The sequence below is a fragment of the Ilumatobacteraceae bacterium genome, from assembly GCA_033344875.1.
Taxonomy (GTDB): domain Bacteria; phylum Actinomycetota; class Acidimicrobiia; order Acidimicrobiales; family Ilumatobacteraceae; genus Ilumatobacter.
In genome coordinates, this window is sequence record JAWPMO010000001.1 from 1783390 (window position 1) to 1839519 (window position 56130).

A 56130-nucleotide genomic window follows, 5' to 3' on the forward strand; every position below is an offset into this window, starting at 1 on the left:
GGTCAGCGACCGGTTGCTGGTCGCCGGCCTCGGACGGTGCGGCGACGTCGGGTCGACACTCGTCTGGGCTCGCGCCCGCGTGGCCGCGCTCTCGTTCTACGAGCGGCACGGATTCACGACCAAAGGCCACGAGTACGTCGACCTGACGACCGGCCTGCCCCACCACGACATCGTCACGTACCTCTGACGTTTCCCTTCTCCCGGTCTCGCTCCCCTCACTCGGTCCGTGACGGATCAAACAGCCTCAGCGGAGGGATCGGCGTACGCACCCGAGTTGCGACGCCGAGCCGACGACCTCATCTCACTGGCGACGGCCATCGAGCGGTCGCTCGTCATGACCCTGGCCGAGGTCGAGCCGGATTCGCTCGCTCCCGGTGCGGAGGGCCGGCTGTGCCGCACGCTGCTCGACCGCAACCTGCACCAGTTGCACCGGGCGGCCGACGATCTCCGCTCCACGGCGTTCCGGTTCCGGACGCGCGCCGACGAGTTCGACGCCGCGTTCGAGGCGGCGGCGTGATGAACCGGGCAGCCCCGAGAACCCGTGTTCAGGTCGAGGATGCCGTCGCCGACCTGGCGACGTTGCACAGCGACGACCCGGCCGCGCGTCATGCGGTCCATGCGATCAAGCTCACGAGGCTGACGCTCGAATCGTTCTGGCTCGACCGTCGGTGGTTGAGCCCCGACGGTCAGGGCCCCGCCGAAGCGGTCGCGTCCGATGTCGACGACCTCGGCCCCGCGGCGTCGCCGGTTCCGCGTCCGCGGTAGCCGGCCGGTTCGCGACGTCGTTCGACTTCGGACACGCCTCCCTGGCTCGCTGCCCGGTCACCCGGTCACCCGGTCGTCCGTCACCGGTCGTGCGGTCATGGGTTACCGTCACCGGCATGACCACTGCGCTGCGCTTTCAGGTGCTGACCTTGCCGGGCCGACCGTGGGACGACTACCGGGCGCAGGTCCTCGACGTCGAGGAACTCGGCTTCGATCTGGTCGCCGTCCCCGATCACTTCTGCGACTGGGCGAACCCGCCGGCGTTCTGGATGGAGTGCTGGGCCCTGATGGCTGCGCTCGCGGTCGAGACGACGTCGATCCGGCTGAGCACGAACGTGTCGCAGATCCCGCTCCGCCATCCCGGCGTCCTCGCGCATCAGGCGGTCACGGTCGACCAGATCTCGGGAGGCCGTGTCGAGCTCGGCCTCGGCACCGGCCTGACCATCGACCCGAGCGCCGAGATGATCGGCTTGCCGAACTGGTCCAATGCCGAGCGCGTCGGCCGATTCGCCGAGTACATCGAGTTGCTGAGCCTGCTGCTCTCTCAGGAAACCACCACCTACGAGGGTGACTACTACTCCGCGGACGACGCGGTCATGAACCCGTCGTCGAAGCAACGACCTCGTCTGCCGGTCGTCGCCGCGGCGCTCGGCCCGCTGATGATGCGTCACGCCGCGCGTTTCGCCGATGGCTGGAACACGATGAGCTTCTCACCCGACTTCGATGCCCAGATCGACGAGCTCGTCGAACGGGCCGGGCGGATGAACGACCTGTGCGACGAGATCGGGCGCGACCGGTCGACGCTCCGGCGCGGCGTCAACCTGTTCGATGCAGAGGCCCGCGCGGCAGGCGGCAGGATCCGGTACTACGACGACGACGAAATCTTCGTCCGACTCGTGTCCAGCTGTCGGGAAGCCGGGTACACGGACATCGGGCTCTACTACCCGAGCGATCGATCTCAACTCGAGTCGTTCCGACGCATCGCACGGCAGGTCATCCCCGAGATCCGGACGACGACAACCGGTCCGCCGTGAGTGCGGCCGGGGTGAGACCGACCGCGGTGAGCAACTCCGGGAGGGCACGGCCCGACGCGAGGGCCGCCGTCGCGATACCCGCGGCCGGCGACGTCTCGATGCCGTAGCCGCCCTGGCCGCCGCACCACACGAAGGTCGGATCGCCGGCGTCCGGCCCGATGACGAGGTCACCGTCGGGTGAGAACGTCCGCAGACCGGCCCAGCTCTGTCGAACGGAACGCAGACCGAGCGTCGTCGCCGCGTTGATCCGGTCGATCGCGATGGCGACGTCGATCTCTTCGGGTCGGGCGTCGGTCGGTGCGCTCGGGGTTTCGTCGGCGGGCGAGTACATGACCGTGTCGCCGCGCTCGGCACCGAAGTAGAAGTTCATGGTGGCGTGAGCGACGAAGTGGTCGCCCGGGTCGGCGTCGGCGGCGAACGGGCTCACCGCCATCGTCCGGCGCTTCGGCCGGAAACCGAGCGGGGCGACGCCGGCCAGTGTCGCCACGTGGTCGACCCATGCCCCGGCAGCGTTGACGATCATGCCCGCCGAGAAGCGACCGGCGTTCGTTCGCACGGTCCACCCCGAGGCCGTCCGATCCAGGCCGACCACCCGATGATCGACCCGCAGTCGTCCGCCGTGCCGAATCAGCGCGGCGCGGAACGCCGCCACCGTGGCAGCGACGTCGATGTCGAGGGCGTCCGGGTCGACGGCGCCGGCGACCACCCAGTCGTCCCGGAGCGCCGGGCAACGCTCGCGGCACGCCGATGCACCGATCAGGTCGACCCGGCCGCCTGCCCGGCCCAGGGCATCCGCCATCGCGGCCAGACGAGCGTGGTGTGCCTCGTCGGCGACATACATCACGGACCGCGGCGTCACCAGCGGCGTGCCGGACCACCCGTCGCCGGCCGAATCGAAGAACTCCGCGCTCGCAGCGGCCAACCTGCGGACGGTCGCCGGGCCATAGGTCGGCAGGAACAGCGCGGCGGATCGTCCGGTCGCATGCTGGGCCGGCGTGGCCTCCATGTCGACCACGACGACCGAGGCCTCGGCACTCATCGCCGAGGCCGCCGACAGACCGGCGATGCCGGCGCCGATCACGACGACGTCGGCCGTTTCCACGGCCGTCACATCGCGATGCGCCCGGACGTCACGGCAACCGACCGTGGACTCGCATCTGCGCCTCGAAGTGTTCGGCGGCCGACTCGCGCCGGATCTGCTCGAGCTGGCACGAGGTCTCGCCGAGAACCGGCTCGGGGATGAGCCGGAGTGGAAGCCCGGTCGACTGAGCGAGTATCTGCTGCCGGCACGCCCGCTCGAGGTAGTACAGGTCGTCGAACGCGACCGCGACGGATTCGCCGCCGATCGTGACGCCGTGATGGTCGAGGAACATCACGTCGACCGACGGGTCGGCCCGTTGGGCGTCGGCGAGCCGATCACCCTCGGCGCGGTCGAGCGCGATGCCACGGAACGCGACGTGGGTCATCCGCCGATGGAACCGGACGGCCGTCTGGTGGGCCATCTCGAGTCGTCCACCCTCGACCATCGTCAACGCCGTCGCGTGCGGCATGTGGACGTGCAGGATCACACGATGACGTCGATTGGCGCGGTGCCCCGCCACGTGGATGTGCAATGCGGTCGCCTCCACCGAGCCTCGACCTTCGACCACGTTGCCGTCGCCGTCGATCAGGAGCAGATCGTCCGGGCCGATCTCCGACCAGTGGAGTCCGAGCGGGTTGATCAGGAACTGCTCGTCGTCGATCGGGCTGACGGCGGAGAAGTGATTGCAGATCCCCTCCGAGAAGCCGAAACGGTCGGCGAGCCGGAACGCTCCGGCCAGTTCGTGACGCAGCCGGCCGACGGATGCCGACGCGTGTGGTGCGCTCATCCCATCGCCGCCAGCACTCGCCGATGACCGGTGAACGGCTTGCGGCCGTGCATCGCGAGCACGTTGTCGATCACCAACACATCGCCGGCGTGCCACGGGAACACCACCTCGCACGATTGCGACACCGCTCGGACGTGGAGCAGGTCGGCGACGTCGATCTCGGTGCCGTCGCCGAAGGTCACGTGGTTGCCGAGCGTGTCGACGCCCGCCGTCAGGGGATCGACCCGGGCATCACCGGCACCGCCGAACGACACCTTCACACCGTCGATCTCGCGATGCCACTGATCGGCCTGGTTGTGCCAGCAGTCCTCACCCGTGACCGCATGCTCGACGACAGCTGGGTGCGTGGCCGCCGTGCGGAGTCCGGAGGTGGTCCACTCGAACTGCATCCCGGCCTCGCACAGGTACGTCTCGGCATCGGCACGGTCGGACGTCTCGAACGTCTCCTGCCATGACTTGCCGACGCCAGGTTCGTCGTCGGCGTCCCACAGGTGCTGCAGATAGGTGACGCCTCGTCGCTCGAACCGGTCGCGCACGGTCGGATCCAATCGTCGGAGGATCTCGCGGCCGTCAGCGAGGTGGGTCTCGCCACCCGTCTCCGCCGGAACCTCGCAGTAGAAGAAGAGCCGATCCGGCGACCATCCGGCATAGGAAAGCTCGTTGTGGAGGAACACCTCGAGGTGAGCCGGGTACTCCGTCGACGTGTACACCTGGTCCGCCACACCGGCGCGCGGCGAGTCACCGCCGACGTAGTTGCGCAGCTGCGGGCAGATCGCCGCGCACACCGCTCGGAAGACATCGGCAGATCGGACCTCGGCACCGCTGATCAAGACCGCACCGGAGCGGTGCAGATCGGACTCGATCACCTCGCGGTGTCGCGTCGCCCATCCCACCGGATCGGACCGGTCTGCATCGCCGATCTCGGCGACGACGGGGAGCGAACGGTGGGTATCCATGGGTGGTGAGATCACCGACACCTCCTTCGACGCGGACAGTACCAATCCGTCGGCCACTGATTCGAGTCGACCACGTCGGCGGGCACGACCTGACCACCGCGGGTCGTCGCGTCAGAACAGTCCGGCGGGATCCAGCCCCGGCACCTCGACACGCCCCATCAACCACGCCAGGCGCGTCGGCGGATCGAGCGCGAGCGCTGCGTCGGGCAGCGTCGTCATGCCCATCGGCTTGCGGGACGTCCAGAGCATTTCCATGAGTCGGAGGTCGCGGCGGACGTAGTCGGCCGGCATGTCGGCGAACTCGTCACCGAATCCGAGGTCGACCCGATGCACCTCGACTTCGCGCTGACGCAGCAACGGCACCTGGGCGGTCGGGCGCTCGCCCGGCAGCATGTGCACCGTGCCCGTCCAATCGGCTCGACCGGCGATCGCCGCCGCCACGGCCCGGCTCCGGGAGACCACGTCGTCGACGAGTTCGCTCCAGCCGCGGCTCGCTCCGGCCTCGATGTCGGCGTTGCGCCCGTCGAGCCCGTGCGGGTACTGGTGCAACCCGGAGAACATCGAGAGCACCCCGTCGGCGTTGCGGGCGATGTGGGTCATGACGTGGCCGACGCTCCACCCGGGCAGCCGCGACGGCGACGACGGGTCGACCTCCGGCATCGTCTGCAACCAGTCGACCAGGGACTGCTCGGACGTCACACCCGAGGTGATGGCGGCGGAACTCGGCGCTGGCGTGTTGGCGTCGGACACCGACCGGACGTTAGTCCGACGACAAACGGGCACCGACCGGCAGCACTTCGCGCTCCGTCGTGGCAGGCTGGTCGCATGCAACCGACGATGCAGCTGGGGATGATCGGACTCGGACGGATGGGCGCCAACATGGTCCGCCGGGTCATGGCCGACGGCCACGAGTGCGTGGTCTACGACCGGAACGCCCAACCGGTCGACGAACTCGCCGCCGAAGGTGCCACGCCGGCCCACTCGATGGCCGAGCTCGTCGCCGCGATGGAACGACCGCGCCACATCTGGGTGATGATCCCGGCCGCGTTCGTCGGCGCCACCGTCGACGAACTCGCACCGCTGCTCGACGAGGGCGACACGATCATCGACGGCGGCAACTCGCTGTATCGCGACGACGTCGACCGCAGCGAACCGCTGCTCGCCGAACGCGGGATCCACTACCTCGACGTCGGCACGAGCGGCGGGGTCCACGGCCTCGAGCGCGGCTACTGCCTGATGATCGGCGGCGACCGCGAGGCGGTCGAGGAGCTCGAGCCCATCTTCACCTCGCTCGCCCCGGGCGTCGAGGCCGCCGAACGCACACCTGGGCGCGCCGGCGATCCGACCCCGGAAGAACAGGGCTGGCTCCACTGCGGCCCGTCCGGTGCCGGACACTTCGTGAAGATGGTCCACAACGGCATCGAGTACGGGCTGATGGCCGCCTACGCCGAGGGCATCAACGTGCTGTCCAAGGCGAACATCGGCGCGGTCGACCACGCCGCCGATGCCGAGACCGCCCCGCTCAACGACGCGAAGTACTACCGGTACGACATCGATCTCGGCGCGGTCACCGAGGTGTGGCGTCGCGGTTCGGTCGTCACCAGCTGGCTGCTCGATCTCACCGCCGAGGCCCTGCTCACCGACCCGGCGCTCGATGAGTACTCCGGCCACGTCGGCGACTCGGGCGAGGGTCGCTGGACGATCAATGCGGCCATCGACGAAGGGGTGCCCGCTCCGGTCCTCTCGGCGGCGTTGTACCAGCGATTCAGTTCGCGGGGACGGTCGAACACGGGCGACAAGGTGCTGTCGGCGATGCGGGCCGGTTTCGGCGGCCACCACGAGCGGAAGAACACGAGCCGATGATCGACTCGTCACAACCCCGCGCCGACGCACTGGTCCTGTTCGGCGCCACCGGCGACCTCGCCAAGCGCAAGCTGTTCCCGGCGCTGTATCACCTCGAGCAGGACGGCGCGCTCGACATCCCGGTCATCGGCGTCGCCCGGAGCGACTGGACCGACGACTCGTTCCGTCAGCACGCTCGCGACGCCATCATCGCCGCCGAGCCGCACGCCGACGCCGTCGCGCTCGACCCGCTGTGCAAACGGCTCGACCTGATCCAGGGCGACTACGCCGAGCAGGCGACCTGGGACGAGTTGCGGGCGACGCTCGATCGCCACCAGTCGTGCAACGCCGTCTACTACATGGCGATCCCACCGTCGATGTTCCCCGAGGTCGCCAACCGGCTCGCATCGGTCGACCTCAACCAGCGTGGTCGGATCGTCGTCGAGAAGCCGTTCGGTCGCGACCTCGAGAGCGCGCAGCAGCTCAACGAGACGCTGGCCGAGGTGTTCCCGGAAGAGCGCATCTTCCGGATCGATCACTACCTCGGCAAGGAGAGCGTCGAGGACCTGCTCGTGTTCCGGTTCTCCAACACCCTGCTCGAACCGGTGTGGAACCGCCGGTACGTGCGCAGCGTGCAGATCACGATGTCGGAGACGATCGGGGTCGAGGGCCGCGGGTCGTTCTACGACGGCGTCGGCGCGATCCGTGACGTGTTGCAGAACCACCTGCTGCAGGTCGTCGCCCTGCTGGCGATGGAGCCACCTGCCGGGTCCGACGCACAGTTCCTGCAAGACGAGAAGGCCAAGGTCATGGCGGCGATGCGCGCCATCGAACCGAGCGACCTCGTGCGCGGCCAGTACGTCGGGTATCGCGACGAGCCCGGCGTCGAGGAGGGGTCGTCGGTCGAGACCTTCGCCGCCGCGAAGCTCGTGATCGACTCCTGGCGCTGGGCCGGCGTGCCGTGGTACGTCCGGGTCGGCAAGGGACTGACCGCAGCTGCGACCGAAGCCGTGATCGAGTTCCACACGCCCCCACGCCTCCTGTTCGACGAGGCCGGTGGGCCGCCTCCGGGCCGCAACCTCGTGCGTTTCCGGTTGGGCAAGCAGGACGGCGTCACGTTCGCGCTCCAGGCCAAGACGCCGGGCCCGCACCTCGACAGCCAGGAGGTCGACATCTCGGTCGACTTCGCCGCCGCGCTCGGCGAGCGCTCGGCCGCCTACGAACGATTGCTCGGCGATGCGATCGCCGGGTCACCGAGGCGGTTCGCCCGCCAGGACGTCGTGGAGCAGACGTGGCGGATCGTGCAGCCGGTCATCGACGAACCCGGTCCGGTGCACCCGTACTTCCGCGGGTCGTGGGGCCCGTCCGAGGCAGAACGTCTCCTCGGCGACGGCGATCACTGGTACGCACCCAGCAGCTGACGCCACCGGCGAATTTCTCGCCGAGCGAGCTTGACTTCAAGTTCGGTTGAAGTCGTACGTTCGACCTCATGCACCCCACCGATCTCATCCACATCAGCGAACGACATCTCCGCGACCTCCGCGACGACGCCGACCACCGGCGCCTCGCCCGCCTGGCCCGTCGTACGGGCCGCGACTCCGACCGCTGAAACCGGGAACCTCGCCGCCGCCCGCGAGCGCGACACTGCGGTGATGGTCTTCGGTGACCGCGTCGCAGCGGCGAACTCGGGTGCGCCGGCCGCTTGGATCCGAAGCGCGTGCCGAGGTGCCGAGTTCACCGTCGGTGCACTCGTCCCGAACGCCTACCCGTCGGTGCTGCGAGTACAGGCACCCCCGGGCAGCGACCGGTTCTGGTCGTCGTATCGCGAGCTGTTCGCCACGATCGCATCGGTCGGCGAACGTCACACGTCGAGTCCCGACCGTGCGTGGTTCGCGATCTGGGAGGGCCACGGCTTCGACAGCAGCACACGACACATCGCCCATCCGGGGCCGCTCGACGACGAGGCCCGGCTGCAGCTCGAGCAGGAGCGGGCGCGGTTGCGCGCGAAGGACGATCGCCGGAACTCGTCGATCCGGGCCGAGCTGACCACCGTGCCTCGGTTCACGATGCCGTATCGCACCTACCACCTCGTGACCGGACCGGTGTCGGCGGTGACGCACCTGCGCAATCCCGCCGAACCCGACGCCTGGCAACGACCCGAACTCTTCTGGCCCGACGACCGGCGTTGGTTCGTCGCCACCGACGTCGATTTCTGGTCGCTGTACGTCGGGGGTGAGCACGAGTTCATCTCCGACCTGGTCGGCGCGGTGGCGACGCCGTCGGAGGTCGTCACCCTCGATCTCGCCCTCGAACCCGAGGACTGACGGTCCGGCATCGCCCGCGCCCGTGCGTCACGCTACGATCTCATTCTTCGGGTTCAAGCTCCCGAATAATGAGACATCATGTGGATACCGATCACGCTCGCCGCAGCGACCTTCCAGATCCTGCGCACCTCCCGACAGCACGAGTTGCGTGCCGTGCTGTCGACCGCCGCCGCCGGGTTCGTGCGCTATGCCTACGGCGCACCGCTGGCGGTGCTGGCCAGCCTCGTGGCGTTCGGCGCACTGGGTCGCGACGTGCCCGACGTCTCCACACGTTTCTGGCCGATCGTCGCCGCAGCCGCCGTGTCGCAGATCGTCGGCACGGTCGCGCTGCTCCGGTCGTTCAAGTTGCGCGACTTCGCCGTCGGCACGGTCTATTCCAAGTCGGAGGTGCTGATCGTCGCCGCGCTCGCGACGCTCGGGCTGGGCACGCCGCTCGAGCCGGCCGGATGGGTCGGTGCGGTGCTCGTCACGGCCGGTGTGGCGTGGCTGGCGTCGAAGGGGTCGCTGATCTCGCTGGTCAAGCGCGCAGGTGACCCGGCGGCGGTGATGGGGCTCGTCGCAGCGGCCGGATTCGCCGGTGCAGCGATCGGCATCCGCGCCGCATCGCGCGATCTCACCGGCGCCCCGTCGTTCGACCGGGCACTGTTCACACTCACGATCCTGCTCCTGGTCCAGACGGCGGCGAACCTCATCTGGTTCGCCGCCACCGACCCCACCCAGATCACCGCCACGATTCGGGCGTGGCGACCGGCGCGTTGGGTCGGCGTGTTCAGCCTGCTCGGTTCGATCGGCTGGGCATGGGCGTTCACGCTCGAGAGCGCCGCCAAGGTGCGCACGCTCGGCCAGGTCGAACTGATCATCGCGTTCGCGATCGCGCACGTGACACTCGGTGAACGGCACACCAGGGCCGACTACTTCGCGAGCGCGACGGTGCTCGCCGGGGTCGTGGTCGTGACCGTGCTGGGCTAGACGATCAAGGCCCGTACGCCGAGCGCGGCGAGGAAGAAGAACACGAACACCCCGATGCCGGCGGCCGGCCCGTACTTCTGATAGAGCCACACGGTGACCGACCAGCGAGGTTCGTACTCGGGGTCGTGCTGCTTGCGGAGCCAACCGCTGAGCGCCATGCACGGGCAACCGAGCAAGGCGATCTGGATGACGATCACGGCGGTGACGACCGTGATGAAGACCGGACCCTCCCACGCCGTCGCACCCAACACCACGAGACCGATGACCAGCGGCATGTGCAGGATGTCGACGAATGCCGCCATGTACGTGTAGCGCTCGGTGTTCTTCGGCCGGGTGCGGCGATGATCCGGAGCGGTCTCGGTCACGCCGAACAGGCTACGTCGAAGAAATCTGCAACCCGTCTGCATCCGGATCCACGACTCGCTCCGTAGGACCTTTCGAGCACCCCTGCTCCACCAGAAAGGACCCACTCCCATGAAGCGAGTACTCGCAGGCATTGCAGCCGTTGCGGCCGTCGCACTGAGCGGCGGCACCGTCGCCGCCCAGGATGCAGCCACCGTCACCCTCCTCCACGGCATCCCCGGTGCCACCGTCGACGTCGCCGTCGGCGGCGAAGTCCTCCTGCCCGGCTTCGAGCCCGGCACGACCCAGGACCTCTCCGCATTCGCCGGCCAGACGCTCACCGACGTCGAGGTCCGCCTCGCCGGTACCGAGGACATCGTCATCGGCCCGCTCGCCGAGCTCGCGGTCCCCGCCTCGGGCAACTGGACCGTGATGGCTCACCTCGATGCCGAGGGCACGCCGGCGATCGCCGCCTTCGAGAACAACACGGCACCGACCGCCGACGGCGAAGGTCGTCTGACCGTCCGCCACACCGCTGCGGCCCCGGCCGTCGACCTCGTCGTGGGCGATGCCCGTCCGATCGAGGGTGCCGAGAACGGCGCGAGCGCCGAGCTGGCACTGCCCGCCGGCGAGATCGCCGGCGCACAGATCGCCCCGGCCGGTGGTGACCCGATCGCCGACGTCCCGACCGTGAACCTCGCGGCCGGTTCGAACCTGATCGTCTACGCCGTCGGCTCGCTCGCCGACGAGACCTTCACCTTCTACACCCAGGAGATCGAGGTCGGCACCGAGGCCGCCGCCGACGACAGCGACGGCACCCCCGCCCCGACCGAGGTCAACACCGGTACGCCGATCGGCAACTCCGTCAACCTGTCGCTGCTCGCCGCAGCGGCCGGCATGCTGGCGCTCGCCGGCGGCGCTCTGACGCTGCGCACGGTCAAGCAGCGCTGATCAGCCCGACCCGCCGATCTACCCTTCCCCACCATGAGCAACGCCCGACCTGATCGCCCCCGTGCGACGGGTCGGGCGTTGCTCGTCGTCTCCGGCCTGCTCGCCCTCGGCGCCGTCGTCCTCGGCGCCGCTGCAGTCTGGCCCTCGTCCGACGAACAGGTCGTCCTCGACGTCACCCCCGCCACGGCGGCCACGACCCCCGCGACGGTGCCGCTGCTGTCTACACCTTCCTCGGTTCCCGCGACGACAGCGGCGCCTCAGGGTGTGCCCTCCGATGTCGGCGCCGCCCCTGCCGACGCCGCCCCGACCTCGCCGGCCACGAGCACCCCGGCGCTCTCTCCGCTCGCCGACCTCCTCGGCGTGCCCGGGTCGGCGATCCCGCCGGCGATCGAGCCGCGGATGCAGCCCCGCTCGATCACGATCGACGACATCGAACTCTGGGGCCCGGTCCGCCCGGTCGGCCTCGAAGACGACGGGCAGCTCGAAGTCCCCGACGAGACCGAGATCGGCTGGTATCGGTACGGGTCGAGCCCCGGCCGGGCCGGCGCCACCGTGCTCGCCGCCCACGTCTCGTGGAACGACACGATCGGTCCCTTCTTCGAGCTCGGTTCGCTCGAACCCGGCGCCCGCGTGGAGGTCCGGCTCGAGGACGACACCGTCCGCACCTACGAGGTCGTCGAGCGGACGATGTACGACAAGGACTCGCTCCCGCGGGAGCGGATCTGGCGGACGACCGGCGACGAGACGCTCGTGCTGATCACGTGTGGCGGCTCGTTCAACCCCGAGATCCGCCGCTACCGCCAGAACATCGTCGTGTACGCGGTCCCGGTCGCCTGACGGCGAACGGCCTCACGACGTGAACGAATCCCGGCGGGGGATGACGACGATCGTGCCGTCCGGTTCGCGGTGCACGCTCACCCGCACCCCGTAGAACTCGGCCAGCGTCTCGGCTCGCAGCACCGTGCCCGGCTCACCGGTGGCGACGACGACGCCCTCGTGCATGAGCGCCAGGCGATCGCTGTAGAGCCCGGCGAGCGTGAGATCGTGCATCGCCGAGATGACCGTGAGCCCGTGATCGTTGCGCAGCCGGGCGACGAGTTCGAGCGCTTGCTGCTGGTGGCCGATGTCGAGTGCGCTGGTCGGTTCGTCGAGCAGCAGGATCGGTGCCTCGGTCGCCAACGCTCGGGCGATGACGAGTCGCTGACGCTCACCGCCGCTGAGATGGGCGAGTCGTCGGTTCGCGAACGGGCCGAGCTCGAGCCGGTCGAGCACGTCGGCGACCATCGCGCGGTCCTGTTTGCTCTCGCTGCCGAAGTACCCGACGTACGGCGCCCGGCCGAGCAGCGCGTACTCGAAGCCGGTCATGTCGGCGGGCATCAGCGGATCCTGTGGCACGTAGGCGACGAGTGCCGCTCGCCTCGCCCGCGAGCGCAGCGACATCGACGACCCGTCGACGATCACGTCACCCGACGACGGAACCACACCGACGACCGCCTTCAGCAGCGACGACTTGCCGGCACCGTTGGGCCCGATCAGACCGAGCCACTCCCCCGATCGCACGGTGTCGGTGAACCCGCGCACGACGTCGAGCTTGCCGTATCGCACGCTCACGTCGCTGAACTCGATGGAGCTCATCGTGCGATCTCCCTCGTCCGGAGCAGCACGATGAAGAACGGCGCTCCGATGAAGGCGGTCACGACGCCGATCGGGAGTTCGGCCGGCGCAGTGAGCGTCCGGCCGGGGATGTCGGCGAGGATCAGGAAGATCGCTCCGAACGCAATCGTCAACGGCAGGAGCCGTCGGTAGCTGGCACCGGCGAGCAGCCGGACGATGTGTGGTACGACGAGGCCGACGAACCCGATCAGACCGCTCACCGCGACGACGGCGGCGGTGCCGAGCGTGGCGGCGATCACGACGACGAGGCGGACGCGGGTGACCGGCACACCGAGCGTGACGGCTTCGTCGTCGCCGACACGCAGCAGGTCGAGATGGCGCCGGTGGAAGAGCAACACACCGCAACTCACCAGCACGTAGGGGAACACCAGCCGGACATCGCTCCACGAAGCGGTCGAGAGCCGACCGAGGATCCAGTTGTAGACCTCGCGCACGACATCGGAGTTGCGCTGGAGCACGAAGGTCTGGATCGCAGTCAGCAGCGAGACCATCGCGACACCGGCGAGCACCAGGGTCGACGTACCGCGCAGCCCCCCGAACGAGGCGCCGACGAGGTAGGTCAACGCCACCGATCCGAGTGCGAACACGAACGCCACCGCGGGCACCGGGTCGACGATCCACGAGGCGCCGACGTCGCCCCAGATCGCGATCATGAGGGTCGCACCCAGCCCTGCACCCGCCGCTGCGCCGAGCAGGTACGGGTCGACGAGCGGATTCCGGAACACACCCTGGTAGCTCGCCCCGCCGACCGACAACATCGCCCCGACGAGACCGGCGAGCACGACGCGCGGCATGCGGATGTTCCAGATGATCGACCACTCGAGGTCGCTGACGCCACTGTCGATCGAGATCAGCGGCAGGTGGTCGAGCAGTGCCAGCGGCACACGCCACCAGACCGGGCCCGCCGGTCCGATCATCGCACCGAGCAGCACCGCGAGGACGACGCCGATCGTGGCCGCGGGAAACCAGCCGATCGACGTCCGGCTGCGGTGCTGCTCGGTGGACACGACGGTCAGCCGGCCGTCACGGAGTCGGCGACGACGGCGACACCCTCGCCGGCAGCCCGGAGGTGGTCGACGATGCGCGGCCCCCAGCGGGAGGCGATGTCGTCGTCCATCTCGATCACGCCACCACCGGTCACGGCGTCGAGCGAACCCCAGCCGGGCCGGGCCGCGAGCGTCTCGGCGGTCTCACCGCAATACTTCGTACACGCCAGGAAGATCAGGTCGGGGTTCTCGTCGATGATGTACTCGGCGTTGAGCTGCGGGTACGGGTTGCCCTCCCCCACGGCATCGGCGATGTTGACCAGCCCGATCTCCGCGTAGACGGCCCCGATGAACGTGTCGCTCGTGACGGAGAAGAACGTCGCGTCGAGTTCGTGGTAGTAGGTCAGCGGAGTCTCGAGCTCCGGCAAGCCGGCCTTGACCTCGGCGACATCCTGCTGCATCTCGGCGACCAGTTGTGCGGCCTCGGCCACATGCCCGGTGGCGGCACCGAGCTGCTCGATCTGCGTGTAGACGTCGTCGAACGACGAGGCTGCCGGACCTTCCCACCGGGGGATCTCTAGCGTGTCGAGCTGATCGAGCAGCGCCGGGTTCGTGCCGTCGGTGACGACCAGGTCGGGCTCCAGCCCGGCGATCGCCTCGACGTTCGGCTCGAAGCCGGACAGACCGGACATCTTCTCGGCGGCCTCGGCCGGGAAGTTCGAGAAGTCGTCGACGGCCAGCACCTGGTCGCCCGCCCCGATCGCATAGAGCATCTCGGTCGCCGTCGGCGAGAGCGAGATGATCGCCTGCGGCGTGGAGCTCTCGTCCGGCTCGGTCGTCGTGGGCTCGGTGGTGGTGGGCTCGGTCGTCGCCGGCGCCGTGGTGTCGGGCTCGGTGGTCGCCGGCGTCTCGGGCTCGGTCGTGGTTGGCGCCGCCCCGTCGGACTGTTCCACCGACTCGACGGCCGAGCCGTCGGAGCCGGCGGTTCCGTCGTCGCCACAGGCGGCGAGCACGAGTGCCAGGCCGGCGATCCCGGCCAGGGTCTTGATCTTCATGGGTTTCCTCCACATCGGGAGGACAAGTGGGTCAGAGACCGGCGGACCGATCTGCGAACCGCCCTTGCCTCGAGGGTCTAGGTTTCGCGCACCGAAGGGTCGACCGGGCTCGTCCGAATCGTGTTCGGAACCACCGTTGCGGGACAGCGCCGGGATCTCACCGGACTTCGCACCGACTGTGCGGATCGGACGATACACCTTCGAGCGCGACATCGTCGCGTCCAATAGGCTCGCCGCCCTGATGGCTGACGAACCGACCGCAACGACCGACGCACTCGAAGACGACCCACGACCCGACGGCCTCCGATCGGCCACGTCGCTGGTGTTGGTGAACACCGGCAACGGCAAGGGCAAGAGTTCGTCGGCGTTCGGCATGATGCTGCGCGCCGTGGCCGTCGACTGGCCCGTCGCGGTCATCCAGTTCGTGAAGAGCGGCAACTGGAAGGTCGGCGAGGAGAAGATGGGTCGGCAGCTCGGTGTCGACTGGCAGTCGTTCGGCGACGGGTTCACGTGGGACTCCGACAACCTCGACAACGACAAGGCCCACGCCAACGAGGGGTGGAGCGCGGCGAAGGCGGCGATCCTGGCGGGCGACCACCGACTCGTGATCCTCGACGAGCTGACCTATCTGTGCACGTGGGGCTGGATCGACCAGGCCGACGTGATCGACACGATCACCAACCGACCGGAACACGTCAACATCATCGTGACCGGTCGCGACGCGCCGGACGAGCTGATCGAGATCGCCGACACGGTCACGGAGATGACCGAGGTCAAACACGCCTACCAGCAGGGCATTCGCGCCAAGCGCGGCATCGACTACTGACATGTTGACGGTCCTGCTCGGTGGCGCACGCTCCGGCAAGAGCACCGCCGCGTTGCGGCTCGCGAACCGCGCGACCGGGCCGGTCTGCTTCATCGCGACGAGCCCGCGCATCGACGGTGACGACGACCTGAATGCCCGGATCGATGCGCACCGCGACGAGCGCCCCGACGGCTGGCGCACGATCGAGGCCGAACTCGATGTCGCCGGAGCGCTGCGTGAGGCCGGCGACGCCTTCGTCGTGATCGACTGTCTGACCGTGTGGCTCGGCAACCTGATGCATCACGGTCGGACCGACGACGAGGTCGCCGACGCGTCTGTCGCCGCGCTCCGCGTCGCGGCCGCCCGCGACGCCGACACGGTGGTCGTCACCAACGAGGTCGGGATGGGAATCGTCCCCGTCGACGCGATGACCCGCCGGTACCGCGACCTGCTCGGACGCGTCAACCAGCAGTGGGTCGAGGCGTCCGACGAGGCGTTGCTCCTGGTCGCCGGACGGGCGCTGCCGCTGACCGATCTCGGGGCGACGCCGACGTGAGCGACCTGATCCGTTCGCTCCTCGTCGACCTGCCCGGCGCCGACACCGACGCGGCCGCCGCAGTGCGCGCACGTGCGGAGCAGGTGTTGCGACCGACCGGTGCGCTGCAACGGCTCGACGACGTCGCCGCCCACATGGCGGCGTGGCAGGCCGGCGACGTGCCGACCGCCGACCGACCGTCGGTGCTGGTGTTCGCGGCCGACCACGGCGTCACGGTGGCCGGGGTCAGCAACTACCCGGCCGACGTGACGGCGGCGATGCTCGCCGCCGTACGGGCCGGCAAGGCGACCGTGAACGCGTTCGCACGGGCTGCCGGTGCAACCGTCGCCGTGTTCGACGTCGGCGTCGGCGACCCGACCGGCGACATCCGGACGGAGTCGGCGTTGTCACCGGAGCGTCTCGACCGCGTCGCCAGTATCGCGATTGCGGCCGTCGACGAAGCAGCCGCGGCGGGCGCCGACGTCATCGCGCTCGGCGAACTGGGGATCGGCAACACCACCATCTCCGCCGCACTTCCCGCGGCACTGATCGGCGGCGACGTCGTTCGATGGGTCGGCCGCGGCACCGGCGTCGACGACGAGGGGCTCGCCCGAAAACGGGCGGCCGTCGAAGCAGCCGTACGACGAATCGCCCACGTCGACGACCCGATCGAGGTGATGCGGGAGATCGGCGGCGCCGAACACGCGGCGATGGCCGTGGCATGCGTGCGTGCACGCCACCATCGGATCCCCGTGGTGCTCGACGGGTACATCACCGCATCGGCCGTGCTGCCGATGCACGTCGCGCTCCCCGGTGCGCTCGACCACTGCGTCGTCGGCCACCTGTCGTCCGAGCCAGGCCACCGGCTGATCGTCGAACACCTCGGCATGGAACCGCTGCTCGACCTGGGGATGCGGCTCGGCGAGGGCAGCGGTGCGGTCGCCGCGCTGCCGCTGGTCCGGATGGCCTGCACGGGGGTCGTCGACGTACCGACGTTCGAGGAGTGGTTCGGAGCGTGAGCGGATTCCTCGGTGCCGTTCAGTTCCTGACCAGGGTGCCGATCCGCTTGCGCGCCCCGGTCGACCATGCCCGGGTCGTGCCGTGGTTCGGCGTCGTCGGGGTGCTGATCGGTGCAGCCGTCGGCGGGGTCGCCGCGGGGCTCACCGAACTCGTACCCGTCGCCGTGGCGGCGGCCTGCGCGGTCGCCGCCGGCCTGCTGATCACGGGCGCGTTCCACGAGGACGGGCTCGCCGACATCGCCGACGCCTTCGGCGGCGGGTGGACGGTCGAGCGTCGGCTTGAGATCCTGAAGGACTCGCGACACGGCACCTACGGCGTCGCTGCGCTCTCGTCGTCGATCGTGCTGCGCGTCGTGTGCGCCGCGTCGATCGCCGGCCCGGCCGCGCTGTTCGCTGCGTTCGTGGCGGCACACGGTCTCGGGCGCGTCTCGGCGGTCGCCGCGATGAAGGCCGCACCGCCGGCGACCGAGAGCGGGCTCGGGGTGAGCGCTGTGTCGTCGCTGCGTGCGGCGCCGACGATCGTCGGTCTCACCACCGCCACCGGAGCGGTCGCCCTCGTCTCGGGCTGGTGGGTGCTCCCATTCCTCGGTGCGGCCGTCGTCGGCACCGCCGCGGTCGTCGCACTCGCGGTCCGCAAGATCGGCGGACTGGCCGGCGACGTCCTCGGTGCCGTCGAGCAGATCGTCGAGTGCCTGGTGCTCGTCGTCGCCACCGGGATTGCGCAGCGGTACGACGTCTGGTGGACCTGACGTCGTGACACCGACACCGGAGAAACGTACGCTCTGCCCATGAGTCGGGGCCGGAGATTGATCGACCGCTTCTACGAGTTGTTGGGTGCCGGCGACGTCGCCGGCCTGACCGGTCTCTACGGCGACGGCGCCCAGATCGTCAGGTTCGACGAGGTGGCTGCGACGAGCGACGAGATCAGCGCCTACCTCGACGCCTTCCTCCGACGCCACCACAACTGCTCGCTCCGATCGATCGACCAGTTCCGCGAGACCGACGACATCGTGATGTGGGACGCGATGCTCGACACCGACGACGGCGTCCTGCAATCGACCCACGTCGTCGTCCTCGCCACGGACGGAACCATCCACCGCCATGTTCCCCACATGCGCGGATACTGGGGCTCATGACCGACGCTCACGTGTTGGTCGAGACGGATCGGTTCGCCGACGATCTCACCGCGCTGACCACCGAGTTCGGCTTTCGGGTCGACGTGATCCACCCCGCCGATGCTCCCGCGTCCGCGGTGGTGTCCGGCCACGGACTCCGCCTGCGCCTGGAGCAGGCGACGACACCGCGGCCGGTGACCATCCTGGTCCTCACCGACGACCCGGCCGCACCCCGCATGCTGCCCGGTGGTTCGGTCATCGAGCGCCGGCCGCGCACGACCGGGTACGAACTGCCCGACAACCGACCATCGCTCACCGTCAGCCGGAACACCGACGAGTCCGGCGTCGGGCGCGCCGGCATGCGGTACCGGGACCTCATCCCCGACCGATGGGGAGGGCGCTTCATCGCCTCGCACATCACGATCCCCGAGGGCGGCCCGGTGCCCGACTACGTGCACTTCCACAAGATCAGGTTCCAGATGATCTTCGTGAAATCGGGCTGGGTGCGTCTGGTGTACGAAGATCAAGGCGAGCCGTTCACCATGCAGACCGGCGACTGCGTGCTCCAACCCCCGGAGATCCGGCATCGTGTCCTGGAGAGCTCCGCCGGCCTCGAGGTCGTCGAGATCGGCTGTCCGGCCGAACACGAGACGATCGCCGACTGGTCGATGCCGCTTCCGACGGGTGTGGCCGATCCCGGTCGGGACTTCGATGGCCAACGTTTCGTCCGCCACATCGCCGAGGGTGCTCCGTACGCCCCGTGGCGCGTCGGCGGCTGGGAGTACCGTGACACCGGGATCGGTGGTGCCACCGACGGCCTGGCGGGGGCACGCGTGGCCCGACCCACCGGTCGGCCGGGCACCGTTCAGGTCGGTTGGATCTCGCATGACACCGAGTTCGCGCAGCTCGTGGTGTTGAGGGGCAGCGTCACGTTCGAGGCCGACGGCGCCGACCCGGTCGGGCTCGGCGACGGTGACAGCGTCGCGATTCCCGCAGCCACCCGCTACCGGCTCGCCGACCCGTCGGCCGACTGCGAGCTCCTCGACGTCACCCTGCCGGCGGCGTTCGAGGTCGTCACCGGCTGAGCCACTCGAGCGCCAGCGCGGCGGTCCAGCTGAAGTCGTCGGCACCCAACCCGTCGCCTGAGAGCGGATCGAAGTATTCGCGACATCCGTGCCGCTCGATCAGGTCGAGCGTCGGTTCGCGCAACCGACCGCCGAGCGCGCCGTCCATCAACCAGTTGACGTTGACCCACGTCGGGCCGCGCCAGTAGCCGACCGGATCGAACGCCGGGTCGTGCGGTGAGGTGGTCGGGACCGGAAACGGTGTCGAGAAGTCGCGGGTGAGCCCCGCTCGGACCGCCGACGCCACCGACTCGGGCAGGTCGACCAGCAGCGGCAGGTACGCCGAGATGACATTCGCCGAGCCGTGGCGACCCGTCGACGCGTCCAGGAACACGAAGCGGCCGAGCGCGTCGTCCCAGAGGTGCTCGACGAGACCCGCGGCCACCCGGTCCCGACGACGACGCGCCGCGGCGGCGACGTCGGCCTCGCCGACGACGTCGGCGATCGCCGCGAGTTCACCGTCGGCCCAGGCGAGGATCGCCGACATCCCCGGGTCGTAGACGGCGAACGAACCGAGCCCGAACCCGTTGGCGGCGATCTCCGTCACGAGCGCGGCATAGCGGCGATAGTCGTCGTCGGTCGGACGCTGCGCAGCGTCGGCGACGTGCTGCTGGTCGACACGTTCGAACGGTGGGGCGAGGTCCGGGTCGATCCGCTTCATCGCCGCGTTCCACGCCGGGCTGTTGTCCATGCCGCTCTCCCACGGGTGCCCCACGGCCACGAGTCCGAGGTTCGACGGGTCGCGGGCGGTCAGGAACCACTCGTGCGACCGGACGATCGGCGCGATCAGGGAACGCACGCGTTCGGGGTCGCCGCCTCGGTCGAGGATCCGGCGCGCCGCCGCTGCCCACACCGGTGGCTGACTGATGCTCGACCGGTCGTCGGTCCCCCAGAACGCGGGGCCCGGGAAGTAGACGCCGGTCGGATCGTGGAACCTGATGTGCGGAATTCGGCCGTCGGGCCACGCACCCCCCAACAGCGTCTCGAGTTCGACGAGCGCTCGGTCGACGTCGATCACCGACCAGCCGATCGCCGCGAAGGCCGAGTCCCACGCCCACTGGTGGGGGTACAGGTGGCCGGCCGGCACGGTGTACCGCCCTCGGTCGTTGGCTCGAAGTACCGCGGTGGCGCGTTCGAAGAGGTTCACCCGCCGATCCTCGCGCACCCCTCGACACTTCATCACCCCGGGCGTACGGTGGCGACATGAGCCTGGGCGACGAGAAGTACGTGCTGTTGACCACCTTCAAGCGCGACGGTACGCCCGTCTCGACTCCGGTCTGGTCGGTGCCGCTCGACGGCGACACGTTCGGGTTCTGGACCAGTTCCGGGTCGGGGAAGGCCAAACGACTGGCGCACACCGAGCGGGTCACGGTCCAGCCGTGCGACGCTCGCGGCAAGGTCAAGGCGGGTACGTCACCGACCGAGGCGACCGCGCGACTCGTCGCCGGCGACGACATGGAGGCCATCCGGCGCGGCGTGACGGAGAAGTACGGCCTCATGACCAAGATCACCAAGCTGCTCGGCAAGATCGGCGGTCTGATCAAGCGCAACCCGATCCCCTACGGCGACCGCGGCGTCATCATCACACCGAACACCGGGCGGTAGCCTCGCCACTCGTGCCGGTCCCCACAATTGCAGCCCAAGCCGCCCGCGGTTTCGCGATGGGTGCCGCCGACATCGTGCCGGGCGTGTCCGGGGGCACCGTCGCCCTCGTGCTCGGGATCTATGAACGGCTGATCGGCAACGTCCACGCGGGTGCGCAGGCCCTCAAGGCGATCCTCACGGGCGACACCGCCGGCTTCGGCACCAAGTTCCGCGAGGTCGAATGGGTGTGGCTGCTCTCGCTGCTCGCCGGGGTGCTCGTTGCGATCGCCGCGCTGTCGTCGGTGCTGGAGAACCTGCTCCACGATCATCCCGTTCGCATGGCGGCACTGTTCTTCGGGCTGGTCGTCGGCTCGTTGACGATCGCCTGGCGTCTGATCCGTTCGGTCGGCGCCGCCGAACTGGGCGCGGTGATCGTCGTGGCGATCGCGCTGTTCCTGGTGCTGGGCCTGAAGAGCGACACCGAGGTGGCCGAGGGCACCGCCGAGATCGTCACCAAGTCGTGGTGGATCTTCTTCCTGTCAGGAGCGCTGGCGATCTGCGCCATGATCCTGCCCGGCATCTCCGGGTCGTTCATCCTCGTGCTGATCGGCATGTACACCGAGGTGCTCGGTGCCGTGAACGACCGAGACCTCGTTGCGCTCGGCGCCACGGCGGCCGGCTGCATCGTCGGGCTGGCGCTGTTCTCGTCGGTGCTGACCTGGGCCCTCGAGCATCATCACGACCTGGTGATCGCGGCGATGGTCGGGCTGATGCTCGGCTCGCTCCGCGTGCTCTGGCCGTGGCCCGGCGGCACCAACACGACCGATCTGGCACGCCCCGCCGACGACGTCGGCATCCCGATCCTGCTCGCCGTGGTCGGTGTGGCGGTCGTGGTCGCCGTCGAGATGATCGCGGTCCGAACCGACCACGACCCGGTCGAACTCGCCGACGACCACCCGGTCTGAACCCGGCGCGTCGGTCAGATGCCAAACAGCGCGGCGGCGCGATCGGTGACGAACCCGCCGAGTGCCGCTCCCAGCGTCGGCGACGACGCGGGATTGAGCCGGTAGGCGGGGCCGTAGAGCGTCGCCACGGCGACCAGGTGTCCGTCGACATCGCGGATCGGGACAGCGAGTCCGTTGACGTCGACATCGAGTTCCTGGTCGGTCCACGCAAAGCCGTCCCGCTCGATGTCGGCGAGCCGGGAGCGCACTGCATCCGGATCGATGACCGAGTACTCGGTCGCTGCGGTCAACTCGCTCGCCAGATACTCCGTCAGCCGGTCGGGTGGCCAGTCGGCCATCGCGACCAGGCCCGGCGCGACGAGGTGGAACTCGAACCGTTCGCCGGCCGGATCGGCGACCTGCACGGCGGCGTCGGCCCGAGCGCTGTCGATGTACAGGAATCGATCTCCGTCGTCGACCCCGATCGCCGCGTTCTCGCCGAACTCGCGCATCAGGTCGGACGTCAGTGGCCGCAACCGCTCACGCATGATGGGTGCTGATTGTCCGACCGACGCGGTCAGTGTGGCCAGCCCGACACCGGGGCCCGCCGCGCCGTCAGCGGTGCGCTCGACCATGCCCAGCTCGCCGAGGATGCCGAGCATGCGCCCTGTGGTCGACCGCGACAGGCCACTGCGGCGGGCGAGGTCGCGCACGCCGACCGGTTCGCCGGCCGCGACGACGAGTTGGAGCAGGCCGAATGCCCGGTGCACCGGGCCGATGGGCCTTGACGCCCCGCCGACATCGCTCATACAGTGCGAGTGTACGTTGATTAGGACGTCCTATTCAATAGGACACGCTCGAATGGGGATCGGGATGACGAACGCTCCGCTGACACCCGATTTCATCGATCATGCATGGTGCGCGCTGGCGTCGGCCGCCCTGCATGACGGGTTCGTGTCCCTGACCTGGCCAGATGGCACGACGTTCGATGCCTACTCACTGTGGCTGGCCGAGAACGTCGACGGCTACGGCCTCGAACCGACCGTACGAGAGTCGATGATCGAGCCACGCCACCTGCCGGCCCCCGACGCGCTCCGGGCGGCCCACGTCGATGCGGACGGCGCACTCGTGCTCGGCTGGTTCGACCGCGCTCCGATCCGAGTCCACCCCGGCTGGCTCCGCTACGTCGCCGACGGCCGGCATCTGCCGGCGAGTTCCCTTCCCGAGCTGACCGTCTGGACCGCCGACACGTTCCGGGAGCCACCGACGCTCGACGGCACCGACATCCTCACCGATCCCCACACGTTCGAGGCGTGGCTGACCGCCCTCGCGCGATACGGCATCTGTCGGCTCACCGGCACGCCGACCGATCCCGAGTTCGTCGGCCGGCTCGTCAGCGCCGTCGGTCCGGTCCGCGACACGAACTTCGGCCCGGTCTGGAGCGTGATCGCCAAAGTCGACCCCGACTCGACGGCCAACACCGGGCTCGACCTCGGCCAGCACACCGACCTGCCGACTCGGGAGACTCCGCCGGGTTTCCAGTTCCTCCACTGCATCCGGAACACCGTCGACGGCGGGTGGTCGCGGATGAGCGACGGGTTGGCCGTCGTCGAGGCGATCCGGGTCGAACAGCCCGAGGCGTACGAGGCGCTGACGACGCTCGACTGGGTGTTCATGAACCGCTCCCCCGATGCCGAACACCGGTGGATCGGTCCGATCATCGACCACGGCTCGACGCACCAGCCGCTCACGCTCCGGGCGTTCTACCCCGTCAGGAGTGCGCCGCACATGGCGACCGCCGACGTGGCAGGGGCATACGAGTCGCTCCGGGTGTTCGCCGACATGGCCCGCGACCCACGGTTCCAGATCGTGTACCCGTTCCGACCCGGTGACCTCGTCGGGTTCGACAACCGTCGCATCCTGCACGGGCGCGACTCGTTCGGCAGTGGCGGCGACCGTCACCTTCGTGGCTGCTACGCCGACCACGACGACTTGTACTCGCGGCTCCGCGTCCTCCGCAGAACCGCCCACATCCCAGACCGTCACGGCAACGACCCGATCGAGGTACCTGCATGAGTTCCGTTTTCATCACCTGCGCTGTCACCGGCAGCGGCGACACCGTCGGCAAGAGCGACAAGGTGCCGTTCACCCCCGAACAGATCGCGAACGACTGCATCGCCGCGGCCCGAGCGGGCGCTGCCGTCGTCCACATCCACGTGCGCGACCCGATCACCGGAGCGCCGGCGCGGCAACCCGACCTGTACGCGGAGGTCGTCGAGCGGGTGCGCGCGTCCGACGTCGACGTGATCATCAACCTGACCGCCGGCATGGGCGGCGACCTCACCCTCGGTTCGGTCGAGCAGCCGTTGCCGCTCGACGATGCCGGCACCGACATGGCCGGTGCGACGGAGCGGCTCGAACACGTGCGACGGCTGATGCCCGAGATCTGCACCCTCGACTGCGGTTCGATGAACTTCGGCGAGGGCGGCTACGTGATGACGAACACGACGTCGATGCTCGAGGAGATGGCGCGTCAGATCCAGGCGCTCGGCGTGCGACCCGAGATCGAGGTGTTCGACACCGGCCATCTCTGGCAGGCCAAGTCGCTCGTCGACGATGGCCTGATCGACGACCCGGTCATGGTCCAGCTGTGCATGGGTGTGCCGTGGGGCGCCCCGCCCGACATCAACACGTTCATGGCGATGGTCAACAACATCCCCGACTCGTGGACGTTCAGCGCCTTCGGCATCGGCCGGAAGCAGCTCGAGTACGTCGCGCTGGCGACGATCGCCGGCGGCAACGTGCGGGTCGGGCTGGAGGACAACCTGTATCTCGGCCGCGGTCGACTCGCGAGCAACGCCGACCTCGTCGGGCGGGCGGTCGAGATCATCGAAGGCATCGGCCACACCGTCAAGGGCCCCGACGAAGTGCGCGCCGATCTGAAGCTCACGCGGCATGGCTGAGGCGCCGGTCGAGCGTGCCGCCGCCATCGGCTGCGGGGTGATCGGGGCCGGATGGATCGCCCGACTCCGCCTCAACGGTGTCGACGTCGACGCGTTCGATCCGTCACCCGACGCCACCAGGATCATCGCCACCGTTCACGACAACGCATTGCTCTCCTGGCGCGAACTCGATCTCGAGCCAGCGAGCGACGCGATCGGATCACTGACGATGCACGACTCGATCGACCGCGCGGTCGCGAGCGCCGAGCTGATCGTCGAGAGCGTGCCCGAGCGACTCGACCTGAAACACGCCACACTGGCGGCGATCGACCACGCCGCTCCGGTCGGCTCGGTCATCGCCTCCTCCACGTCGGGGTTCCGACCGAGCCGGCTCGCCGAGCCGCTGGCGCACCCCGAGCGACTGGTCGTCGGCCATCCGTTCAACCCCGTCTATCTCCTGCCCTTGGTCGAAGTCGTCGGTGGCCGGCTGACCGACCCCTCGGTGATCGAGCGGGCGATGAGCACGTACCGGTCGCTCGGGATGCACCCGCTGCACGTGCGGTCGGAGATCGATGCCCACATCGCCGACCGGCTCCTGGAGGCCGTCTGGCGGGAGGCGCTGTGGCTCGTCAACGACGGCATCGCCACGACCGAGGAGATCGACGATGCGATCCGGTACGGCTTCGGGTTGCGGTGGGCGCAGATGGGCCTGTTCGAGACCTACCGGATCGCCGGTGGCGAAGGCGGCATGCGTCACTTCATCAGTCAGTTCGGCGAGTGCCTCAGCTGGCCGTGGACCAAGCTGATGGACGTGCCTGAACTGACCGACGAGCTGATCGACACGATCGCCACCCAGTCCGACGAACAGTCCGGCCACCACGACATCCGTGACCTCGAACGGATCCGCGACCGCAACGTCGCGGCGATGCTGCTCGCGCTCGAACGCAACGGGTGGGGCGCCGGCCAAACCATCGCCGCCATGCGCGAGTCAACGGGACAGGGTGCCGCTCAGGTAGTCGAGCCCTGAGTCGGGCTGCAGCGTGACCGCCGTGTAGCCGGCACGATCGCCGGGTCAGTCGTCGAGTCGACGGTCGGTGATGTCGGTCGAGTCGACATCGATCGCCGAGTACGGCAATCGAGCGAAGAACGCATCGGCGTCGCGGGCGAGCTTGCGGATCGCTCGGTAGTTCGCTCCCCCGCCGAACACTGCGCCGATACCGATCGGCAGCGCCGTACCGAGCGCGATGAGTCCACGCCGGGTGCCGTACTTCTGGAGCATCGACCGGCTCATCAGTCGGTTGGCCAGCTGCAGGGTCGCCATCGGCAAGCGCTGGTTGACGGCAGGGGCGGCCCCATCGGTCGCCTCACCGATCGCGCGATTGAACCCTTCCTTGGCCGAACCGCCGTAGATCAACACGGCCAACACCCACGCTCGGCGTTCTTCGACCGTCGGATCGGTCCGTCCGTGCACCGCTGCGATCGTCAGGATCAGGTCGCCCGCCCTGGCGGTGAACCATCCGAGCTCGGCGACGGCGGTCACCAGCGTCGCACCCGTGCCGACGGCAGGGGCGATCGCAGCGGCACCGGCAGCCGCACCCGCGGCACCCAACTCGCGTGAGAACGACTTGGTCAACGCCTCGATCTTCTCCGGCCGGATGCCGCCGGGCAGTTGGTCGGCCCGTCGCTTGGCAGCATCCCACCGATTGGCGGACACGTCGTCGATCGCTTCGAGCATGCGGCGCGACAGACGCTCCGCATCTTCCGGGCGGAGTCGCGCCGCCATCTGCGCCGCCAACCTGGCGGCAGCGAGTTCGGCACGCGATCGGACTCCCACACGGGTGTTCTAGCTGGCGGGCGGGCCGATCAGGCTGCGGAGTACCGCAGATTCGACTCGGACCAAGGCGTCGCCGTTGCGAGCCGACCTGCACACGGCGACGTACACCGCCGGGTTGCACGTCACCGACGATTCGCGGCAGATCAGACCTTGTGCATCGGGATGGGTTCGCCCGGTGGCAGCGACACCGCGATCGGGTCACCCGTCCGCACCTCGCCGCCGTGCACGACGACCGCCATGACACCGCCGCGGCGGACCGTCTCACCGTCGACCTTGGTCCGCAGTTCGCCGAGCAGGCCGTCCTGCAGGCCGTTGATCTGGCCACACGGATTCCGGAGGCCGGTCAAGGCGATCATCGCCTCGCCGCCGAGACGCAGCATGGTGCCGGTCGGCAGATCGAAGATGTCGAGGCCGGTCGTCGTGATGTTCTCACCGAGCGCTCCGGGCGCGACGTCGTAGCCTCGCTCACCCAGATCGTCGAGGAGCTCGGTCGGGAACAGCAGGATCTGCCGGAGGTTCGGCTGCGTCGGATCCTTCGCGACGCGCGAGCGGTGCTTCACCTGTGCGCCCGAGTGGGCGTCACCGTCGACACCGAGGCCGGCGAGGAGCGTGATCGCCTCGACGGGCGTCTTGCTGAACGTGTGGGTGGCACTCCGGTGTACGCCGGCCACGTGGGTGGTCATGGCGCTGCCTGCAAGCGTTCGGTCTCGTGCACGTCCGCATCATCCTCCGTGACCGTCGATCGCGCAAGTGAACATCGGGCGACGTCGAGCCGACATCAACGCAGCCCGACGTCGGCGAATCCGGCGGCGCGATACGGTCGGCCGGTGCTCGATCTCGCCATCGTCGCCGGTGTCTTGGCGGTCGTCGCCGCGGTCCGACACGTGATCGAAGACCTCCCGGTCACCGCGCCGATGCTCTACGTCGCGGCGGGTGTGGTGCTCGGACCGGACGTGTTGAGCGTGCTCGAGATCGACCTCGAGAGCGAGACGGTCGCGATTCTCGCCGAGCTCACACTCGCCCTGCTGCTGTTCGCCGATGCGTCGCGCATCGACGTGCGCCGACTGCGGCGTTCGATCGGACTCCCCGCCCGGCTGCTCGGCATCGGGCTGCCGCTGACGATCGCGCTCGGCACCGTGCTGACCGCACTGCTCCTCACCAAGTTGAGCTGGGCGGAGGCCGCGCTGATCGCCGCCGTGCTGGCGCCGACGGATGCGGCGCTCGGCGAGGCGGTCGTCTCCAACGAGGCGGTTCCGGTTCGCGTCCGCCAGGCCCTCAACGTCGAGTCGGGCCTCAATGACGGCATGGTGGTGCCGGCGGTGACGATCTTCCTGTCGATGGCGATCGGCACCGATCTCGACGGACCCGGGAGCCTCGCCGTCGAGGCGCTGACGGAGATCGGGATCGGCGTGCTGGCCGGCGTCGCGATCGCGTTCGCACTCACCCGGGTCGCGATGTGGGCGATGGACCGCCACTGGACCGACAGCGAGGGACTCCGACTGCTCATGCTGGGCGGCGCACTCGCTGCCTTCGCCGGGTCGGCCGCGGCGGGCGGCAACGGGTTCATCGCCGCCTTCGTCTGCGGCCTGCTCGTGCGGGCGTTCATGGGCGAATCGGTCGACACCCAGACCGAACTCGCGGAGGACGCGGCCCAGATCGGAGCGACCGCCACGTTCGTACTCTTCGGCGCTGTGCTCGTGTGGCCGGCGTTCGACGCGCTGACGCCGCTCGTGGCGATCTGCACGATCGCGACCCTCACCGTCGGCCGGATGGTTCCCGTCACGATCTCGCTGGTCGGTTCGGGGCTCGAGCCGAGGACCGTCGCGTTCATCGGGTGGTTCGGCCCGCGCGGACTGGCGTCGATGGTGTTCGGCCTGCTCGTGATCCAGGAGGAGGCACTCGTCGATCGCGAGCAGCTGTTCTCCGTGATCGTGCTCGTCATCGTGGCATCGGTCGTGCTGCACGGCGTGTCGTCCGGACCGCTCGCCGTCAGGTACGGCCACTGGTTCGACCTGCACGGTCACCGCGACATGGAAGAGGCCCTCGAGGTCGAGGCCTCCATGCTCCGAGGCGAGCGACGCCCCTGACGCTCGGACGCTTCTTCGGCGGTGAGGCGCTCGGGTCGGTGCCCCGAACGTCAGCGAACGAGTTCGGCGATGCGGCGGATGCCCTCTTCGAGGTCGTCGTCGCCGAGCGCGAAGCTGAACCTGGCGTAGCCGGGCGCCCCGAATGCCTCGCCGGGCACGAACGCGACCTTGGCCTGTTCGAGCACGAGGTCGGCGAGTTCGAGCGTGTTCGACGCCGTCTGTCCGTTGATGTCACGACCGAGCAGGCCCGTCACGTTCGGGAAGCAGTAGAACGCTCCCTCCGGCTCGATGCAGGTGACGCCGTCGATGTCGTTGAGCAGCCGGTGCATGTTCGTGCCGCGACGCGTGAACGCGTCGCGCATCATGACGACGTCGTCGAGCGGGCCCGACACCGCGGCGATCGCCGCTCGCTGCGCGACGTTGGCGACGTTGGACGTGACGTGGCTCTGGAAGTTGGTGCACGCCTTGACGACGTCGTTCGGACCGATCAGCCAGCCGACGCGCCACCCGGTCATCGCATAGGTCTTGGCGACACCGTTCAACACCAGACACCGGTCCGCGATGTCGGGCACGAGGGTCGGCATCGATGCGAACTCGTTGCCGCCGTAGGTCAGGTGTTCGTAGATCTCGTCGGTGACGACCCAGATGTCGCGCTCGACCGCCCACTCGCCGATCGCCTTCACCTCGGCCGGCGAGTACACGGCGCCCGACGGGTTGTCGGGGCTGACGAACAGCAGCACCTTGGTGCGATCGGTCCGGGCCGCCTCGAGTTGCTCGATCGTGACCTTGAAGCCAGTGTCGTCACCGGTCTCGATGACGACCGGGACCCCGCCGGCCAACGTGATCGCCTCGGGGTACGTGGTCCAGTACGGCGCCGGCAGGAGCACCTCGTCGCCCGGATCGCAGAGCACCTCGAACGCCGTGTACACGGCGTGCTTGCCGCCGTTGGTCACGAGCACCTGGCTCGCGTCGACCTGATACCCGGAGTCGCGCATCGTCTTCGCAGCGATGGCCTCCTTGAGTTCCGGAAGTCCACCCGCCGGTGAGTACCGGTGGTTCTTGGGATCACCGCACGCCGCGACTGCCGCCTCGACGATGTGGGCAGGTGTCGGGAAGTCCGGTTCGCCGGCCCCGAAACCCACCACGTTCTCGCCGGCCGCCTTCATCGCCTTCGCTTTCGAGTCGACGGCGAGCGTGGCCGAGGGGGCGATGGCGGCGAGTCGTTCTGAGATGCGCTTCACGGTGTCACATCGTGGCAGATACGGCGCCGAATTCCCTGGCCGCTTACGAACTGTCTGCGCGAGCGCAGCAACCCAGGTCGCAACTCGGCGATCGCGCTGCCATGCTGGCGCCGTGGACGCCACAACGATCCGAATCCCCGCTCGACTCCTCCCCGCCGACGGCCGTTTCGGCTGTGGCCCGTCGAAGGTCCGGCCCGAACAGATCGATGCGATCGTCGCCGGGGCCTCGACCGTGATGGGCACGTCGCACCGCAAGCCGCAGGTCAAGGACCTCGTCGGTTCGGTCCGGGCGGGTCTCGGCGAGCTGTTCGGCCTGCCCGAGGGTTGGGAGATCGTGCTCGGCAACGGCGGCACCACGGTGTTCTGGGACGCCGCCACGTTCGGCCTCGTCCGGGAGCGCAGCCAGCACCTCGTCTTCGGCGAGTTCTCGTCGAAGTTCGGTGACGCCTGCGCTGCCGCGCCGCATCTCGGCGACCCGATGATCGTGTCGAGCGATACGGGAGATCACCCCGAACCCGTCGCAACCGCCGGCATCGACCTCTACGCCATGACCCACAACGAGACCTCGACCGGCGTCGCGATGCAGCTCCGCCGGCCCGAGGGCGCCGACGACGGAGCACTGGTGGCGGTCGACGCCACGTCGGGCGCCGGCGGCCTGCGCTGGCAGCCGAGCGAAGTCGACGTGTACTACTTCGCGCCCCAGAAGTGCTTCGCCGCCGACGGCGGGCTGTGGCTGGCGGCGTGTTCGCCGGCGGCCGTCGATCGGATCGAGCAGCTCGCGGCGTCCGATCGTTGGCGCCCGGCTTCGCTCGACCTGGGCATCGCGCTCACCAACAGCCGATCCAATCAGACCTACAACACGCCGGCGGTCGCCACGCTGCTGATGCTCGACGAGCAGGTGCGGTGGATGCTCGCCCAGGGCGGCCTCGAGGGGTGCGCTGCGCGCAGCGACGAATCGGCCAGCATCATGTACGGGTGGGCCGAGGCGCGCGAGTGGGCGACGCCGTTCGTCGCCGACCCGGCCAAGCGCTCGTCGGTGGTCGCCACGATCGACCTCGACGACTCGATCGACGCCACCGCCGTCAGCGCCACGCTGCGGGCCAACGGCGTGCTCGACACCGACAGCTACCGCAAGCTCGGCCGCAACCAGCTCCGCGTCGGGATGTTCCCGGCGATCGACCCGGCCGACGTCGAAGCGCTGACCGCGTGCATCGACCACGTCGTCGGTGCGATGACCGAGGCGTCGGCCTGACAAGCTCGTCATCGATGAACGTCGCGGACGTCCTCGAACTGGAGATCGCCGATCTCGGCCCGTTGCGGTCACCGGTGATGCTCGTCGCTCTGACCGGGCTGTTCGACATCAGCGGAGCGGCGACGACCGCACTCGACCAGTTCGCTCCCGCCGACACCGCTCTGACGATCGGATCGATCGACCCCGACCCGTTCTACGACTTCACCCAGGAGCGACCCCTCGTCGAGTTCGACGAGGGCGAGCTGCGCACCATCCGCTGGCCGGAGAACGAGTTCGACGTCGTACGCGGTCGGGGCGACCGAGACCTGGTGGTGCTGGTGGGGGTCGAGCCGCATCTCGGTTGGCGCACCTACTCCGCGTGCCTCACCCACGTCGCGCGAGAGCTGCGCTGCGAGGCCGTGGTGACGGTCGGATCGGCCGCCGAGGCGGTGCCGCACACCCGGACGCCGCAGGTGACCGGCAGCACCACCGACGGCGACCTGGCTCGCCGGCTCGGCATCGGTCAACCGAGCTACCAGGGGGTCACGGGGGTCGTCGGCGTGATCCAGACCGATCTCGCGGCCGCCGGCATCCCGTCGGTGTCACTGCGGGTCGGCATCCCGCACTACCTGATGAATGCCGAGCACCCGCAGGCCGTCGCGGCGTTGCAGACCCACCTCGCGCACGTCCTGAACGTCGAACCACCCGAGCAGGGTCAGGAGTTCGCCGACGAGGTCCGCAAGTGGCGCAGCCTTCACGACGAGGTCGCGAACGGCGACGTGCAGCTCCAGATGTACGTGAAGATGCTCGAACACGATGTCGATCGCCGCGCCGAAGCCGCGATCCCGTCGGCCGACGACCTCGGCGCCCAGTTCGAGGAGTTCCTCAAGGAACAACGCGACGACGACTGATCAACCGGTTCGGCTCGACGGCCGAACCGGCTGGAACCGTCAGACGGCAGCGAACCCCTGGTCGAGGTCGGCGATGATGTCGTCGATCGACTCGAGCCCGACGCTGAGTCGCACCTGGCCCGGGCTGACACCCGACGCCGTCTGCTCCTCGGCCGACAGCTGGCTGTGCGTCGTGGTCGACGGCTGGATCACGAGACTGCGAGCGTCGCCGATGTTCGCGACGTGACTGTGGAGCGTCAGACCTTCGACGAACTTCTTGCCGGCATCGGCGCCGCCCTTGATGTCGAAGGCGATGATCGAGCCGAAGCCCTTGCCCCCGCCGTACACGCGAGCCCGGTCGTGCCAGGGGCTCGACTCGAGACCGGCGTACGTGACGCTCTCGACCTGGTCGTGCGCGTCGAGGTACTCGCCGACCTTCTGGGCGTTCTCCCAGTGCCGGTCCATCCGCAGGCTGAGTGTCTCGAGACCCTGCAGGAACATGAAGGCGTTGAACGGCGAGATCGCCATGCCGAGGTCGCGGAGGAGCTGCACTCGTGCCTTCAGGATGAACGAACCGTGGCCCAGGGCCGGCCAGTAGGCCAGGCCGTGGTAGCTGGGGTCGGGCTCGGTGAAGTTCGGGAATCGGCCCGACGCGCCGTAGTCGAACGTGCCGCCGTCGATGATCGCTCCACCGATCGACGTGCCGTGACCGCCGATGAACTTCGTCAGCGAGTGCACGACGATGTCGGCGCCCCACTTCAGCGGCTGGACGAGGTAGGGCGTCGGCACCGTGTTGTCGACGATCAACGGGATGCCGTTCTCGTGGGCGATGTCGGCGACGTTCTCGATGTCGAAGAAGTTGTTGCGGGGGTTGGCCAGGACCTCGCCGAAGAAGGCCTTGGTGTTCTCGCGCACGGCACCGCGCCAGTCGTCGAGGTTGTCGGGGTCGTCGATGAACGACACCTCGATGCCCATCTTGGGCATCGTGTAGTGGAGGAGGTTGTAGGTGCCGCCGTACAGCGACGACGAGGCGACGACGTGGTCACCCGACTCGCACAGCGTCAGCAGCGCCAGCGTCGCCGCCGCCTGCCCCGAGGCCACCGCCAACGCGCCCGGCAGTCCGATCGCCGTGATGCAGCCACCCTCGAGGGCATTGAGGCGTGCCTCGAGTGCCCCCTGGGTCGGGTTCATGATGCGCGTGTAGATGTTGCCGACCTCCGCGAGGCCGAAGAGGTTCGCGGCATGTTCGGTGTCGCGGAACTCGAACGACGTCGTCTGGTAGATCGGGACCGCTCGTGCGCCCGTGGTCGGGTCGGGCTCGCCACCGACGTGGATCTGCTTGGTCTCGAAACCCCAGTTGTCACTCATGGGCGGTCACACTAGACCGGGCAAACCCGACCCCACAACTCAGGATTCAGTTGGTCGGCGAGCACCGTCGCGGGGCGAGCGGCGCTCGCCGGTCGGCCGCCGACAGGCGGGTCAGATCAGGCCGAGCTCGCTCACCGCGTCACGCTCGGCCACCAACTCGGCGGCGGACGCATCGATCTTCGAGCGACTGAAGTCGTCGATGTCGAGACCCTGGACGATCTCGTACGAGCCGTCCTTGCACACGCAGGGGAAGCTGGAGATGATGCCCTCGGGCACGCCGTAGCTGCCGTCGGACGGCACACCCATCGACACCCAGTCGCCCTCGGGCGTCCCGAGCGACCACGAACGGATGTGATCGACCGCGGCGTTGGCGGCGGATGCGGCCGAGGAGGCACCACGGGCCTTGATGATCGCGCCGCCACGGGTCGCGACGGTCGGGATGTACTCGTCGACGTACCAGTCGTGGTCGCCGACGGCCTCGTACGCCGAACGTCCGTTGACCTCGCAGTGGAACAGGTCGGGGTACTGCGTGTTCGAGTGGTTGCCCCAGATGGTCATCTTCTTGATGTCGTTGACGCTCACGTCGAGCTTGGCGGCCAGCTGGCTCATGGCCCGGTTGTGATCGAGCCGGGTCATCGCGGTGAAGCGACCCGGGTCGAGGTCGGCCGCATTGCTCATGGCGATCAGCGCGTTCGTGTTCGCCGGGTTGCCCACCACGAGCACCTTGACGTCCGACTTGGCCGAGCGCGACAGCGCCTCGCCCTGCGGCTTGAAGATGCCTCCGTTGGCCGACAGCAGGTCGGCACGGTCCATGCCGTCCTTGCGGGGCATGGCACCGACGAGCAACGCCACGTCGGCGTCGCCGAACGCCACGTCGGCGTCGTCGGTGCACGTGATCGAGTCGAGCAGCGGGAATGCCGAGTCGTCGAGCTCCATCTTCACGCCCTCGAGCGCGCCGAGGGCCGGCGTGATCTCGAGGAGCTGCAGCGCGATCGGCGTGTCGGGGCCGAGCATCGAACCCGAGGCGATCCGGAACAGGAGCGAATAGCCGATCTGACCGGCAGCACCGGTGACCGCAACACGAACTGGTGACGTCATGGTGCCGATCGTATGTCGTCGGGGGTTCCACCGGCCAAGCCGGTGGGAGCGATCAGCGTCCGGTCCAGTCGCCGATCACGTTCGCGTAGTACCTCCGACCGGCATCGGTCAGATGGATACCGTCGGCCGCGAAGCAATCGCCGGGGCATTCGTTCGACAGCGAGTTCCAGTCGATCAGGATGATGTTGTCCTGGCCGTCGGGCTTGTCGCGCTCGGCGAGGATGCGGTTGTTCTCGGCGGTCCACGGCCGGTTCGCTCGGACGTTGAGCATGATGACGTTGGGGACCCGGCTCAACGGGGCCAGCAGGGCGTCGAGCGTCTCGCGGGTGATCGGTCCGTTGGTGCCGAGATGGATGATGACCGGATCGCCGAACACGTCGGCCTCGCCCAACTGCTCCATCAACGCGACGGTCTCGACCATCTGACGGCTCACCTCGGCGTTGACCGTGTAGCCCCGCTCCTTCAACACGCCCGCCGCCCCGAGCATCACCGAGTCACCGATCGCGAGGTAGTCGACCGGCTCTTTCGGCAACGTGGTCGTCGTGGTCGTCGTCGACGTGGTCGTCGTGGTGGGATCTGCGGACGGCGCCGTCTCGACAGGGGCGGGTTGTGTGGTGGCGGTCGGCGTCGGATCGGCCGGGGCGGCCCCCTCGTCGCCACCGCCGCCGATCAGGTCCTCGAGCGACGTCGTGTTCTCCGCCCCCTCCTCGAGTGCGATGGCGACGTCGTTCTGCTTCAGTTCGGCGAGGCCGAGGCGGAGCACACCGAACGCCAGGAGCAGCAGCGACACCACGGTCGTGACGGCGACCAGTTGCCGCGGCACGGGGTCGCGGCGGGCGCGGAGGCTCTCCCACCAACTCGCGACCTCGCGGCGTCGGATCGGCGTCTCGACGAAGCGGTACGACGTCTCGGTGATGGCGACCGTGACGATCATCGCCACGACGAACTGCGGGAACGTCAAGACGTTGCCGGCGACCTTGCGGATGATCTGGTAGATCGGCCACGAGTACAGGTACAGGCCGTACGAACGGGTACCGATCCACACCAGCACCGGGTTGCCGAGCACCCGACTCGTCATCGTCCGCCGGTGGGTCACCGCAGCGATCACCATCAACGTCGCCAGCGAGGTCCACAGGAACCCCCCACGGAACAACCAGGCATCGGCCCCGGATGGCGTCACGAAGTGCAGCTTCCAGTTGAGCAACGCGAGCAACGCCAGCCCGATGAGCGCCACGAGGTCGAGGAGGCGGCCGGCGTTGCGAAGGGGACCGCGCATGATCGCGATCGGTCGCCACACCATCGCGAACGCAGCGCCGAGCAACAGGCCACTCGACCGCGTGATCGTCGACAGGTACAGCGCGTCACCCTTGGAGATGCACCGCTCCCCCAGCGTCCAGTAGGCGTCGGGGTTGACGGCACAGTCGCCGATCGGACCCGAGTGATACAGCAGCGCGGTCAGCACCGTCACGACGAGCGCACCCAGGACCAACCAGCGGGCCACGAGGGCGACGTTGCGGGTCCCGGTCCGGCGGAGCAGCAACATCATCACCAGCGGCCAGACCAGGTAGAACTGCTCCTCGACCGCGAGACTCCACAGGTGGCGCAGCGGCGCGAAGTCGCCGGTCGAGCTGTACCCCTGCCCCACCCAGATCTGATACCAGTTCGACACGTAGAGCAGACCGCCGAGCATGTCGCCGCGCAGCTTGCCGAGTTCGTCGGGGCGGAAGATCCACGTGTACGTCAGGAGCAGGAACAGCATCAGGAACAGCGCCGGGAGGAGGCGTCGTGCCCGACGCATCCAGAACGCCCCGATCCGGACCGTGCCGGTCCGTTCCCGCTCGGCCATCAGCAACAAGGTGATGAGATAACCGCTGATGACGAAGAAGACCTCGACGCCCAGGAACCCGCCGGACAGCCACTCGCTGTTGGCGTGGTAGATCAGCACGGCGATCACGGCGAGCGCGCGCATTCCATCGAGCCCGGGCAGGTAGGGAACCTTGCTCAGGTTCGGTGCGTCGCGTCGGGGGCGCGTCGGAGCGAACGTGGCGTCAGCCATCAGCACCAGTATCGCCCCGTCGAGGGTCGATCGGCGGTCATGGTCGTCGGAGTGCGTATCGTCGGGACCATGAGCGATGCCGTGGTCGATGCCGTTCGAGCGACCGGATTCGAGCCGAAGGTGGTCCCGTGCGACCCGGAACTGGCCGACACCGCAGCGTTCTGCGAGTCCTACGGGTTCGGGCTCGACCAGTCTGCGAACGCGATCGTGGTGGTCGGCAAGGGCGATCCACGGATCTACGTGTGCTGTCTCGTGCTGGCCACGACCCGGCTCGACGTGAACGGTGCCGTGCGGAAGCGACTGGGCCGGAAGAAGGCGTCGTTCGCCTCCGCCGACGAGACCGCCGAGATGACCGGCATGCAGATCGGCGGCGTCACGCCGTACGGGCTGCCCGCCGAACTCCCGATCTGGATCGACCGCCGGATCATGGACGTGCCGAACGTGATCGTCGGCGGCGGCTCACGCGACCGCAAGCTCCTCGTGTCACCCGAGTCGCTCGCCGCCCTCCCCGGCGCCGAAATCGTCACCGACCTCGCCAAACCGGCCGAGTAGCTGAATCGTGCGCTCGCAAGGCGCGACGAGCCCGAGTTGCCTGATGGCAACGAGCGGCGAGACGGAACGCAGCCAGGGGCCGATCCAGCCGACACCGCCACGCGGCCGGCGAACCACCGAAGCCCCCCGAGCACAGCAACCACCCTTCCGTTCCTGATTCCGAGCTGGATCGGTTCCTGGCAAGGCGCGACGAGCCCGAGTTGCCTGATGGCAACGAGCGGCGAGGCGCAACGCAGCCAGGGTCCGATCCAGCCGACACCACCACGCGGCCGGCGAACCACCGAAGCCCCCCCGAGCACAGCAACCACCCTTCCGTTCCTGATTCCGAGCTGGATCGGTTCCTGGCAAGGCGCGACGAGCCCGAGTTGCCTGATGGCAACGAGCGGCGAGGCGGAACGCAGCCAGGGGCCGATCCAGCCGGAATCAGGTCAGTGGCGGAAGTGGCGTTGGTTGGTGAAGACCATGGCGATGCCGTGTTCGTTCGCGGCGGCGATGACCTCGTCGTCGCGGACGCTGCCGCCCGGCTGGATGACCGCCGAGATCCCCGCTGCGGCGGTTGCGTCGAGTCCGTCGCGGAACGGGAAGAACGCGTCGCTCGCACACACACCGCCGTCCGCTCGACCGGCGGAACGCTCGGCGGCGATCCGGGCCGAGTCGAGGCGGTTCTGCTGGCCGGCCCCGATGCCGAACGCCTGACGATCCTTGGCGTAGACGATCGCATTGCTCGTGACCGCGGCGCACACACCCCAGGCGAACACGAGATCGTCCCACTGGGCATCGGTCGGTTGCACATCGGTGACGACCCGCCAATCGGTGCGGTCGAGCGATACCGGGTCGGGCTGCTGGATCACGTAGCCGCCGTCGAGCGGCTTGAGGTCGTAGGGCCACTCCGAAGGGGAAGCAGCGGTGATGACCCGCATGTTCTTCTTGGCGAGCAGGATCTCGAGCGCGTCGTCGTCGAAGCCGGGCGCCACGACGACTTCGGTGAAGACGCTCGACAGCGGCTCGGCCATCGCCCGGGTGACGGTGCGGTTGGCGGCGACGATCCCTCCGAACGCGCTGACCGGGTCGCAGGCGTTGGCTTTGACGTAGGCGTCGGCGATCGGGTCGGCGGGGTCGGTGCCGATCGCGCCGCCGCACGGATTCGCGTGCTTGACGACCACGCACGCCGGGTCGTCGTAGCGGTGGACGAGCCGCCATGCGGCCTCGGTGTCGTAGAGGTTGAGGTAGCTGAGTGCCTTGCCACCGTGCTGGGTCATCGTGTCCCACCAACTCGTGGCTCCGGCGAAGCGATAGCGGGCGCCCTGCTGGTGCGGGTTCTCGCCGTACCGGAGGATCTCCGTGCGCTCGAGCGCCACGTGCAGCGTGCGCGGCAACGGCTCGGGCTCCGGCTCGCTGTGGTCGAACCAGGTGACGATGGCGGCGTCGTAGGCGGCGGTGTGCGCGAACGCGTCGCGGGCGAGGCGACGGCGGGTGGCCAGCGTGATCTCGCCGTGCTCGCGGACGTCGGCGACCACCGTGTCGTAGTCGGACGGGTCGACGACGACGGCGACGTGGGCGTGGTTCTTGGCCGACGCCCGCACCATCGCCGGACCGCCGATGTCGATCATCTCGACGGCCTCTCCCGAACCGTGGGCGAACGCCTCGGCGTCGGAGCCGAAGGGATAGAGGTTGGCGACGACGAGCGAGATCGGCGAGATGCCGTACGCCTCCATGTCGGCGCGATGCTCCGGGTTCGTCGGGTCGGCCAGGATGCCGCCGTGCACCTTCGGGTGGAGCGTCACGACGCGGTGGTCGAGGATCGCCGGGACACCGGTCAGGTCGGCGACATCGGTGACCGGAACTCCTGCCGCCGCGACCACCTTGGCGGTGCCGCCGCTGGACACGATGTCCCAGCCCAGCTCGTGGAGCGAGGTCGCGAGTTCGGCGACGCCGGTCTTGTCGTACACGGAGAGCAATGCGGTCGGCACGTGATCGAACCGTAGCCACCGAGCCGCCGCCCCGGCGAGTGTCCATACGAAATGTCAGCACCACCGCGAGCCCCCTGACTAGGGTTTTCTTACCGATCAAGGAGGAAACATGCCCAAGAAGGTGTCCGTTGCCGATCTCGTGATGGGAATCGGAGGTCTCGTGACAGTCCTGTTCTCGTTCTTCGCGTTCTTCAAGAGCGGGAGTTTCACCGTCTCGGCCTGGGACGGTGATGCCGGCGCGTTCGCCACGACCGTACCGGCGATCCTCGGGCTGGTCATGGTGGTGTGGATCGTCCTGCAGCTCGCCGGCGTCTCGCTGCCCGATCAGGTCCTGACCTACAACCACGCCCAGCTGAAGGGCACCTGGGCGATCGCGGCGGCGGGCATCATGCTGTCGTGGATCAGCGCCGACTTCGGCGGCGCCGACAAGGGTGTCGGCTTCTGGTTCATGTTCCTCGGATCACTCGCCATGGCCGTGGGTGCCGTGATGGCGCTGCTCGGCAAGGGCAGCGAGACGATCGACATCCCCGGCGGCGGCAGCGACGGTGCCGACGCGGCGGCGACCCCGCCGCCCCCGCCCCCGAGCGCCTGAGTCCCTGAACGCGAGAACGCCCCGCGGCATCGCCGCGGGGCGTTCAGCATTTTTCGGGCTCGATCAGAGCGAGGCGACGATCTCCGCCATCAACTCGCCGGCCTCGGTGGGGTTGAGGCCCACCTTCACGCCGGCCGCAGCGAGTGCGTCCATCTTGCCCTGTGCCGTCCCCTTGCCGCCGGAGACGATTGCGCCGGCATGGCCCATCTTCTTGCCGGCCGGAGCGGTGACGCCGGCGATGTAGGCGCTCATCGGCTTCGTGACGTTGGCCTGGATGAACTCTGCGGCCTCCTCCTCGGCCGAGCCGCCGATCTCACCGATCATCATGATCGCGTGGGTCTCGGGGTCGGCCTCGAACTCACGGAGGCAGTCGATGAAGTTGGTGCCGGGCACCGGGTCACCGCCGATGCCGACGCACGTCGACACGCCGATGCCCTTCTGCTTGAGTTCGTAGAGCGCCTGGTAGGTCAGCGTGCCCGACCGGGAGACGATGCCGACGTTGGGACCGTCGGCCGATGGCTCCTGTGCGATCTCGCCGGCGGTGATGCCGATGTTGCACTTGCCGGGGCTGATGATGCCGGGGCAGTTCGGCCCGAGGAGTCGGGTGTTCGGGAAGTCCCGCACCAGCCGGTTGTAGACCTTGGCCTCGTCTTGCGCCGGGATGCCCTCGGTGATGCACACGACGAAACCGATGCCCGCCTCGGCCGCCTCCAGGATCGCGCCAGACGCGAACTTGGGCGGCACCGCGGCGAACGATGCGTTCGCACCGGTCGCCTCGACCGCCTCGGCGACCGAGTCGAAGACCGGGATGCCTTCGACGTCCTGGCCACCCTTGCCGGGCGTGACGCCGCCGACGATCTGGGTGCCGTAGTCGCGGTTGCGGAGGCCGTGGTACTTGCCCTGGCCGCCGGTCAGGCCCTGCACCAGGACCTTGGTGTTCTCGTCAACGAAGATTGCCATGTCGTTCGATCCTTCTCGATTCGTTCGTTCAGTTCGCCAGCGAAACGGCGGCTCGGGCGGCGTCGAGCATCGTGGGCTCGGAGCGCAGCTTGGATTCGGGGATACCGGCGTCGAGGAGGATCTGGCGGCCCTCCTCGGCGTTGGTGCCGTCGAGACGGATCACGATCGGCGCCTTCAGGTCGACACGGCCGAGTGCCTCGACGATGCCCTTGGCGACCTCTTCGCCGCGGGTGATGCCACCGAAGATGTTGATGAAGATGCTCTTCACCTTCTCGTCGGAGTTGATGACCTCGAGCGCACCGGCCATCACGTCGGCGTTGGCGCCGCCACCGATGTCGAGGAAGTTGGCCGCTGAACCACCGACCTGGTTGACGACGTCGAGTGTCGACATGGCGAGACCGGCGCCGTTGGCGATGATGCCGACGGTGCCGTCGAGGCCGATGTACTGCAGACCCTTCTCGGCCGCCATCTTCTCGCGGTCGTCCATCTCGGTGAGGCCGCGGAACGCGTCCCACTCGGGATGGCGGAACTCGGCGTTCTCGTCGAGCGTGACCTTGGCGTCGAGCGCGTGGACCTCGCCGGTCGGCTTGAGGATCAGCGGATTGATCTCGGCGAGGTCGCAGTCGCCCTCGTCGTAGCAGCGGTACAGCTTGACGATGATGTCGGTCGCGCCGTCGATCGCCCGCTCGGGCAGTTTGGCGTCGATGCACGCCTGGCGAGCGGTCTCGGCCGACAGGCCGTCGATCGGGTCGATGTGCAGCTTGACGATCGCGTCGGGGTTCTCCTCGGCGACGACCTCGATCTCGACGCCGCCCTCGCGGGACAGCATCATGAGGTGCTGCTTCGCGCTGCGGTCGAGGGTGAAGCTGACGTAGTACTCCTCGTCGATGTCGGAGGCGTGCTCGACCCAGAGGCGGCGCACGACGTGGCCCTTGATGTCCATCCCCAAGATGTTGCCGGCGTGCTCACGGACCTCGGCCTCGTTGTCGGCCAGCTTGATGCCGCCCGCCTTGCCGCGACCGCCGACCTGCACCTGCGCCTTGACGACGACGGGGTAGCCGGCACCGTTGGCGGCGGCGACCGCCTCGTCGACGGTGTCGGAGGGGCCGCCGGCACTGACCGGAATGTCATAGCGGGCGAAGTACTGCTTGCCCTGGTATTCGAACAGGTCCACGGGATGCCTTCCTAGAGTTGAGCGGGTTCGGTGTTGCGTTCGTCGAGCGCCGTTTCCAGCCACGAGCTGATCGTGCGGAGCGAGGCGCCGGGCTGGAAGATCTCGGCGATGCCCTGATCCTTGAGCGCACGGACATCGGCATCGGGGATCACGCCGCCGCCGAAGACGAGCGTGTCGTCGAGGCCGCGACCGCGCAGCTCCTCGACGACTCGCGGGAAGAGCGTCAGATGGGCGCCCGACAGGAGCGAGAGGCCGATCGCGTCGGCGTCTTCCTGGAGCACGGTCTCGGCGATCTGCTCGGGCGTCTGGTGGAGACCCGTGTAGATGACCTCGAAACCGTGATCTCGCAGTGCACGGGTGATCGTCTTGGCGCCGCGGTCATGGCCATCGAGCCCAGGCTTCGCGACGACGACTCGGTACGGGCGCTTCACAAGTAGGTGACCCTATTCGCTCCCCTGCCCCGCCGACCAACCCGTCAGCACCGAACGGCCGGTGACGACGGCAGACTGGTGCCGTGCGACTTCCAGAATTCCGCTCTCCCGTCGCCAGGGCGGTCATGCCCGTCGTCGGCGGCATCGCCGTGTTCGCCGCCATCGCTGGGTTCACCTGGGCGATCGCGGCGTACATCTCGGGGGGCGAACCCGGCACGTCCGATCGGCTCGCACCGAGTGTGTTCACGATCGGACGGGTCGAGTCACTCGCCGAATCCGTCGCCGACGACGGCCCCCTGCTGTTTCCCGAACTCGGCACCGCGATCGGCACCAGGTCGATCGTGGTCGACCACCAGGGCGACGTCCCCGCCGACGGCTGGCGCGTCTACTGGGCGTACCCGGCCGACCGCGACCCGACGTGTGTGGTCGAACAGGTCGTCGGCACGTCCGACTTCGTCGACTGCGACGGCCGCACGATCGACGTCACCGAGCTGTCGCCGCCCGACAGCGGGGTGTTCCCGGTGGTCGAGGACCGCACGACGCTGATCATCGACGTCCGCGGCGCCACGCGCGGCACGACTCCCTGAGGCCGCCGGTCAGGCGGTCTGCACGACGCCGAGCAACCGCTCGACGAACAGGTCGGTGTGCTGATCGAGGTAGTTGCGCTTGATCTCGAGACCCCCGACCACATCGGCACCGGTCTGGCCGACCGCCGTCGTCAGGCGGTCGATGCTCTTGCCGGCGTTGAGCGCGAACGTGAGGAAGCACGCCGCGCGCTTGCCACGCATCGTCGGCAGGTTGGCGATGTTGCCGAGTGCGAACGGGGCCTGACCGACGACGAACAGTCCGTGCGTCCAGGTGCCGACGAGCACGATGTCGGCCCGCTGGATCGACGAGTGGTCGGGCGACCCCACCTTGGACATGCCGGTGATCGACCAGCGCTCCTGCTGGAGCTTGTCGCCGATCATTTCCGCGGCGTTCCAGGTGTTACCGGTGAGGCTCTCGACGAGCAGTGCTGCCTTCATCACCTCCGATTCAAGCACGTCGGCCCCCTCGGTGGAAGTTTCGGCGCGGGTCGGCGCGAATGCCCGATATCTTCACATATGTGCAGATATCGACACCGACGCTCCCCGCCGCCGAGGGTGCGGCCCTGTTCCGCCTCCTCGGCGACCCCACACGGCTCATGATGCTCAACGAACTCGCCGCCGCCGACGAACTGTGCGTTCACGAGATCGCCGAGCGGGTCGGCGCCAACGAGTCGAAGGTGTCGCAGGCGCTGCGCTTGCTCCGCACCGCGGGGATCGTCCGCAACCGCCGCGACGGGCGTCACATCCACTACCGGCTCGACGACGACCACGTCCGCGACATCCTCGCGATCACGGCAGCGCACCTCGCGCACGGCACCTCGTGAGCGGCGGCCACGACCACAGCCACGGCCCGTCGCTCGCCGGGGCCGGACAACGCCACGTTCGGCCACTGACGATCTCGTTCGTGCTGATCGGCGGGTTCTTCCTGGTCGAGGCCGTCGCCGGGTTCGTCACCGGGTCACTGGCACTGCTGTCCGACGCCGGGCACATGCTCACCGACGTGATCGGTCTGGGCATGGCACTCGCCGCCATCCGACTCGCGAGCCGGTTCGAGCAGCGGAGCACGGGGTCATCGCACACGTTCGGCGTGTACCGCCTGGAGATCCTCGCCGCGTTCGTCAACGCACTGCTGCTGTTCGCGGTCGCGGTGTGGGTACTCATCGAGGCCGGACGCCGACTCTTCGACGAACCGGACGTGCTCGGCGTACCGATGCTCGTCGTCGCAACACTCGGGCTCCTCGTGAACCTGATCGCGTTCGCACTCCTGCGCGAGGGGTCGAAGGAGTCGCTCAACGTCGAGGGCGCCTACCTCGAGGTACTCGCCGACACCATCGGCTCGGTCGGCGTGATCATCGCCGCCGTACTGCTCGAACTGTTCGGTTGGGGGTGGGCCGACCCGGTGGTCGCCGCACTGATCGGGCTCTGGATCCTGCCGCGCACCTGGCGCCTCGGCCGCAAGTCGGTTCACATCCTGCTGCAGGCGGCCCCCGAGCACATCGACCTGCAGACGCTGTCCGACGAGCTGGTCGCGATCGACGGCGTCGTCGACGTGCACGACCTCCACGTCTGGACGCTCACGTCCGAGATGGATGCCGCGTCCGCCCACCTGGTGGCCAGCGCCGGCGCCGACCACCATGCGATCCTCGACCGGGCCCGCGAGCTCTTGGCCGAACGCCACCACGTGCAGCACGGCACGTTCCAGGTCGAGCCCGACACCCACGAGGGCTGCCACGACGTGACCTGGTGACCCGCCCGACATCCACGGTCAACACGACCGTCCCCATCGACTACGGTCTTTCCATGGGAAAGATTGTGGTCGCCGGTGGCGGGATGTGTGGGATGGCGGCGGCGATGATGCTCGCCGACGACGGCCACGAGGTCACCGTGGTCGAACGGGACGGCGCACCGCCCCCGCCCGACACCGACGGCGCCTTCACCGACTGGGAGCGCCGCAGCGTCGCCCAGTTCGGACTCGCCCACTTCCTCCTCGCCCGCGGTACGTCGATCCTCCGCGAGCAGCTGCCCGACGTGCACCGGTCGCTCGTCGATCACGGCGGCTTCCGGTTCAACCTCGTCAAGTACCTGCTCGGCATGATGCCCGACGCCGAGATCACCCCCGCCGACGACCGGTTCGACCTGGTCACCGGGCGGCGCAGCACGATCGAGTGGGCGATGGCGGGTGCCGCCGACGCCCACCCCGGCGTCACGGTTCGTCGTGGGGAGGCGATCGCCGGCCTGCTCGCCGACACGACCGACGGGCTCCCGCCCCACGTGACCGGAGTGCGTCTGCAGTCGGGCGATCATCTGGCCGCCGACCTCGTCGTCGACGCCACGGGTCGCCGCTCCCCCACGCCGGATTGGTTGGCCGAGATCGGCGCCGCCGCTCCGGTCGACCACGTGGAAGACAGCGGTTTCGCCTACTACGGCCGCTACTTCAGGTCGCCGGGAGCGATGCCCGCCATCATGGGCGGCATGCTCGCCCCGTACGGCAGCTTCTCGATCCTCACGCTGCCGGCCGACAACGACACCTGGTCGGTCACGCTGTACGGCCTGTCCGACGACAAGGAGCTCCGGGCGTTCCGCGACCCCGAGGTCTACGAACGGGTCGTTCGGGCATGCCCGGCACACGCCCACTGGATCGACGGTGAGCCGATCACCGAGATTCGTTCGATGGCCGGCGTCGTCGACCGGCACCGCGAGTTCGTCGTCGACGGACAACCGGTGGCGACGGGCATCCTCACCGTCGGCGACGCCAGTTCGTGCACCAACCCGTCGCTCGGGCGGGGCATCAGCCTCGGCCTGATGCACACGGAGGTGATGCGGGCGTGCGTCGCGGAGCACCTCGACGACCCGCACGCACTGTCGCTCGCGTTCCACGAGCGGTCGGCCGCCGAGATCACACCGTGGCACGATGCCACCGTGCAGACCGACCGGCGTCGGGTCCGCGAGATGCGGATCTACCGCGACGGCGGCACGCCGACGCCGAACGACGCCGAGAGGATCGCCGACGTGATGCAGGGGTCCGTGCTCCTCGATCCCGTGATCACCCGCGGGTTCGCCGAGGTGTTCAGCTGCTACGCCACCGGCGACGAGGTCATGGCCCGTCCCGGCTTCCTCGATCGGGTGATGGCGTGCGCCGACCGGGTCTCGACCGCACCGCCACCTGGCCCGAACCGCGCCGATCTGCTGGAGCTCGTGTCATGACCGTCGTCTTCGTCCACGGGGTACCGGAGACATCCGCGATCTGGGATCCGCTGCTCGACGAGTTCGGACGCGACGACGTCGTGACACTCTCGCCGCCCGGCTTCGGCGCGCCCGTTCCGGACGGCTTCGAGGCGACGTCGGATGCCTACCGCGACTGGCTCGTCGGCGAGCTCGAACACCTCGATGGCCCGGTCGACCTGATCGGCCACGACTGGGGCGGCGGCCACGCGCTCCGTGCCGCCACCGCTCGGCCCGATCTCGTCCGCCGGCTGGTCACCGACATCGCCGGCACGTCCGATCGCAAGTACGAGTGGCACGACCTGGCGCAGGTCTGGCAGACCCAGGGTGACGGCGAGGCGTTCGTCCAGGCGATGGCAGCGATGCCGGTCGACGAGCGGGCGCCGTTGATGGTCGACGCCGGCATGTCCGAGGCGGCGGCGAGGTCGTGTGCTGCCGCCAACGACGAGACGATGGGTTCGTGCATCCTGTCGCTCTATCGGTCTGCGGTGCAGCCCAAGATGCAACTCTGGGGCGACCAGTTCGCCGAGCTCTCCGATCGTCCCGCCGCGCTCGTCGTGATCCCCCACGAGGACCACTTCACCGGGGGCCCGGAGATGGCGCGTCGGGTGGCGCAGAAGTGGGGTGCCGCGACCGCCGAGCTCGAGGGCCTCGGTCACTGGTGGATGATGCAGGACCCGGCGCAGGGCGCCGCGGTGCTGCGAGCGTTCCTTAGCGCCGACGCGGCCTAACCGAACAGCCCGCCGAGTGGCGGGAGCGGCAACGTGATCTCCGGCGTCGTCAGGTCGGGGACCGTCAGGAGCGGGGTCGAGACGGGCGGCGTGGTGATCGACGGTGTGGTGATCGGGGGTGTGGTGATCGACGGAACCGCGATCGGCGGTGTCGTCACCAGCGGCGTGGAGATCGACGGAACCGTGAGCTCTGGCGTGCTGACCGACGGCACCACCGTCACGGACGGCACGGTCACGGACGGCACGGTCACGGACGGCACGGTCACGGACGGCACGGTCACGGACGGCACGGTCACGGACGGCACGGTCGTCGCCGGCACCGTGGTGGTGGGAATCGGACCCGACGGAACCGTCGTCGCCGGCACGACCACCGGCGGCACGGTCACCGGCGGGACCGTCACCGGCGGGACGGTCGTGCCGGACGGTCCGACCACCGGCGGATCCGTTGGCGCGACCTCGGTCGGATCGGCCGTCGGCCCGGTCGTCGGCGCGGTCGACGTCGTCGGTGGCGGCACGGAGGGATCGGCCGCCGGGATGGTCGACGTCGGCACGCGGACGTCCGCAGGTGCGGTCGACGCGGTGGCACCGCCCGCGTCGGGCTCGGCCACCATCTCGACGGCAGCGATCTGTCCGTTGGAGAACGCCTGGAGCTCCGAGGCGAACGCGGCCCGGCGGGCGGAGCTATCGTCGCCGAGGCCGAGCAGGGCGGCGGTCGTGAACGCGGCGGTGCCGACCACCCCGGCGACGGGCGTGGCGCCGACGGCGACCGCGCCACGGACCACCGGGATCTCGGTCAGCCACGCCAGCGAGCCGATCGCCGGGCGGCGACCGATCGAAGCGGCGAGCATCGCACGGACCACGACCGGGTCGAACTGCGTTCCCGAGCAGTCGACCAGCTCCTGACGTGCGGCCTCGGCCGACATCGGCTCCTTGTACGAGCGCTTCGACGTGATCACGTCGTAGGCATCGGCGACCGCGGTGATGCGACCGGCGAGCGAGATCTCGTGCTCGTGCAGCCCGTCGGGATAGCCGCGGCCGTCCCATCGTTCGTGGTGCTCGCCCGCAGCGCGCACCCAGTCACCCAGCCACGGCTCCAGGGGTCGCAGCATCTCGGCGCCGGCCGCCGGGTGGTTCTTGAGCACCTGCCACTCGTCGTCGGTCAGCTTCTCCGCCTTGTTGAGTACCTCCGGCGGCACCGTCATCTTGCCGACGTCGTGCAGCAGGACGCCCCAGGCGAGCCAGTTGCGATCGGACTCGGAGAGCCCCATCTCATCGGCGATCAGATCCGCGTAGGCGCGCACTCGTTCGGTGTGCCCACGGGTGAGCCGGTCGTGCCGACCGAGGCCGTTCACGAGCACGATCGCGTTCTCGGCCGCTTCGGCGGCGGTGGCGCCGAGCCCGTGCTGTTCGAGTTCTCGAGCCCGCTGACGCATCTGGCGGACGGTCCCCGAGCGCAGCGCGACACCGAATCGCGACGGCGCCTGGTCGGGGAAGATCAGCGTGAGCCGCAGCAGCGTCGCCAGCGGGAGGAGGCGCCTCGTCACGCGCCCGACGGCATTCGAGACCACGGCTCCGACGACGCCGGCCTGCAGGATCCACAGTGCGAGTCCCCACCAGCCGTCGGGCCGGTACAACCGGGACCCGACGAGCCGAATCGCGAGGTACGCGGCGAGCACCGGCGTGGCGAAGGCCACGAAACGGACGCCGAGCGCCAGCGCGGGCGATGCGCGCCACGCCGTGTTCGGTTCCGTCGCCCCGCGAGTGGGCCCCGCACTCATACCGAACTCTTCGGAATAACAGTGATCTCACACGAGCAACATCGCGACTCTTGATGATGTCTTGCCCGTACGAACCGCCGGCGATCGACGCGGTCAGAGCTTCTTCAGGGGCGCCCAGGCGAGCGCCAGGTGCTTCTGACCGACGCCGGAGAAATTGATGACCGCCTCGGCCTTCTCACCCGCGCCAGAGATGTCGATGATCACACCCTCACCGAAGGCCGGGTGCGCCACGTCGTCGCCCACCTTGAGCCCGATGTCCTGCGAGTTGGACGGCTGGGGGGTGTTGCCGGCCCGCATCGCCGCATCGACGACACGATCGCGGTGCGCATCGTGGTCGTCGGCCCTCGATGTACCGCCGCCGTCGCGACGGCGGTACGGCGGCGGGTCGTAGGCGCGCTCGTCGCGATGTCGGTAGCTCTGGCGACCGTACGACGACCGCCCGCTGGTGTTGCCCTTCGATTCGATCAGCGCCTCGGGGATCTCGTCGAGGAACCGGGACGGCGGGTTGTACTGCGTGTTGCCGTACAGCATCCGACTCCATGCATGCGTGACGAACAGCCGCCGCATCGCTCGCGTGATCCCGACATAGGCGAGCCGCCGCTCCTCCTCCATCTCGGTGGGCTCGGTGAGCGCCCGGTTGTGCGGGAAGATGCCCTCTTCGACACCGATGACGAACACGACCGGGAACTCGAGCCCCTTCGCCGAGTGGAGCGTCATCAGCACGACCTGATCGTCGTCGTCGAGATCGTCGGTGTCGGCGACGAGCGACACCTGCTCGAGGAACTCGTCGAGCACCGTGAACTCTCGCGCCGAGCCGACGAGCTCGCCGAGGTTCTCGATCCGACCGTGGGCCTCGACCGTGTCCTCGGCCTCGAGTTCGCCCAGATACCCCGATTCGTCGATGACCGCCTGCAGCAGATCGCCCGGGCCCACGCCCTCACCCCCCACCATGGCGTTGAGCCGGTCGAGCAGTTCGACGAACGCACCGATGCCGCGCTGGGCCGGGCCGCTGACGCCGGCTTCGTCGGCGTGCCGGAGCGCCTCGGTGAACGGCACCGCCATCTCGCGTGCGTACGCGTCGATTCGACCGATGCTCGTGTCGCCGATCCCGCGCTTGGGGACGTTGATGATCCGCTTCACGCTGACCTCGTCGAGCGGGTTGATGACCGAGCGGAGGTAGGCCATCGCGTCCTTGACCTCGCGACGGTCGTAGAACCGGGTGCCGCCGACCACCTTGTACGGCACACCCGACCGCATGAACGCTTCTTCGATGACCCGCGCCTGGGCATTGGTGCGATACAGCACCGCCATCTCGCGCCAGTTGACGGCGTCGTCGCTGTGGAGTTGCTGGGCGGTGCCGGCGACCCACATCGACTCGTCGCCCTCGTCTTCGGCGTGGTAGCGGATGATCCGTTCGCCGTCGCCCGTGTCGGTCCAGAGCGACTTGGGTTTGCGTTCCTGGTTGTGCTCGATCACCGCGTTGGCGGCATCGAGGATCGTCTGCGTCGACCGGTAGTTCTGATCGAGCACGATCGTGGTCACCTCGTCGAAGGCATCTTCGAACTGCATGATGTTGCGGAAGTCGGCACCGCGGAACTTGTAGACCGACTGATCGGTGTCACCGACGACGCAGACGTTCTGGTGACCGCCGGCGAGCATCAGCACGATCTCGTTCTGCGCCTGGTTCGTGTCTTGGTATTCGTCGACGAGGATGTGCTCGAAGCGTTGGCGGTAGTGGTCGAGCACCTCGGGGTGCTCGCGGAAGAGCCGCACGACGTTGAGGAGCAGGTCGTCGAAGTCCATCGCGCCGGCCTTCAGCAGGCGGGTCTGGTACTCGGCGTACACGTCGGCCTGCTTGCGGGCGAAGATGTCGTTCGCCTGCTCCGCGGCCCGGTCGGGATCGACGAGTTCGTTCTTCCAGAGCGAGATCTGGCCCTGGACGCCGCGCGGCGGGAACCGCTTGCTGTCGAGACCGAGGTCGCGGATGACGTACCCCGTCAGCCGGACGGCGTCGGCCTGGTCGTAGATCGAGAACGTGCGCGGGTAGCCGATCGCCTCGCCGTCGCGGCGCAGGATGCGCACGCACGCCGAGTGGAACGTCGACACCCACATCGACCGCACCACGGGCCCCACCAGCGACCCGACGCGATCTCGCATCTCGGCCGCGGCCTTGTTGGTGAACGTGATCGCCAGGATGCTGGTGGGGCGCACGCCCCGGTCGATCAGGTAGGCGATCCGATGGGTCAGGACACGTGTCTTGCCCGACCCGGCGCCGGCCACGACGAGGAGCGGACCCTCGGTGTGCACGACCGCATCGAGCTGGTCGGGGTTGAGGCCTTCGGTGAACGGATTGGGTCCGACATCGCCGACGGCGTCGGCGAACGGGTCGTCCGTGAAGAGGTCTGGCTGATCCGACATCGTCGACCCATCCTAGGGACGGGGTGTCGCACCGCTTCAGACCCGGATCTGTCCAAACACGAAACCCGGACGCAACGAAGTCCGAACACCGCGGCATGCGACTGCGGGCCCGATCGATCCCACCTAGGTTGACCTGCATGTCGATCGACGAAGACGCTCCTCCGGAGGTCGCCGAGCCACGAGCGGTGGCTCGACTCAAGCACCCCCGTGCGATCCGGTGGCTCCACTGGATCAACTTCCCGCTGTTGGCGGTGATGATCTGGAGCGGCCTGCGCATCTATTGGGCCGAGGATGTCTACGCGTTCGGCGTCGGGAGCTGGCAGTGGTTCGCGTTCTTCCCCGAGGTCGTCTACGAACGGCTCGATCTCGACCGCCACCTCGCCCGCGGCATGGCGTTCCACTTCTCCTTCGCCTGGCTGTTCGTGATCAACGGGCTCGCCTACACGATCTACCTGGCCGTCAGCGGCGAGTGGCGCCACATCTTCCCCGACCGCCGGTCGGCCGCCGAGGCGAAGGACGTCGTGCTGCACGACCTGCACCTCAAGGCCGATGCGCCGCCGCAGGGCCGCTATAACGCCGCCCAGCGCATCGCCTACACGGTGGTCCTGGCGATGGCGGCGATCGTCGTGGTCAGCGGGTTCGCGATCTACAAGCCGACGCAGCTGTACCCGCTGCCGTTGCTGTTCGGCGGCTACCAGGGTGCCCGGCTGATCCACTTCTCGATGACGATCGGCATCCTGCTGTTCTTCGTCGTCCACCTCCTCCAGGTGCTCCGGGCGGGGTGGGGCAACTTCCGGGCGATGGTCACCGGCTACGAGATCGAGCAGCCCGAATCGAACGAGGAGGTCGCGTCATGAGCGACGACCGGCACGAACAACCCACCGACGACCGCGCCGCCGAGCTCCGAGCCCAGGCCCGCAGCGGCCCGGCGATCCCGCTCGACGAGTTCCGACGCAAGTCGCGCCGCTCGTTCCTGACGGGCGGCGCCGGCGTCATCGCCGCCGGGCTGTTCTGGAACTACGTGCAGACCAAGTCGGATCCCGTCGATCGGATCCCCGGCATCCTCCGCAACACGCTCGAGGCCAACGAGCAGATCTGGTCGAACTTCCAGGGTCGCTCGGCGCCCGAGTATGACATCGCCGATGCGTCGCCGATCCAGGTCAACGGTCGGGTCGGCATCCGCAGCGAGATCGCACTCGCCGGCTACACCGTACGTGTCGAGGGCCCCGACGGTGAGTTGCTCGACGAGCTCCCGCTCGATCACTTCCGCGACCTCCCGCAGAGCGACTTGGTGATCGAACACAAGTGCATCGAGGGCTGGTCGAACATCACCCACTGGCGAGGTGCCCGGTTCCGCGACTTCCACGAGCCGTACGCCGACCGCATCGGCGACGCGAGCTACGTCGGCATGGAGACACCCGACGGCGAGTACTACGTCGGTTGGGACCTCGATGCGATCCTCCACCCGCAGACGATGCTGGCGCTCGAGCAGAACGGGGCGCCGCTCGATCAGGACCACGGCGCCCCACTCCGGCTCGCGACGCCGAACAAGTACGGCATCAAGACGATCAAGCGCATCAAGACGATCCGGTACCGCCGAGACCGCGCACCCGACTACTGGGCAGAACGCGGATACGACTGGTACGCCGGGCTCTGATCGGGCTCAGCGGAGTGCCAGCGCCGCGACGTCGCCGAGTTGGGCCCGGGCCACGTCGATCCGGTCGCCCGGGAAGATGTTGATGCTGCTCACGCCGGCCGCCTCGAGCGCGGCGATGTGTTCGAACGCGTCGTCGATCGTGCCGACGGCTCCGATCTCGCGCCAGTAGTCGCTCGGCATGTCGAGCAGCGCCGTCGCTCCGCCGTCGGCCACCCGCTCGACCATCTCGTCGAAGAACGGCAACACCGTGAACGCCGGACGTCGCTCGGCGATCAGACCGGCGACGAAGGGCGCCACGTGACCGTACGCGGTCCGGCGATCGTGCTCGACCGCCAGCATCGTGAACGTCACGACGTGGAAATCGTCGGGGCGCCTGGCCGCGTGGCCGAGCGACCAGTCGACGTAGGTCGGGCCGGCCCCCTCGACGAGGATCACGCCGTCGGCGACCCGTCCGGCGAGCGCGAGTGACCTCTGCTGCTGCACCCCGGCGACGATCCGCGGGACGTCGCTCGGCGGCTGGTCGAGCCGGACCCGATCGAGCTGCACGTGGCGGCCGTCGAACGTGACCTCGTCACCGCCGAGCAGTCGCTTGACGACGGTGATGGTCTCGTCGAGCGTCGTCAGGGGTGACGGGGGACGCGCGCCCATCTGTGCCATCCACTCCTGCACACCGTGACCGATCCCCGGGTGGAACCGTCCGGGCGCGAGGTTCGCGAGTGTCGCGATCTCCATCGCGGTCACAGCCGGGTTGCGGGCGACCGCCGGCAGGATCCCGATCCCGACCTGCAGCTGCCCGGTCACGGCCAACGCCGTGGCCGCCAAGCTGACACCGGCGGTGAAGAAGCAGTCCTCGATGAGCCAGAGCTGTTCGACGCCGGCGGCCTCCAGCCGGCGGGCGTACTCCCCCACCTCGGCCGCCGGAAACGTCCGATCGAAGCACATCCCGATCTCGGCACGTTGCGAACCCATCCCGGCAACGTACCGCGAGTGCCTCAGCCGGATTGTTCCTCGGAGAGCTCGAGCCAGCGCTCCTCGAGTTCGGACAGCTCGGCCTGAGCGGTCGCGAGCTCGGCGCCGAGTGACGCCAGCCGCTCGTGGTCGGTCGTGTCCAGAAGCTGCTCGTTCAGTCGATCGACCTGACGCTGCGCCTTGGTCATCGACTGCTCGGTGTCACGAATCTGACGGCCGAGTGTGTACTGGCTGGCCGGGCGTTCCTTCCTGGCCCGCGGCGTCGACGGGGCTGCCTTGGCCGGTTTCGGTGTGGGTGCGGTCGGCGTCGAGCGACTCGACAGCCAGCCCTGGACCCCGCCGGCCACGCGTCGGAGGTCACCGCCCGGGTCGATCGCGAGCACATGGTCGACCGTGCGATCGAGGAACGTGCGGTCGTGGCTCGCGACGACGAGCGCGCCCGGCCAGTCGTCGAGGAAGTCCTCGAGCGCTCGCAACGTGTCGAGATCGAGGTCGTTGGTCGGTTCGTCGAGCACGAGCAGGTTCGGCTTAGTGGCGAGCACCATCACCAGCTGGAGACGCCGACGCTCGCCTCCGGAGAGCATCCTGACGGGGGCGAACTGTGCGGTCGAATCGAACCAGAATCGTTGGAGCAGCGCCCGGTCTTCCCAGTCGGGCTCTCGCAGCGGCCCGGCCACCAGCTTGCGGACGATGGCGTCGGGATCGAGCATCGACGTCTGCTGATCGGCGTACCCGGTCACGACCGTCGAGCCCACCTGGACCGTGCCGGACACCGGTTCGCGACGCCCGGCGATGATGTCGAGCAACGTCGACTTGCCGGAGCCGTTCGGTCCGACCACGCCCAGCCGCGCTCCCGGCTCGATGAGCAGGTCGACGTGTTCGAACACGGTCGCGTCGCCGTAGGCCTGGGCGACGTCGACGAGCTCGACCACCTGGTTACCGAGCCGGGTCGAGCCCATGTCGAGCAGCAGGTCGTCGCCGCGCACCCCGGTCGCCTCCGGGCCACCCGAGACGATCTCGCGCGCCGACCGGAGGCGCGCCTTCGGCTTGGTCGATCGGGCCTGAGCGCCGCGCTGGAGCCACTCGAGTTCGCGGCGGGCGAGGATCTTGCGGGTCGACTCCTCGCTCGCCGCCTGCTCGTGGCGAGCCGCACGCCCCGCGAGATATGTCGCATAGGCACTCGTTCCGGCGTCGGCCCGGTGGATGTAGCCGGTCCCGCGTTCGATCTCGACGATCCGACCGCTCCCCCGTGCCGTCGTGAGCCGGTCCATGAGGTGCCGGTCGTGCGTGATCATCACGAGCGCTGCGCTGGTGCCGGCAAGTCGACCCTCGAGCCATTCGATCGCTTCGAGATCCAGATGGTTGGTGGGCTCGTCGAGCAGGATCATGTCGAACTCACCGACGAGCGCGTGGGCGAGTGCCACCCGCTTGGCCTGACCGCCGGAGAGCTGATCGGTTCGACGTGACAGGAGCGGCTGCACGCCGAGTGACGTCGCGACGGCTGCGAGCTCCCACGAGTCGCCCAGATACTCGGCGACCGTGCCGGGAGGCAGTTGCGGATCCTGGTCGAGCGACGCGATCCGAACGCCTCGGCCGAACCTGACGTCGCCCTCGTCGGGCGTCTGCGTCCCGGCGAGGATGCGCATGAGCGTCGACTTCCCGGAACCGTTTACGCCGACGATCGCGACCCGATCGCCGGTCGAGACGGTGAGCGAGAGATCGTCGAACAGCACCTTGTCGGGCTGGGCGATGCCCACCTTCGCCACGTCGACGCAGATCACGTCGCCACCATACGGGCACGTCGTCGAATCACGCCCCGGACGCGCTCGTGCGCCCCCGAAGGGGCGCACGAGGTGGGGGGTGACAGTCGGTGACGTCAGCCGTCGTTACCGCGGGTGCGGTAGACGCCGTCCTCGATCCGCTCGGCGAGGCGCTCGAGGCGTTCGGCGGCCCGCTCCTCGTCGAGCCCGTGATCGACCGCCATGTCGACGTGGCTCTCGGCGTCGGCGATCAGGGCGTCGATCACCGCTTGGACGTCGACGCCGTTGGCCTCGGCGATGTCGGCGATCGAGTTGCCGGCGGCGAGCTCGGAGCGCAGCGTGTCGGTGTCGACACCGAGGATGTCGGCCAGCACGGCCCCGTCACCACGGTGCCCGTCGAGGCCACGCCGGTGTGTGCGGCCGGGGCGCTCGCTGCGCTCGGGCCGGTTCTCGACGAGGTGCTCGGCGACGGTGTCGGCCTGCGCCTCGGTGATCGTGCCGTCGTCGACCAGGTCCTGCAAGCTCTCGCGCAGCCGATCGCCGAGCTCGGGCCGCTCGTCGGCCGTGTCGGTCGTCTCGTCGGTGTTTTCGTCGGTGTTCTCGTCGGTGTCGTCCTGGAGGACGACCACGGCATCGGCACCGTCGTCCGATGCTGCGCTCGTCAGCGACGGCACGGTGGCGACGAGGCCG

General features: G+C 68.9%; 59 protein-coding genes (2 of these 59 cut by a window edge). 33 read left to right on the forward strand and 26 right to left on the reverse strand.

Annotated features, from left to right (window positions below):
• The 4 genes from R8G01_08460 to R8G01_08475 form a co-directional block, all read left to right on the forward strand.
• On the forward strand, positions 1 to 187 hold the end of the coding sequence (locus tag R8G01_08460; protein ID MDW3214011.1) for a GNAT family N-acetyltransferase. Its footprint begins 263 nt before the window's first position; the window shows 187 of its 450 coding nt (coding positions 264-450); its start codon lies beyond the left edge, outside the window; its stop codon occupies positions 185 to 187.
• Positions 188 to 226: 39 nt separating this feature from the next.
• Positions 227 to 517, forward strand: coding sequence for a hypothetical protein (locus R8G01_08465; GenBank protein ID MDW3214012.1), 291 nt, complete (start codon positions 227 to 229; stop codon positions 515 to 517).
• On the forward strand, positions 517 to 765 hold the full coding sequence (locus R8G01_08470; protein ID MDW3214013.1) for a hypothetical protein: 249 nt from the start codon (positions 517 to 519) through the stop codon (positions 763 to 765). Before R8G01_08465 ends, R8G01_08470 begins: the two co-directional genes overlap by 1 nt.
• 116 nt (positions 766 to 881) lie before the next feature.
• A complete protein-coding gene (locus R8G01_08475; GenBank protein ID MDW3214014.1) occupies positions 882 to 1799 on the forward strand; it encodes an LLM class flavin-dependent oxidoreductase in 918 nt (305 codons plus the stop codon).
• Here R8G01_08475 and R8G01_08480 read toward each other — a convergent pair.
• From R8G01_08480 to R8G01_08495, 4 genes are all read right to left on the reverse strand, one after another.
• On the reverse strand, positions 1759 to 2901 hold the full coding sequence (locus R8G01_08480; GenBank protein ID MDW3214015.1) for an FAD-dependent oxidoreductase: 1143 nt from the start codon (positions 2899 to 2901) through the stop codon (positions 1759 to 1761). The two genes, R8G01_08475 and R8G01_08480, sit on opposite strands and share 41 nt — an antisense overlap.
• 28 nt (positions 2902 to 2929) lie before the next feature.
• Positions 2930 to 3667, reverse strand: a complete 738-nt coding sequence (locus R8G01_08485; GenBank protein MDW3214016.1) for an aldolase — start codon at positions 3665 to 3667, stop codon at positions 2930 to 2932.
• The gene (locus tag R8G01_08490) at positions 3664 to 4638 is read right to left on the reverse strand and encodes a TauD/TfdA family dioxygenase (protein MDW3214017.1); all 975 of its coding nucleotides are present in this window, start codon (positions 4636 to 4638) and stop codon (positions 3664 to 3666) included. The genes R8G01_08485 and R8G01_08490 overlap by 4 nt, the downstream gene beginning before the upstream one ends.
• Positions 4639 to 4734: 96 nt before the next feature.
• Positions 4735 to 5373 carry a maleylpyruvate isomerase family mycothiol-dependent enzyme gene (locus R8G01_08495; protein ID MDW3214018.1) on the reverse strand — a complete coding sequence of 213 codons (639 nt, stop codon included), beginning with the start codon at positions 5371 to 5373 and terminating at the stop codon, positions 4735 to 4737.
• Positions 5374 to 5448: 75 nt separating this feature from the next.
• On the opposite strand from R8G01_08495, the gene gnd reads away from it, so the two are divergent.
• The 4 genes from gnd to R8G01_08515 all read left to right on the forward strand — a co-directional run bounded on the left by gnd (position 5449) and on the right by R8G01_08515 (position 9758).
• Positions 5449 to 6486: a decarboxylating 6-phosphogluconate dehydrogenase gene (gene gnd, locus R8G01_08500; protein ID MDW3214019.1), complete on the forward strand. Its 1038-nt coding sequence runs from the start codon at positions 5449 to 5451 to the stop codon at positions 6484 to 6486.
• Positions 6483 to 7886 carry a glucose-6-phosphate dehydrogenase gene (gene zwf / locus R8G01_08505; protein MDW3214020.1) on the forward strand — a complete coding sequence of 468 codons (1404 nt, stop codon included), beginning with the start codon at positions 6483 to 6485 and terminating at the stop codon, positions 7884 to 7886. Before gnd ends, zwf begins: the two co-directional genes overlap by 4 nt.
• A gap of 231 nt (positions 7887 to 8117) precedes the next feature.
• Positions 8118 to 8789 (forward strand): hypothetical protein, encoded by a 672-nt coding sequence (locus R8G01_08510; protein ID MDW3214021.1) that lies wholly within the window; start codon positions 8118 to 8120, stop codon positions 8787 to 8789.
• Positions 8790 to 8867: 78 nt separating this feature from the next.
• Positions 8868 to 9758: a hypothetical protein gene (locus tag R8G01_08515; GenBank protein ID MDW3214022.1), complete on the forward strand. Its 891-nt coding sequence runs from the start codon at positions 8868 to 8870 to the stop codon at positions 9756 to 9758.
• On the opposite strand, the gene R8G01_08520 is transcribed toward R8G01_08515, so the two are convergent.
• Complete coding sequence (locus R8G01_08520; GenBank protein MDW3214023.1) at positions 9755 to 10123, reverse strand: hypothetical protein; 369 nt, start codon at positions 10121 to 10123, stop codon at positions 9755 to 9757. The two genes, R8G01_08515 and R8G01_08520, sit on opposite strands and share 4 nt — an antisense overlap.
• Before the next feature lie 109 nt (positions 10124 to 10232).
• Between R8G01_08520 and R8G01_08525 the strand changes: the two genes are divergently transcribed.
• Together R8G01_08525 and R8G01_08530 are read left to right on the forward strand one after the other, a co-directional pair.
• Entirely contained in the window at positions 10233 to 11051 is an 819-nt protein-coding gene (locus R8G01_08525; GenBank protein MDW3214024.1) for a DUF4397 domain-containing protein, read from the forward strand.
• 33 nt (positions 11052 to 11084) lie between these two features.
• Entirely contained in the window at positions 11085 to 11888 is an 804-nt protein-coding gene (locus R8G01_08530; GenBank protein ID MDW3214025.1) for a sortase, read from the forward strand.
• A gap of 12 nt (positions 11889 to 11900) precedes the next feature.
• Here R8G01_08530 and R8G01_08535 read toward each other — a convergent pair whose 3' ends face one another.
• From R8G01_08535 to R8G01_08545, 3 genes are read right to left on the reverse strand one after another with little or no spacing between them, the layout of a single operon-like run.
• Positions 11901 to 12686: an ABC transporter ATP-binding protein gene (locus R8G01_08535; protein ID MDW3214026.1), complete on the reverse strand. Its 786-nt coding sequence runs from the start codon at positions 12684 to 12686 to the stop codon at positions 11901 to 11903.
• Positions 12683 to 13732, reverse strand: a complete 1050-nt coding sequence (locus R8G01_08540) for an iron ABC transporter permease (GenBank protein ID MDW3214027.1) — start codon at positions 13730 to 13732, stop codon at positions 12683 to 12685. Before R8G01_08540 ends, R8G01_08535 begins: the two co-directional genes overlap by 4 nt.
• A gap of 5 nt (positions 13733 to 13737) precedes the next feature.
• A complete protein-coding gene (locus R8G01_08545) occupies positions 13738 to 14766 on the reverse strand; it encodes an ABC transporter substrate-binding protein (GenBank protein ID MDW3214028.1) in 1029 nt (342 codons plus the stop codon).
• 241 nt (positions 14767 to 15007) lie between these two features.
• On the opposite strand from R8G01_08545, the gene cobO reads away from it, so the two are divergent.
• Genes cobO through R8G01_08575 form a run of 6 tightly spaced genes read left to right on the forward strand, consistent with a single transcriptional unit; the run spans position 15008 to position 19325 of the window.
• The gene (gene cobO, locus R8G01_08550; protein ID MDW3214029.1) at positions 15008 to 15592 is read left to right on the forward strand and encodes a cob(I)yrinic acid a,c-diamide adenosyltransferase; all 585 of its coding nucleotides are present in this window, start codon (positions 15008 to 15010) and stop codon (positions 15590 to 15592) included.
• Position 15593: 1 nt separating this feature from the next.
• Entirely contained in the window at positions 15594 to 16127 is a 534-nt protein-coding gene (locus tag R8G01_08555) for a bifunctional adenosylcobinamide kinase/adenosylcobinamide-phosphate guanylyltransferase (protein ID MDW3214030.1), read from the forward strand.
• A complete protein-coding gene (gene cobT, locus R8G01_08560) occupies positions 16124 to 17125 on the forward strand; it encodes a nicotinate-nucleotide--dimethylbenzimidazole phosphoribosyltransferase (GenBank protein ID MDW3214031.1) in 1002 nt (333 codons plus the stop codon). Before R8G01_08555 ends, cobT begins: the two co-directional genes overlap by 4 nt.
• A complete protein-coding gene (locus R8G01_08565; GenBank protein ID MDW3214032.1) occupies positions 17122 to 17874 on the forward strand; it encodes an adenosylcobinamide-GDP ribazoletransferase in 753 nt (250 codons plus the stop codon). Before cobT ends, R8G01_08565 begins: the two co-directional genes overlap by 4 nt.
• 39 nt (positions 17875 to 17913) lie before the next feature.
• Entirely contained in the window at positions 17914 to 18261 is a 348-nt protein-coding gene (locus R8G01_08570) for a hypothetical protein (protein MDW3214033.1), read from the forward strand.
• Positions 18258 to 19325, forward strand: coding sequence for a hypothetical protein (locus R8G01_08575; GenBank protein ID MDW3214034.1), 1068 nt, complete (start codon positions 18258 to 18260; stop codon positions 19323 to 19325). Before R8G01_08570 ends, R8G01_08575 begins: the two co-directional genes overlap by 4 nt.
• Here R8G01_08575 and R8G01_08580 read toward each other — a convergent pair.
• Positions 19315 to 20511, reverse strand: a complete 1197-nt coding sequence (locus R8G01_08580) for a hypothetical protein (GenBank protein MDW3214035.1) — start codon at positions 20509 to 20511, stop codon at positions 19315 to 19317. The two genes, R8G01_08575 and R8G01_08580, sit on opposite strands and share 11 nt — an antisense overlap.
• A 56-nt stretch (positions 20512 to 20567) precedes the next feature.
• On the opposite strand from R8G01_08580, the gene R8G01_08585 reads away from it, so the two are divergent.
• Complete coding sequence (locus R8G01_08585) at positions 20568 to 20969, forward strand: PPOX class F420-dependent oxidoreductase (protein ID MDW3214036.1); 402 nt, start codon at positions 20568 to 20570, stop codon at positions 20967 to 20969.
• Between the two features lie 11 nt (positions 20970 to 20980).
• Positions 20981 to 21913, forward strand: a complete 933-nt coding sequence (locus R8G01_08590; GenBank protein ID MDW3214037.1) for a DUF368 domain-containing protein — start codon at positions 20981 to 20983, stop codon at positions 21911 to 21913.
• A gap of 14 nt (positions 21914 to 21927) precedes the next feature.
• Here R8G01_08590 and R8G01_08595 read toward each other — a convergent pair whose 3' ends face one another.
• Complete coding sequence (locus R8G01_08595) at positions 21928 to 22701, reverse strand: IclR family transcriptional regulator (GenBank protein MDW3214038.1); 774 nt, start codon at positions 22699 to 22701, stop codon at positions 21928 to 21930.
• 64 nt (positions 22702 to 22765) lie between these two features.
• Between R8G01_08595 and R8G01_08600 the strand changes: the two genes are divergently transcribed.
• From R8G01_08600 to R8G01_08610, 3 genes are read left to right on the forward strand one after another with little or no spacing between them, the layout of a single operon-like run.
• A complete protein-coding gene (locus R8G01_08600) occupies positions 22766 to 23968 on the forward strand; it encodes a TauD/TfdA family dioxygenase (protein MDW3214039.1) in 1203 nt (400 codons plus the stop codon).
• The gene (locus R8G01_08605) at positions 23965 to 24855 is read left to right on the forward strand and encodes a 3-keto-5-aminohexanoate cleavage protein (GenBank protein MDW3214040.1); all 891 of its coding nucleotides are present in this window, start codon (positions 23965 to 23967) and stop codon (positions 24853 to 24855) included. The genes R8G01_08600 and R8G01_08605 overlap by 4 nt, the downstream gene beginning before the upstream one ends.
• The gene (locus R8G01_08610; protein ID MDW3214041.1) at positions 24848 to 25861 is read left to right on the forward strand and encodes a 3-hydroxyacyl-CoA dehydrogenase NAD-binding domain-containing protein; all 1014 of its coding nucleotides are present in this window, start codon (positions 24848 to 24850) and stop codon (positions 25859 to 25861) included. Before R8G01_08605 ends, R8G01_08610 begins: the two co-directional genes overlap by 8 nt.
• A gap of 45 nt (positions 25862 to 25906) precedes the next feature.
• On the opposite strand, the gene R8G01_08615 is transcribed toward R8G01_08610, so the two are convergent.
• Entirely contained in the window at positions 25907 to 26668 is a 762-nt protein-coding gene (locus tag R8G01_08615) for an EcsC family protein (protein ID MDW3214042.1), read from the reverse strand.
• Between the two features lie 143 nt (positions 26669 to 26811).
• Positions 26812 to 27351, reverse strand: a complete 540-nt coding sequence (locus tag R8G01_08620) for an MOSC domain-containing protein (protein ID MDW3214043.1) — start codon at positions 27349 to 27351, stop codon at positions 26812 to 26814.
• Positions 27352 to 27495: 144 nt separating this feature from the next.
• Here R8G01_08620 and R8G01_08625 point away from each other — a divergent pair, with 144 nt between their 5' ends.
• Positions 27496 to 28755, forward strand: a complete 1260-nt coding sequence (locus tag R8G01_08625; protein ID MDW3214044.1) for a cation:proton antiporter — start codon at positions 27496 to 27498, stop codon at positions 28753 to 28755.
• Between the two features lie 50 nt (positions 28756 to 28805).
• Here R8G01_08625 and R8G01_08630 read toward each other — a convergent pair whose 3' ends face one another.
• Complete coding sequence (locus tag R8G01_08630; protein MDW3214045.1) at positions 28806 to 29996, reverse strand: pyridoxal phosphate-dependent aminotransferase; 1191 nt, start codon at positions 29994 to 29996, stop codon at positions 28806 to 28808.
• A gap of 112 nt (positions 29997 to 30108) precedes the next feature.
• Here R8G01_08630 and serC point away from each other — a divergent pair, with 112 nt between their 5' ends.
• Together serC and R8G01_08640 are read left to right on the forward strand one after the other, a co-directional pair.
• Positions 30109 to 31248, forward strand: a complete 1140-nt coding sequence (serC, locus tag R8G01_08635; GenBank protein ID MDW3214046.1) for a phosphoserine transaminase — start codon at positions 30109 to 30111, stop codon at positions 31246 to 31248.
• A gap of 14 nt (positions 31249 to 31262) precedes the next feature.
• The gene (locus tag R8G01_08640; protein ID MDW3214047.1) at positions 31263 to 32138 is read left to right on the forward strand and encodes a PAC2 family protein; all 876 of its coding nucleotides are present in this window, start codon (positions 31263 to 31265) and stop codon (positions 32136 to 32138) included.
• A gap of 39 nt (positions 32139 to 32177) precedes the next feature.
• Here R8G01_08640 and R8G01_08645 read toward each other — a convergent pair whose 3' ends face one another.
• The 3 genes from R8G01_08645 to R8G01_08655 all read right to left on the reverse strand — a co-directional run bounded on the left by R8G01_08645 (position 32178) and on the right by R8G01_08655 (position 36639).
• The gene (locus tag R8G01_08645) at positions 32178 to 33485 is read right to left on the reverse strand and encodes a bifunctional o-acetylhomoserine/o-acetylserine sulfhydrylase (GenBank protein ID MDW3214048.1); all 1308 of its coding nucleotides are present in this window, start codon (positions 33483 to 33485) and stop codon (positions 32178 to 32180) included.
• Positions 33486 to 33596: 111 nt separating this feature from the next.
• A complete protein-coding gene (locus R8G01_08650; GenBank protein ID MDW3214049.1) occupies positions 33597 to 34583 on the reverse strand; it encodes a malate dehydrogenase in 987 nt (328 codons plus the stop codon).
• Positions 34584 to 34635: 52 nt separating this feature from the next.
• Positions 34636 to 36639 carry an acyltransferase family protein gene (locus R8G01_08655; GenBank protein ID MDW3214050.1) on the reverse strand — a complete coding sequence of 668 codons (2004 nt, stop codon included), beginning with the start codon at positions 36637 to 36639 and terminating at the stop codon, positions 34636 to 34638.
• Positions 36640 to 36708: 69 nt separating this feature from the next.
• Between R8G01_08655 and R8G01_08660 the strand changes: the two genes are divergently transcribed.
• Positions 36709 to 37191, forward strand: a complete 483-nt coding sequence (locus R8G01_08660; GenBank protein MDW3214051.1) for a YbaK/EbsC family protein — start codon at positions 36709 to 36711, stop codon at positions 37189 to 37191.
• 428 nt (positions 37192 to 37619) lie between these two features.
• Here the strand turns inward: R8G01_08660 and purH are convergent, their stop codons facing one another.
• Positions 37620 to 39161, reverse strand: coding sequence for a bifunctional phosphoribosylaminoimidazolecarboxamide formyltransferase/IMP cyclohydrolase (gene purH, locus R8G01_08665; GenBank protein MDW3214052.1), 1542 nt, complete (start codon positions 39159 to 39161; stop codon positions 37620 to 37622).
• 109 nt (positions 39162 to 39270) lie between these two features.
• Between purH and R8G01_08670 the strand changes: the two genes are divergently transcribed.
• On the forward strand, positions 39271 to 39753 hold the full coding sequence (locus R8G01_08670; protein MDW3214053.1) for a hypothetical protein: 483 nt from the start codon (positions 39271 to 39273) through the stop codon (positions 39751 to 39753).
• A gap of 63 nt (positions 39754 to 39816) precedes the next feature.
• On the opposite strand, the gene sucD is transcribed toward R8G01_08670, so the two are convergent.
• Genes sucD through R8G01_08685 form a run of 3 tightly spaced genes read right to left on the reverse strand, consistent with a single transcriptional unit; the run spans position 39817 to position 42318 of the window.
• Complete coding sequence (sucD, locus tag R8G01_08675) at positions 39817 to 40713, reverse strand: succinate--CoA ligase subunit alpha (GenBank protein ID MDW3214054.1); 897 nt, start codon at positions 40711 to 40713, stop codon at positions 39817 to 39819.
• Positions 40714 to 40741: 28 nt separating this feature from the next.
• Positions 40742 to 41887: an ADP-forming succinate--CoA ligase subunit beta gene (gene sucC, locus R8G01_08680; GenBank protein MDW3214055.1), complete on the reverse strand. Its 1146-nt coding sequence runs from the start codon at positions 41885 to 41887 to the stop codon at positions 40742 to 40744.
• Positions 41888 to 41898: 11 nt separating this feature from the next.
• On the reverse strand, positions 41899 to 42318 hold the full coding sequence (locus R8G01_08685; GenBank protein MDW3214056.1) for a cobalamin B12-binding domain-containing protein: 420 nt from the start codon (positions 42316 to 42318) through the stop codon (positions 41899 to 41901).
• Positions 42319 to 42401: 83 nt separating this feature from the next.
• Here R8G01_08685 and R8G01_08690 point away from each other — a divergent pair, with 83 nt between their 5' ends.
• Positions 42402 to 42905 (forward strand): hypothetical protein, encoded by a 504-nt coding sequence (locus tag R8G01_08690; GenBank protein MDW3214057.1) that lies wholly within the window; start codon positions 42402 to 42404, stop codon positions 42903 to 42905.
• A gap of 9 nt (positions 42906 to 42914) precedes the next feature.
• On the opposite strand, the gene R8G01_08695 is transcribed toward R8G01_08690, so the two are convergent.
• Positions 42915 to 43361: a hypothetical protein gene (locus R8G01_08695; protein ID MDW3214058.1), complete on the reverse strand. Its 447-nt coding sequence runs from the start codon at positions 43359 to 43361 to the stop codon at positions 42915 to 42917.
• Between the two features lie 62 nt (positions 43362 to 43423).
• On the opposite strand from R8G01_08695, the gene R8G01_08700 reads away from it, so the two are divergent.
• The 4 genes from R8G01_08700 to R8G01_08715 are packed head-to-tail and all read left to right on the forward strand — an operon-like array spanning position 43424 to position 46858.
• Complete coding sequence (locus R8G01_08700) at positions 43424 to 43729, forward strand: metalloregulator ArsR/SmtB family transcription factor (protein MDW3214059.1); 306 nt, start codon at positions 43424 to 43426, stop codon at positions 43727 to 43729.
• Entirely contained in the window at positions 43726 to 44652 is a 927-nt protein-coding gene (locus R8G01_08705) for a cation diffusion facilitator family transporter (protein ID MDW3214060.1), read from the forward strand. Before R8G01_08700 ends, R8G01_08705 begins: the two co-directional genes overlap by 4 nt.
• A 53-nt stretch (positions 44653 to 44705) precedes the next feature.
• Complete coding sequence (locus R8G01_08710; GenBank protein ID MDW3214061.1) at positions 44706 to 46109, forward strand: NAD(P)/FAD-dependent oxidoreductase; 1404 nt, start codon at positions 44706 to 44708, stop codon at positions 46107 to 46109.
• Positions 46106 to 46858 carry an alpha/beta hydrolase gene (locus R8G01_08715; protein ID MDW3214062.1) on the forward strand — a complete coding sequence of 251 codons (753 nt, stop codon included), beginning with the start codon at positions 46106 to 46108 and terminating at the stop codon, positions 46856 to 46858. The genes R8G01_08710 and R8G01_08715 overlap by 4 nt, the downstream gene beginning before the upstream one ends.
• On the opposite strand, the gene R8G01_08720 is transcribed toward R8G01_08715, so the two are convergent.
• Together R8G01_08720 and pcrA are read right to left on the reverse strand one after the other, a co-directional pair.
• A complete protein-coding gene (locus tag R8G01_08720; protein ID MDW3214063.1) occupies positions 46855 to 48636 on the reverse strand; it encodes an HD-GYP domain-containing protein in 1782 nt (593 codons plus the stop codon). The two genes, R8G01_08715 and R8G01_08720, sit on opposite strands and share 4 nt — an antisense overlap.
• A gap of 93 nt (positions 48637 to 48729) precedes the next feature.
• Positions 48730 to 51054, reverse strand: a complete 2325-nt coding sequence (gene pcrA / locus R8G01_08725) for a DNA helicase PcrA (protein ID MDW3214064.1) — start codon at positions 51052 to 51054, stop codon at positions 48730 to 48732.
• A 137-nt stretch (positions 51055 to 51191) separates the two neighbouring features.
• Here pcrA and R8G01_08730 point away from each other — a divergent pair, with 137 nt between their 5' ends.
• Complete coding sequence (locus tag R8G01_08730) at positions 51192 to 51911, forward strand: cytochrome b/b6 domain-containing protein (protein ID MDW3214065.1); 720 nt, start codon at positions 51192 to 51194, stop codon at positions 51909 to 51911.
• Positions 51908 to 52711 (forward strand): molybdopterin-dependent oxidoreductase, encoded by an 804-nt coding sequence (locus R8G01_08735; GenBank protein MDW3214066.1) that lies wholly within the window; start codon positions 51908 to 51910, stop codon positions 52709 to 52711. The genes R8G01_08730 and R8G01_08735 overlap by 4 nt, the downstream gene beginning before the upstream one ends.
• A 6-nt stretch (positions 52712 to 52717) precedes the next feature.
• Here the strand turns inward: R8G01_08735 and R8G01_08740 are convergent, their stop codons facing one another.
• The 3 genes from R8G01_08740 to R8G01_08750 all read right to left on the reverse strand — a co-directional run.
• The gene (locus R8G01_08740) at positions 52718 to 53680 is read right to left on the reverse strand and encodes an LLM class flavin-dependent oxidoreductase (protein ID MDW3214067.1); all 963 of its coding nucleotides are present in this window, start codon (positions 53678 to 53680) and stop codon (positions 52718 to 52720) included.
• A gap of 23 nt (positions 53681 to 53703) precedes the next feature.
• A complete protein-coding gene (locus tag R8G01_08745; GenBank protein MDW3214068.1) occupies positions 53704 to 55461 on the reverse strand; it encodes an ABC-F family ATP-binding cassette domain-containing protein in 1758 nt (585 codons plus the stop codon).
• Between the two features lie 95 nt (positions 55462 to 55556).
• Positions 55557 to 56130: the 3' portion of a hypothetical protein gene (locus tag R8G01_08750; GenBank protein MDW3214069.1), read on the reverse strand. It continues 101 nt past the right edge of the window; the window shows 574 of its 675 coding nt (coding positions 102-675); the start codon falls outside the window, past its right edge — the gene reads right to left on this strand; it ends in the stop codon at positions 55557 to 55559.

Bases quoted from the DNA above. Each gene is read 5' to 3' on its own strand.
- R8G01_08525 (MDW3214024.1), top strand. From the start codon at position 10,233: ATGAAGCGAGTACTCGCAGGCATTGCAGCCGTTGCGGCCGTCGCACTG.
- R8G01_08640 (MDW3214047.1), top strand. From the start codon at position 31,263: ATGAACGTCGCGGACGTCCTCGAACTGGAGATCGCCGATCTCGGCCCG.
- R8G01_08660 (MDW3214051.1), top strand. From the start codon at position 36,709: ATGAGCGATGCCGTGGTCGATGCCGTTCGAGCGACCGGATTCGAGCCG.
- R8G01_08715 (MDW3214062.1), top strand. From the start codon at position 46,106: ATGACCGTCGTCTTCGTCCACGGGGTACCGGAGACATCCGCGATCTGG.
- R8G01_08595 (MDW3214038.1), bottom strand. From the start codon at position 22,701: ATGAGCGATGTCGGCGGGGCGTCAAGGCCCATCGGCCCGGTGCACCGG.
- R8G01_08575 (MDW3214034.1), top strand. From the start codon at position 18,258: ATGACCGACGCTCACGTGTTGGTCGAGACGGATCGGTTCGCCGACGAT.
- R8G01_08555 (MDW3214030.1), top strand. From the start codon at position 15,594: ATGTTGACGGTCCTGCTCGGTGGCGCACGCTCCGGCAAGAGCACCGCC.
- R8G01_08735 (MDW3214066.1), top strand. From the start codon at position 51,908: ATGAGCGACGACCGGCACGAACAACCCACCGACGACCGCGCCGCCGAG.
- R8G01_08730 (MDW3214065.1), top strand. From the start codon at position 51,192: ATGTCGATCGACGAAGACGCTCCTCCGGAGGTCGCCGAGCCACGAGCG.
- R8G01_08650 (MDW3214049.1), bottom strand. From the start codon at position 34,583: ATGACGTCACCAGTTCGTGTTGCGGTCACCGGTGCTGCCGGTCAGATC.
- R8G01_08545 (MDW3214028.1), bottom strand. From the start codon at position 14,766: ATGAAGATCAAGACCCTGGCCGGGATCGCCGGCCTGGCACTCGTGCTC.
- R8G01_08485 (MDW3214016.1), bottom strand. From the start codon at position 3,667: ATGAGCGCACCACACGCGTCGGCATCCGTCGGCCGGCTGCGTCACGAA.
- R8G01_08535 (MDW3214026.1), bottom strand. From the start codon at position 12,686: ATGAGCTCCATCGAGTTCAGCGACGTGAGCGTGCGATACGGCAAGCTC.
- R8G01_08670 (MDW3214053.1), top strand. From the start codon at position 39,271: ATGCCCAAGAAGGTGTCCGTTGCCGATCTCGTGATGGGAATCGGAGGT.
- R8G01_08655 (MDW3214050.1), bottom strand. From the start codon at position 36,639: ATGGCTGACGCCACGTTCGCTCCGACGCGCCCCCGACGCGACGCACCG.
- R8G01_08530 (MDW3214025.1), top strand. From the start codon at position 11,085: ATGAGCAACGCCCGACCTGATCGCCCCCGTGCGACGGGTCGGGCGTTG.
- R8G01_08740 (MDW3214067.1), bottom strand. From the start codon at position 53,680: ATGGGTTCGCAACGTGCCGAGATCGGGATGTGCTTCGATCGGACGTTT.
- R8G01_08585 (MDW3214036.1), top strand. From the start codon at position 20,568: ATGAGCCTGGGCGACGAGAAGTACGTGCTGTTGACCACCTTCAAGCGC.
- R8G01_08600 (MDW3214039.1), top strand. From the start codon at position 22,766: ATGACGAACGCTCCGCTGACACCCGATTTCATCGATCATGCATGGTGC.
- R8G01_08710 (MDW3214061.1), top strand. From the start codon at position 44,706: ATGGGAAAGATTGTGGTCGCCGGTGGCGGGATGTGTGGGATGGCGGCG.
- gnd (MDW3214019.1), top strand. From the start codon at position 5,449: ATGCAACCGACGATGCAGCTGGGGATGATCGGACTCGGACGGATGGGC.
- R8G01_08645 (MDW3214048.1), bottom strand. From the start codon at position 33,485: ATGAGTGACAACTGGGGTTTCGAGACCAAGCAGATCCACGTCGGTGGC.
- cobO (MDW3214029.1), top strand. From the start codon at position 15,008: ATGGCTGACGAACCGACCGCAACGACCGACGCACTCGAAGACGACCCA.
- R8G01_08470 (MDW3214013.1), top strand. From the start codon at position 517: ATGAACCGGGCAGCCCCGAGAACCCGTGTTCAGGTCGAGGATGCCGTC.
- sucD (MDW3214054.1), bottom strand. From the start codon at position 40,713: ATGGCAATCTTCGTTGACGAGAACACCAAGGTCCTGGTGCAGGGCCTG.
- R8G01_08510 (MDW3214021.1), top strand. From the start codon at position 8,118: ATGGTCTTCGGTGACCGCGTCGCAGCGGCGAACTCGGGTGCGCCGGCC.
- R8G01_08605 (MDW3214040.1), top strand. From the start codon at position 23,965: ATGAGTTCCGTTTTCATCACCTGCGCTGTCACCGGCAGCGGCGACACC.
- pcrA (MDW3214064.1), bottom strand. From the start codon at position 51,054: ATGTCGGATCAGCCAGACCTCTTCACGGACGACCCGTTCGCCGACGCC.
- R8G01_08620 (MDW3214043.1), bottom strand. From the start codon at position 27,351: ATGACCACCCACGTGGCCGGCGTACACCGGAGTGCCACCCACACGTTC.
- zwf (MDW3214020.1), top strand. From the start codon at position 6,483: ATGATCGACTCGTCACAACCCCGCGCCGACGCACTGGTCCTGTTCGGC.
- R8G01_08570 (MDW3214033.1), top strand. From the start codon at position 17,914: ATGAGTCGGGGCCGGAGATTGATCGACCGCTTCTACGAGTTGTTGGGT.
- R8G01_08475 (MDW3214014.1), top strand. From the start codon at position 882: ATGACCACTGCGCTGCGCTTTCAGGTGCTGACCTTGCCGGGCCGACCG.
- R8G01_08720 (MDW3214063.1), bottom strand. From the start codon at position 48,636: ATGAGTGCGGGGCCCACTCGCGGGGCGACGGAACCGAACACGGCGTGG.
- R8G01_08610 (MDW3214041.1), top strand. From the start codon at position 24,848: ATGGCTGAGGCGCCGGTCGAGCGTGCCGCCGCCATCGGCTGCGGGGTG.
- R8G01_08515 (MDW3214022.1), top strand. From the start codon at position 8,868: ATGTGGATACCGATCACGCTCGCCGCAGCGACCTTCCAGATCCTGCGC.